This window comes from Umezawaea endophytica, from assembly GCF_025061645.1.
Taxonomy (GTDB): domain Bacteria; phylum Actinomycetota; class Actinomycetes; order Mycobacteriales; family Pseudonocardiaceae; genus Umezawaea; species Umezawaea endophytica.
This window is the reverse complement of sequence record NZ_JANYMP010000002.1, coordinates 363,399-411,566: the sequence shown is the minus strand read 5'-3', so window position 1 is coordinate 411,566 and position 48,168 is coordinate 363,399. Positions and strand designations below refer to the sequence as shown.

The following is a 48,168-nucleotide window of genomic DNA, read 5'->3' as shown; positions in this document are numbered from 1 at the left end:
AGGAGAGGGATCACAGGCCCTCTCCTCCGCTCACCGACACTTGCTGACGATCAGTGGCGCTCACCAGGGAGCAGCGGCGCAGAAGGCCGCGCAACTTCGACGACGCCACGAACGCGACGACCAGCACGACAAGGCCGCCACCGAGGATCAGCGGCGCTCTCCGACGATCAGCGGCGCAGGAGACCGCGCAGCTTCGGCGACGCCACGAACGCGATGCCCAGCGCGACGAGGCCGCCGCCGAGGATCAGCAGCCACATCGAGCCGAAGCCGGTGCTCGCCAGGTCGTCCTTGCCCGCGCCCGCCGCGGCGGCCGGGATGGTCGTCGTGGTCACCTTCGTGGCCGGGGTCGTCGTCCACGTCGTGTCCGGCGTCGAAGCACCGGTCGACGTGGACGCCGTTGAACCGGACGTGGTGGTCGTGGTCGTCGAACCGCTGGACGTGGCCGTCGCCGAGCCGGACGTGGTCGTCGTCGTCACGCTGGGCGTCGTCGTCGTGGTGACCGCGCTGCTCGACGGCGCACCCCTGGTGCCACACAGGAACCAGTGGCTGATCTCGGCGGGCTTGCCGCTCTCGTTCTGCGGGGCGTGCAGCCGCGTCCACGGCAGTTCGCCGAGGTCGGACACGGAGTACGTGTGGTACGAGGCGCCGCCCTTGACCACGATGGCGGTGATGTCGTAGTCGCCGATACCGGTGACGGTGAGGTACCGCTTGCTGTCGATCGAGTACTCGACCTGGTCGGAAGCGATCGTGTCGCCCGTCCGCTGCGCCTGCGGGCACGTGGTGGCGTTGTTGTCCCCGTACGTCTCGCCGCCCTTGGCCGCCGCCGGGGCGCCGCCGGCGAGCACCAAGACGGTGGACGCCGCCAGCGCGAACGCTCCCGCGGCTCGGACCAGGTGGCGGACCGTCTCGGAGGTGGTGCGCATGCGTGACTCCAGCCATGTCGTGAGGGGATGATCGGCAGAACCCGTGCCGCCGATCGGACCACTATGCCACTGGGCCATTTGGACCTACAAATCCCCTCAACGCCGTCACGCCTTCGTGAAAATCGGAGCGGTTCGACCCGCCGTGCCGATCACAGGCCGTGATCACCTACTCAACGAGGACCCGATGTGGGAAGGTCCGAAGATGGTGGAGGTGGAGCGGCAGAGGCATCGACTCCCGGTTCGCAGGCTCATCGCGGCGAGCATCGGCAACGCGATCGAGTGGTACGACTGGACCATCTACGCGACGTTCAGCATCTACTTCGCGACCGCGATCTTCCCGTCCGGCAACGCGGAACTGGCGCTGCTGAACACGTTCGCGACCTACGCGCTGGCGTTCTTCTTCCGACCGCTCGGCGGGTACCTGCTCGGGCGGTTCGCCGACCTGCGCGGCCGGAAGCCCGCGATGATCCTGACCATCGTGCTGATGGCGGGCGGGTCCACGGCGATAGCGCTGCTGCCCACCTACGAACTGGTGGGGTGGCTGGCGCCCGTTCTCCTGCTGCTCGCCCGGATCGCGCAGGGGCTGTCGCTGGGCGGGGAGGTCTCCAACGCGTCGGCGTACCTGGCGGAGATCGCGCCACCGGCGCGGCGCGGGCGGTACTCGTCGTTCTTCTACATCTCGACGGGCACGGCCGTGCTCGTCGCGTCGCTCATCGGGTTCACGCTCGCGCGGACCATGAGCAAGGCGCAGCTCGAATCGTTCGGGTGGCGGATCCCGTTCCTGGTCGGCGGTCTGCTCGGGCTGCTGGGGCTGTGGCTACGCCGGAGCCTGGAGGAGACGGAGCAGTTCGAGCAGAACAAGGTGAAGGCCGAGCGCCTTCACCGACCGCTGCTGACGACGCTGCGGGAGCACCCGAAGGCGGTGGGGCGGCTCGTCGGGTTCACCATGCTGTCCACGCTCTGCTACTACACGTTCTTCTCCGCGCTGACGCCGTTCGCGGTGAAGAACCGCGGGGTCGACGCCGTGGACGTGTTCCTGGCGCTGTCGATCGCGACGGTCCTGTTCATCGCGCTCCAGTACCCCATGGGCGCGCTGTCGGACCGGTTCGGGCGCAAGCCGCAACTGCTGGTCTGGTCGGCGGCCACGGCCGTGCTGGTGGTGCCGCTGTCGTCGTTGCTCAAGCCGGGGCTGACCGGTCCGCTGGTCGTGTTCTGCGTCGGGCTCGGGCTGTACACGATGATGACGTCGATCGCGCCCGCGGCGATGAGCGAGCTGTTCCCGACCGAGCTGCGCGGACTGGGGATCGGCGCCTGGTACAACCTCACGGTGGCGCTGTTCGGCGGCACCGCCCCGCTGGTGATCGCCTGGCTCGCGGGCCGCGGGCTGTCGGACGTGTACTTCTACTACGTGGCGGCGGGCGCGACGATCGCGTTCCTGGTGATCCTCACCCTGCCGGAGACCAAGGGGTCAGAGTTGCGCTGAGCGCAAACCGGTGAAGATGATCGCCAGGGTGCGCTCGCGGAGGTCGGCGTCCCAGCCGGAGTGCAGCGCGCCCTGACTGGTGGCCGCCAGCAGCGCCATCACCTCGTCCAGCAGCACGTTCGACCGCACGACTCCGGCCGCCTGGGCCTGGTCGAGCAGGATGCCGACCGCTTCGCGGAGCAGTTGGAGCTGTTCCGACACCCGGATGTCGACGCCGAGCAGGTCGACCACGGTCTTGCGCGAGGACGCGCGCTCTACCAGGTGGGCGAAGAACGTGAACAGCGACGTGGCCGGATCTCCTTGTCGGACAAGGGATTCGACCTCTGCGGCGAGTTCGCGCACGAGTTCCTTCATCAGCGCGGTCAGCAGGTCGTTCTTGGTCGGGAAGTGCCGGAAGACCGTGCCGATGGCCACCCCCGCCTTGGCGGCGACCTCCTCGGTCGACGCGGCGGCCCCCTTGGCGGCGAAGACCTCGTCGGCGGCGGCCAGGATGCGTGCCCGGTTGCGCTGGGCGTCCGCGCGCATCGCGTTCCCTTCGTTGACAAGTTGAGTCATGACTCATTATCGTCCGAAGCTGAGTCTTCGCTCATCTTACTGGAGGGTTCCGATGACCGCACGCGAGGTGTACGAGTCGATGCGTCGAGCCTGGATCGACGACCCGGCGGCCGTGGACGACCTGTGGGCCGACGACGTCGTGGTGGAGACACCGTTCGCCGCACCAGGCCGACCCAAGCGGTTCGAGGGGCGGGAAGCGTTCGTCGCGTTCGCCAAGGCGGGCCGCGAGGTGTTGCCGGTGCGGATCGAGGACTGCCGGGACGTCGTCATCCACGACACCGCCGATCCCGACGTGATCGTGGTGGAGTACGTGCTGGTGGGACGGTCGACGATCACCGGGAAGCAGGGGTCGGCGGCGTTCGTCGGGGTGCTGCGGGCGCGTGACGGCAAAATCGCGCACTGGCGCGAGTACCAGGACACGATGGCCGTGACCGCCGCACTCGCCGGCTGAGCCACGGCTGCCAAGCGAGCAAAGGCACTGGTGGCCACGCAACCGCGCGGCAGTGAGGGTTAACGGCCGGGGTGACGCGGAGTCCTCTGGCGCCAGGTGGTCGAGGGCGGTGGCAAGGTGACCAGGGACGCGGTGTCACTGGCACCGGGTGGTCGGGGGGCAACGCGATGCCATCCGGCGCAAGGTGATCCGGAGTGCCGCGGTGCTGGCCCGGCACGGGTGGTCAGGGGCGGCGGAGGGAGACCAGGTCGTCTGCGTGGACGACCTCGCGGCGGTGTTCGGCTGGGAGGTCGTGGGTGGAGCGGCCGATGAGGGCTGGGAGTTCGGTGGCGTCGTAGGCGACCACTCCCCTGGCCACGACCTGGCCGGTGAGGTTCGCCAGTTCGACCACGTCGCCCGCCTCGAACGTGCCCTGCACGGCGGTGATGCCCGCCGCCAGCAGGGAACGCCTGCGGTTCACGACGGCGGCTACGGCGCCGTCGTCCAGCACCAGGGTGCCGTTGGCGTCGGCGGCGTAGCCGAGCCAGAAGCGGCGGGCGGTCAAGCGGGTGCCGGTGGCGGCGAACGCGGTGCCCACGTCGGGGTCGCCCAGGGCGCGGGCGGCGTCTCCCGCGCCTGCGAGGAGGACCGGGATGCCCGCGGAGGCGGCGAGGGTGGCGGCGGCGAGCTTGGAGGCCATGCCGCCGGTGCCCAGGGCGCCGCCGGTGCCCGCCCGGACGCCGTCCACGTCGTCCGGGCCGCCCACCTCGGTGATGCGGCGGGCGTCGGCCAGGCGCGGGTCGCCGTCGTACAGGGCGTCCACGTCGGACAGCAGGAACAGGGCGTCGGCGCCGATGAGGTGGGCCACCAGCGCCGCGAGGCGGTCGTTGTCGCCGAAGCGGATCTCCTCCGTGGCGACGGTGTCGTTCTCGTTCACCACGGGCACGACCCCGAGCGCCAGCAGGCGCGAGAGGGTGCGCTGGGCGTTGCGGTAGTGCGAGCGCCGGACCACGTCGTCAGCGGTCAGCAGGACCTGGCCGACGGTCAGCGAGTACCGGCCGAACGAGTTGCCGTACGCGTGGGCCAGCGCGAGCTGGCCGACGCTGGCGGCGGCCTGCTGGGTCGCCAGGTCCTTCGGACGGCGGGACAGGCCCAACGGCGCCAAGCCCGCGGCGATGGCACCCGACGAGACGAGCACGATCTGGCTACCAGCGGCCCGGCGGGCGGCCAACGCGTCGACCAGGGCGTCCAGCCGGGACGGGTCGAGCCCGCCCTCGGCTGTCGTCAACGAGGAGGACCCGACCTTCACGACAACCCTGGTGGCCGAGGCCACCGCCTTGCGGGCCAACGAGACCTCCACGCCGCCGATCATCACTCCTCGAAGTCGTCCTCGTCGTACACACCGGGCAGCCGACGCGCCTTCTTGAGCGCCTTGCGCTCGTGCGCGCCGATCCGGTCGTTGCTCTCCAGCCGCAGGTCGGTGCCGCGGCCGGTCATGGTCATCGCGATGCCCGCGGGCGTCGTCGGCTCCCAGTCGAACACCAGGTCTCCGATGGTGACCTGGGCGCCGGGCACGGCACCGCGCTTGACCAGCACCTCTTCCACGCCCATGCGGGCGAGGCGGTCCGCGAGGTAGCCGACGGCCTCGTCGTTGGAGAAGTCCGTCTGCCGGATCCAGCGCTCGGGGCGGTCGCCCTTGACGATGAAGCCGCCCTCGGTCTCCGGGTCGTCGTGGACGGTGAAGCCCTCGTCGTCCACGGCGGTCGGCCGCAGCACGATCCGGGTCGACTCCTGCTTAGGCTTGGTCGCGCGGTACTCCTCGACGACCGCGCCGAGCGCGAACGTCAGCTCGCGCAGGCCTTCGCGGGTCGCGGTCGAGATCTCCAGCACCTGCAAGCCGCGGGCCTCGATGTCCTCGCGCACCAGCTCCGCGAGTTCACGCGCCTCCGGCACGTCGATCTTGTTCAGCACGACCAGGCGCGGCCGGTCCGACAGGTCGCCACCGAGGGACGGCGTGTACTTCGCCAGTTCCTCCTCGAGCGCGTCGATGTCCGACAGCGGGTCGCGGCCCGCCTCGAACGTCGCGCAGTCGACGACGTGCACGAGGACCGCGCAGCGCTCGATGTGGCGCAGGAAGTCCAGGCCGAGGCCCTTGCCCTCGCTGGCGCCGGGGATCAGGCCGGGCACGTCCGCCATGGTGAAGACGGTCGCGCCCGCGGTGATCACGCCCAGGTTCGGGACCAGGGTGGTGAACGGGTAGTCGGCGATCTTCGGCTTGGCCTCGGAGAGGACCGAGATCAGCGACGACTTGCCCGCCGACGGGAAGCCCAGCAGGCCGACGTCGGCGACGGACTTCAGTTCGAGGACGAAGTCGCCGTTCTCGCCGGGCTCGCCGAGCAGCGCGAAACCGGGCGCCTTGCGGGCCCTGGACGCGAGCTGCGCGTTGCCGAGGCCACCACGGCCGCCGCGCGCGGCGATCATCCGGGTGCCCTCGCCGACGAGGTCGGCGACGACCTTGCCGTCCTCGGTGAGGACCACGGTGCCGTCCGGCACGCGCAGTTCGAGGTTCTCGCCGTTCGCGCCGTCGCGGTTGGCGCCCTGGCCCTGCTTGCCGTTCGTGGCGGAGGCGTTCGGGCGGAAGTGGAAGTCCAGCAGCGTGTGCACGTTCGAGTCGACGACCAGGACGACGTCGCCGCCCTTGCCGCCGTTGCCGCCGTCAGGACCGCCGAGCGGCTTGAACTTCTCCCGGTGCACCGACGCGCAGCCGTTGCCACCCTCGCCTGCGGCGACGTGGATAACCACTCGGTCGACGAACCGGGACACGGGAACTCACTTCCAGAGGATCAACGAAAACGGGGACAAACGCCGAGCGCCGTGGGTCCGCGGTGGCGGACACACGGCGCTCGGTGGATTCAGGTCAGAGCTACGCAGCGACCTTGGCCTCGACGGGCACGATGTTGACAGTCTTGCGACCGCGCTTCGTGCCGAACTCGACCGCGCCGGGGGCGAGGGCGAACAGCGTGTCGTCCTTGCCGCGACCGACGTTCACACCGGGGTGGAACTTGGTGCCGCGCTGGCGGATCAGGATTTCGCCGGCCTTGACGACCTGACCACCGAACCGCTTGACGCCCAGGTACTGAGCGTTGGAGTCGCGGCCGTTACGGGAGCTGGATGCACCCTTTTTGTGTGCCATGGCTAGTCAGGTCCTCACTTACCGGTGATGCCGGTAACCTCGACGCGGGTCAGCTTCTGACGGTGACCCTGCCGCTTGTGGTAGCCGGTCTTGTTCTTGAACTTGTGGATGCGGATCTTGGGACCCTTGGTCTGCTCGACGACCTTGCCGGTCACCGAGATCTTCCCGAGGGCCTCAGCGTCTGCGGTGACGTCAGTGCCGTCCACGACGAGTAGCGCCGGGAAAGTGAACTCAGTGCCCGGGGCGCCCTCGAGCTTCTCGACCTCGACGACGTCGCCGACAGCCACCTTGTACTGCTTGCCGCCAGTCTTGACGATCGCGTACATCAGGACGGAAGTCTCCTGCTACTCGACGGTGACGGGGCCGTGCGCGCCCAGGCTTTCGTGAATCACCATTACGTGAATCAGAGTCGCCGGGCTACACACGACAGGGCCCACCGGACGGCGGGCCGTGTACCAGGTTACGTGGCCGTGTGCGGCGAGGTCAAACTGGGGTCCACGAGCCCTGAACCCGCTGGTCAGCGGCAGGATTCGAGGCCCGGAAAACGGTGCGCCCACGGGTGTTCGCGGCACTTCGACCCGCCGTCCGCTGTGCCCGACACCACAAAAAGTCGAAGGGCCCGCACCGGATCGGTACGGGCCCTTCGCCGTGAAGCCCTGTCAGCCCTCGGTCACGCCGACGGGCGGGCCCGCGGGACGGGTCGCCGCGCGACGCGACGTCCGCCTGCGCGGGGCCACCACGGTGGGCGGCTCCTGGTCGGCCTGCTCGGGCACGTGACCGTTCAGGGGCGCTTGCGGCGCAACCGGTTCGACCACAGCCGGAGCCTCGACAACAGCCGCCACGACAGTCTCAGGAGCATCACCTACGGGCTCCTGGACCTGCTTCGCCGCACCCGCGTCCCGGCGCGCACGGCGGCGCTCCCGGTTGCGGTCGCGGCGGTCGCGCTTGGCACCGTCCTGGCCCGCCTGCGCGTCCTGGTCGAGCAGCACGGCCGCTTCGCTCGTGTCCACAACGGGATCCACCACCGGGACGTCCGGAGTGGACGGTGCGACGGGCGCCTGCTCGACGACCTCGGCCACCGCCGCGGGCTCGACCTCGACCGGCGTGGTCTCGACCTGCTCCGCCGACTCGCCGCCACCGCGGTTGCGCTGCCGGGACTTGCGGCTCGGCTGCTGCTGTTGCGGCTGCTGCTGCGGGGCGGCAGGAGCCTGCGCCGGGGCGCCGTGCGCGTGCACGGGGTCCGTCGACACCACGACGCCACGACCGCGGCAGTGCTCGCACGTGGTGCTGAACGCCTCCAGCAGACCGGTGCCGACCCGCTTGCGGGTCATCTGCACCAGGCCGAGCGAGGTGACCTCGGCGACCTGGTGGCGGGTGCGGTCGCGGCCGAGGCACTCGGTGAGGCGGCGCAGCACCAGGTCGCGGTTCGACTCCAGCACCATGTCGATGAAGTCGATGACGATGATGCCGCCGATGTCGCGCAGCCGGAGCTGGCGGACGATCTCCTCCGCCGACTCCAGGTTGTTGCGCGTCACCGTCTCCTCGAGGTTGCCACCCGATCCGGTGAACTTGCCCGTGTTGACGTCGATGACCGTCATGGCCTCGGTGCGGTCGATCACCAGGTAGCCGCCCGACGGCAGCCAGACCTTGCGGTCGAGCGCCTTGAGCAACTGCTCGTCGATGCGGTGCTCGACGAACGCGTCCGACTGGCCGATGTGCTTGCGCAGCCGGTCCTGGAGGTCCGGCGCCACGTGGCGGACGTACCCGTCGATCGTCTCCCAGGCGTCCGCGCCCTGGACGATCAGCGCGGAGAAGTCCTCGGTGAACAGGTCGCGGACGACCTTGACCAGCAGGTCCGGCTCTTCGTACAGGAGCTGCGGCGCCTGCGCCTTCGGCGTGGCGGCCTTGTCCTTGATGACCTGCCACTGCGCCTGGAGGCGCGTGACGTCGCGGCCCAGCTCGTCCTCGGCGATGCCCTCGGACGCGGTGCGGATGATGACGCCCGCGTCCTCCGGGACCACGCGCTTGAGGATGTCCTTGAGGCGCTTGCGCTCGTTGTCCGGCAGCTTGCGGCTGATGCCGGTCGCGCCGCCGCCGGGCACGTACACCAGGAAGCGGCCGGGCAGGCTGATCTGGGTGGTCAGGCGGGCGCCCTTGTGGCCGACCGGGTCCTTGGTGACCTGGACCAGCACGCTGTCGCCGCTGGAGAGGGCCTGCTCGATCTTGCGGGACTTGCCCTCGAGACCGGCTGCGTCCCAGTCCACCTCACCGGCGTACAGCACGGCGTTGCGGCCGCGGCCGATGTCGATGAACGCGGCCTCCATGCTCGGGAGCACGTTCTGCACCCGGCCGAGGTAGACGTTGCCGACCAGCGAACCGGTGCCGGACGAGGTCACGAAGTGCTCCACGAGGACACCGTCCTCCAGGACTCCGATCTGGGTTCGGTCGCCGCGCTCGCGGACGACCATCGTGCGCTCCACGGCCTCGCGGCGGGCCAGGAACTCGGCCTCGGACAGCACCGGCACGCGGCGACGCCCGGCCTCGCGGCCGTCCCTGCGGCGCTGGCGCTTCGCCTCCAGGCGGGTCGAGCCCCGGATGCTGCGCACCTCGCTCTGGGCCGCCTCGGAGTCGGCCTTGTCGTCCCGCGCATCGCGGGATTCCCGCACCTCGCGGACGTGCACGACCGTGTTCGGCGGGTCGTCCTCGGTGACCGCGGGCTCGTCCTCGGCGCCGGTCTTGCGGCGACGACGGCGACGCCGACGGCGGCTGCCGCCGTCCGTGCCCTCGTCGGAGCCCTGGTCGTCCTGGTCGGCGGACGCCTCGGCGTCCTCCTCCTCGGACTCCTCGGTGCCCTCGTTCTCCTCGCCGCTGTCCTCGGCGCCCTTGCCGCGACCACGGCCGCGGCGGCCGCGGCGACGACGGCGACGGCTGTCGCTGTCCTCACCGGACTCGTCGTCGGCGGCGTCGTTCTGGTCGGCGTCCGCCTCCAGCTCGGCGTCCTCGTCGTACTGCTCGGCGGGCTCCTCGACGACGACCGGCTTCGCCCGGCCGCGGCCCCGCTTGGGCGCGGGCTCCTCGGCCTGGGGGGCGGGCGCGGTCGGCGCCATGAACACCGCGGACGGCGGCGCGAACAGCGGGGTGAGCGCGGCCAGGTCCCTGACCTGCCTCGCCGGGATCGCGGGCTCCTCGTGCACCTCGACGTCGACCTCACCGGAGACGACGTCGTCCCAGTTCAGCAGGCTCTCGGCCACCTTCAGCGCGATGTCCCGGCTCACGCTGGACTGGACCCCGCGCACCGTCTCGCCCAGATCGGCGAGAGCGGCCACGACGTCCTTGCTGCTGGCCCCCAGCAGCTTCGCCAGCGCGTGCACGCGGAGCTTGGCCGGTAGATCGGCCAGTTCCGGGTGTGCGGATGTGACGTTATCCCCGCCGGGGTTACCGGCAGGCTTGTCCGTGTTCGACATGCAGCTCCTCCGCCCCCGGGCGCGTCTAGCAGAAGACGCGGCCGCGCAGGGGCCTCTCTAGTCCACTCTCCGCCGCGGCTGGCGGCGGGAATCCTTGCCTTCGCCGACCGGTATCCGCGCTCTTCGAGCACGGGCGCACAGCCGGCAGGTCCTCAACGAAGACACCCTTAGCGGCGCCCCTGCTCCCCGGTCACCGGCTTGGACTCCGCCACCCTGTCCTGGGCTAACGGGTCTACCAGTGCACCATCGTCGTCGAGCCGTCCCTGTGCCATCCGGGTCGCCTTCGCGGGCACCGGCGGAACCAGGTCGGCGACGACGCGGAGCGCGCTCAGCACGTCATCGGGTCGAACGGTAGGTGTTGTCTGCCGTACGACCGTCACGAGTATCCCACACGGTCGTGACAAATCAGGCCCATCGTGGCCTGCGTCGCTCGATTGGTCCTCCACCAGCGCCGACACCACGGCCGGACGGACGTCGATGATCCTCTTCCCGTCCTTGGTCGCGCGCTCCACCTCGACCGATTCGGCGGCGAGCAGCGCGGCTACGGCAGTCCGCAGTTCCGCGGGCGACACGCCGTCCAGTTCGACCCGCCACTCGCTCGCCTCGATGCGCTCGGTGAGGTTCCCGCCGGACGAGACGACGATCTCCAGCACGTCCAGGCCCGGCGGCAGCGCCTCGTCCAGCGCGACCCGCAGCCTCTCGACGTCCAGCAGCTCCACGACCTGGACCTCGACGTACTCGGCCTCGCTGGCCACCCCGGTCGGCGACGCGCCGATCCAGGACACCTTCGGCCGGGGGCTGAAGCCCTGCGAGTACGCCATCGGCACGCCTGCCCGGCGCAGCGCGCGCTCGAAGCTGCGCGCCACGTCGCGGTGCGAGGTGAAGCGCAACCTGCCACGCTTCGCATAGCACAGGCGGAGCTTCTGCACCGCCGCGGCGGACGGGTTGTTGGGCTGGTTCTGGCGACTCAGCGTGTGCTCCTCACGGGCGGGCTCCTCCGGCCGGGCTGTCGGTGTGACCAGCACCCCAACGGCCCAGGCTGCTACTCCAGGGGGACGGTACCGTGGAGGGGTTCCACCCGTTGAGGTTGTCTGGTTCGCCGCACGTCGTTACCGTCCGCCTACAACGGTCACCCGGCGCCGTCGAACACCGTCCGCCCAGCGATGGAGGTCCCCCGTGCCTCTGCTCCGCCGCGCCCGAGCGGTCGCGGTCAGCGTTGTGCTGCTCGCGAGCGGGAGCACGGTGGCGTCCGCCACCGCGGCCGCGCAACCCGACCCGTTCACGGCGCCGATCGCGAGCTGCGTGCAACCGGGCCCGACGCTGCGCTACCTCGTCGTCTTCGACCAGGGCACGAGCCAGCCGATCGCGGAGGCCCAGATCGCGGCCGCGTGCGGCACGTCGACCGTGTACTACCCGCAGATCTCCGTCGCCGTCGCGACCTCCCCCGACCCGACGTTCGGGCGGCGGATGGGCGCGGACCGCGCGTACAGCGCCCAGGCCGAGGCGATCTCCAAGCTGAACGGCGCCGTGACGCGGAAGAAGGTCGACGAGACCGGGATGGGCAAGGCGTCGCGCGGCGGGGCCGTCGACCGGACCGTCGAGCAGTGGGACATGGACCTGATCAGGGCCGCCGAGGCCCACGCGATCAACAACGGCAGCCGCGACGTGGTCGTCGGCGTGCTGGATTCCGGCATCGACCCGAGCCACCCGGACCTCGTCGGAGCGCTGGACCCCGGCCTGTCGGCGGGCTGCGCGACCAGCGGCAGGGCCGACAGCTCGGTCGCCGCGTGGTCGCCGACGACCTCGGCGCACGGCACGCACGTGGCCGGGACGATCGCCGCGGCGGACGACGGGCGCGGCACGACCGGTGTGGCGCCGGGCGTGCGGATCGCGTCGGTGAAGGTCGTGGACGACGACGGGTACATCTACCCCGAGTACGCGGTGTGCGGGTTCATGTGGGCCGCCGTGCACGGCATGACGATCACGAACAACAGCTACTTCATCGACCCGTGGGTGTTCACCTGCCAGAACCAGGTCGGGCAGCGGGTCGTGTACGAGGCGGTGCGCCGGGCGGTCGACTACTCGTCCGACAGCGGTGTGCTGACCGTGGCCGCGGCGGGCAACAGCGCGACCGACCTGAGCAAGCCCGGCCGCGACTCGCAGAGCCCGACCAACGCGGAGGAGCTGCGGCCCCGCGCGTTGGACAACACCTGCCTGGTGCTGCCCGCGCAGTTGCGGTCGGTCGTGGCGGTGTCGTCCGTCGGCGCGGACAAGGTGAAGACCGGGTACAGCTCGTACGGTCTCGGCGCGGTGGACCTGACGGCGCCGGGCGGCGACCGCAAGCAGGTGCCGGATGACGCCGTGGACGGCTGCGTGCTGTCGACCGTGCCGGCGGGGTACGACTACTCGTGCGGGACGTCGATGGCGACGCCGCACGTGTCCGGTGTCGCGGCGCTGCTGGCGTCGGTGCACCCGGAGGCCACGGCACCGCAGTTGAGCCGGATGCTGAACGACCAGTCGGAGACCCTGCCCTGCCCGGCCGACTACGACCTGAACGGCACCGGGGCGCAGGACGCGTACTGCATGGGGTACTCCGAGTACAACGGCTTCTACGGCCACGGGCTGGTCGACGCGCTCGCCGCCGTCACCAGGTGAGCGCGGAGCGGGGGTCGCCCGTCGTGGAGGACCCCCCGACGCACACGGTACGGGTGGGGTCCGACAGTTTTGCCCTGCCGAGTGGCGAGAGCGCTCCCACCTCGTGAGCAGCGGCGCCTAGCCCGACTGGGGGGCGCGGTGCTGGCTGAGGGCTTCGGCGAGGTCCGTGCGGCCGGTGATGCCGAGCTTGCGGTAGGCGCCGGACAGGTGCAGCTCCACGGTCCGGCGGGTCAGGAAGAGGGCCTCGGCGATCTGGCGGTTGGTCAGCCCCTGGGCCGCCATGCCCGCCACGCGGGTCTCCTGCTTGGTGAGGCCGTGGACCGTGCCCTCGGCGGTGACGGGCTCGCAGGCGCGCAGTTCGTCGCCCGCCAGGCGGATGAGGGGCTGGGACTCGCACTTGGCGCTCAGCTCCACGGCCCGGCGCAGGTACGGGATGGCCCGCTCCGGCTGGCCCCGCCTGCGGAGCTGGGCCCCCAGCTCGAAGAACGCCTCGGCGAGCTGGAGCCTGCCGGTGGACTCCGCCAGGTACTCGGTCGCCTTCAGCAGCGCCCTGGTGGCCGCTTCCTCGTCGTCGGCGCTCAGGCCGATGGACAGCAGCGCGGTGCCCAACGACCTCGGCGACCCCCACTGCCGGGCCATCTCGTGGTCCTCCTTGGCCAGCGTCGCGGCGGACTCCCGCTGCCCCAGCGCCAGGTACGCGCGAACGGCCAGCGCGCGCCACGGGATGACCGCGGGGCTGTCGACGGCCGAGGCCTCCAGCCGACGCCCGCACTCCAGCAGGTCGGCGAGCGCTCCGTCGTCGTCCCCGGTGGCCAGCTTGAGCTTGCCGCGCGAGTAGAGCACCAGGTTGTGCTGGAACAGCTCAGGCAGCTCCCCCGCGAACCCACTGCGGACGAGCAGGTCGCGGGCCTCGTCGACGCGGCCGAGGTCGACCAGCACCTCGGTGAGGCGGGCGGCGCAGAGGATGGCCATCGGGCAGTCCTGGACGGCGCCCAGTTCGTCGAAGAGGCGCATCTGCCACTTGAGCAGCGTCTTCGCCCTGATCAACTCACCCGCCGCGAGGAAGTCCATGCCGTGCGCCAGCGACACGACGGTGCCCTTGCGCAGGTGGAAGTCGTGGGGCTCGGACGTGCTGCCGATCATCCGGCGGAACTTGTCCGACAGCTCGGGCGCGTCGACCAGGAAGCACGTCGAGAGGGTGAACACGAACGGCTGGACGAACACGTCCATGCGGTCGCCCGCGAGCGCCTCGTCGGCGTACCGGACGGCTTCGAGTGCGGAGTCGCCGCGCAGCGCGTGGCCGAGCGACATGATCACCGAGTGGAGCTGGCGGAGCCTCGGGTCGTCCGGCACCTCCGCTTCGAGCTCCTCGGTGAACAGGCTGGCGCGCAGTGCCAGACCGAGGTCGTTGCCCGCCGCGGCGAGGTAGCAGATCGCTCGCAGCTCCCAGTGCTCGTCCTTCTCCTGGGAGCTGAGCCGGGACTGCACCTGGAGGCCGATCGAGAGGGCCAGCCGGGCCTCGTGGGCCGTGCACGCCCGCAGCAGCATCGTCACGGCCTGGCCGACCGCGGAGCGGACGTCGTCGGCGTGCGCCAGCGCTTCGCGCAACCGGGCCATGCCCTTGGCCGAGTCACCGAGGAACTCGACGTGGACCAGTTCGAGCTGCACGGCCAAGCGGTCGTCGGGGGTGAGCGGTTCGTCGAGCGCGCGTTCGAGGAGCGCCACCGCCAGGTCGAGATCGCCGTTGTGGGCGGCGGCGCGGGCGGCGCGGCGGAGCACGTCCAGGCCCCAGGCGACGTGGATGCCGCGCGCCTGGAGGAGGTGCGCGGCGATCTGCACGTCCGGCGCGTCGGCGTCGGCGAGGAGCCGGGCCGCGCGGGCGTGGTCGGCGGCGCGGGTCGCGACCGGGAGGTCGTGCAGGACGGCGTTGCGGACGAACGGGTGTCGAAAGGACACCGTATGGCTGTTGCGGAGGATTCGCAGGCGCACCAACGCGTCCATGCCGCGCAGCGCCTGGGTGTGGTCCACTCCGGACATCGCGGCGACCATGTCCACGGTGGCCTCGTCGCCCAGGACCGCCACGGCGCGCACGATCTCGGCGCAGCCCGGCAGCGGACGCAGGCGGACCCGGAGCTGCTCGCCGATGTCGGTGCCCGCCAGCTCGTGGACCTCGGTGGGGGTGACCGCGCCGATCTCGCCGCCGAACCGGGCCCGCAGCGCGCCGAGCATGGAGTGCAGCAGGTACGGGTTGCCCTTGGTGACGTCGAAGCACGCGGCGGCGAGGTCGGCGTGGACCGGGGCGGCGATGTTGGCCTTGAGCAGTTCGGTGACGCCGCGGAGGTCGAGTCCTTCGAGGACGACGGTCTCGGCGCTGCACCCGGTCAGCTCCTGGAGCGACACCTCGCCCGCGGGCGGGTGGCCGGTGGTGGAGCCGAGCATGATGAGGACGGGCTGGTCGGTGGTCCGGCGGCGGATGTAGGCCATGGACCGCATCGACCAGATGTCGGTGACGTGGATGTCGTCCACGATGATGAGGAGCGGCCGCTTCTCCGCGGCCTGGCGGACGAGCCGGTAGAACGACTCCAGCGACGAGACGCGGTCGGGGCGCAGGTCGACGTCCGCGCCGTCCAGGTCGTCGGCGAGCTGGCGGATGACCCCGCCGTCGAGGTGCGTCTCCAGCCGGGCCCCGTGGCCGACGGCGACGGCGAAACCCATGCTCCTGGCGAGTTCCGCGGTGGCGTCGAACAGCACGGACTTCCCGACGCCGAGCTCACCGGTCATCGTGACGATCGCCGACCGGCCGACGGCCACCTTCGCCAGCATGGACCGCATGGTCCGCAGCTCGGCCTCGCGACCGAGGCAGGCCGTCTGCGCCGCGGGCACGAGCACGGGTCTGTGGACCACCCACGCGGGCACTGGGGATGTCACTCGTGGCTCCGATCTGCGGCGCCTGGCACGGTGCACGCGAGGCCGTGGGAGCGGGGAGCACCACCGTATGGCATGTGTCCAGACCGGGCGTTCCGCTCGGCCTTCGGTACCGAGAGCCCGCTCCGGGTCGGACCCGGATTTCCTTCGGTACCCACCGTAGAGACGTGGCCGTCCCGTTGAGCGAGACTTGACCCCAGGAAGTCGTAGGCCGATCGGCGGTACGGCGCGATCGGACGGTGGGTCAGCCCCACGATCGCAACACCGACGAGAGGTGGTCGTCGGCCTGGAGCGCCCCGTGGCCGACGGGCAGGGAGATGACCAGCGCCGCCACCACGGCCACGAGCAGCACACCGGCCGCGATGAACAGCAGTCCCCGAACCGGTGCACCGCAGTCCTCGAACCGCCGCTTGTCCGAATGGGGCGAAGTGGGAATTCGACGTGCCAATAGCCCGAATTGCTCGGCCTGCGTGAGCACCTGCGGAATCGTCCGGAATTCGTCGAGTTCCCGCTGACAGCGAACGCAGAGCACCAGATGGTCATTAAATGCGAGCTCGGCGCCCTCATCGAGGACGCCGAGCACGTACGCGGCGACGTCGGAATGTGACGACATCGGCCTCGCCCCTCTGCGGTGTCAGCTTCGCTCGCGCAGTGCGCCTCGAAGAATCTGCATGGCCTTGTACAGCCTCGACTTCACCGTGCCCTCGGGAATCCCGAGCACGAGGGCCGCCTCTTTGATCGTCCGGCCGCGGACGTACGTTTCGTAGATCGCCGCCCGGTGTTCCTCGCCCAGCCTGCCGATCACCTGCGTGATTACCATGAGTGAGAGGGCCTGATCCGTTTCATCCGGCGCTTCCATGCTGTCCGGCGAGGTCAACTCCACCTCCTGCGGCCTGGCCTGACGCGTGCGCCACCCGTCGATCACGATCCGGCGGGCCACTGTCAGTAGCCATCCGCGCAACATGCGAGGATCGCGGACGAGGTTCTCGGAGTTCTGCCACGCCCTGATCAACGTCTCCTGCACGACGTCCTCGGTCCATTGACGATCATGACCCGTGAGGCCGAGGACGTGTGCGAACAACGCTCCTCTGAACTGTCCGTAGAGCTCGGTGACCAGCTCCTCGGCCTGACGCTTGGAGGTGCCGTTCTCGACCTGCTTGCGAGGATCCGCCAAGGCTCCGCCCAGCGCATTCATGGAGAAACCAACCTCCCGGAGTCCCAGCGGCGGATGGGGCACCCCGACCTCCTTATCGGCGACCGGAAGTGCGCCTGCGATCTAATTGATACAACAGGATCGTACGGCACGCTAGATGGCAATCCAAATCTCTGATAAAAACTTCGGTACAGTATCTTTCGGAAAGACATCGACAGAGTTCCGCAAGCTGACGCCATAGTTCGAAGGGAGTTACGCAAGAGTACTGTGATGCAGATCACGGGCAGGATAGACTACTTGATCGAACCACTCCGACGGCGGTTCGTAGTACTTATCGGGCCGCACACTAAAACGATCTAGACCTTGTCGGGGGAAATGTTATGAACGCTCACATCGTGCAAACGGTTGTAGCGGCCACCTCATACGACGCGGGCGTCCGCGCGGTCTCCGCGCTGTCGGCGCGCATGGCCTACGTCGCGATGTGCCTGACGCTGTGCTGGGGCGTGCTGACGGCCACCGGCTGGGTCCACCGGTTGACGGGCAGACAGGCCCTGCGCGGCGGGCACATCGTGCTGGCGACCTTCACGCTCGCGACCGGCCTGACGCACGGACTGGCGTTCCTGCTGCTCGACTCGGGCGGCCTCGGTTTCCTCCAGGTGGTCCTGCCGTTCGTCGACGGCGGCCTGGCCAGGCACGCGCTGGGGATCGTCGGCCTGGAACTCATGATCGCCGTGGCGATCACCGCGGGGCTGCACCGCGTCCTGGAGACCTCGCAGTGGGTCAACTTCCACCGCTTCTCCTACGTGGGCGTGTGGCTCGTCGCGATGCACTCCTGGCTGGGCGCGGCGGCCAACGGATCGGTGTCCACGCTGTGGCTGGGCGGCATCACGCTGCTCGCGCCCGCGATCACGTTGACGATCCTGCGGTTCCTGCCCCCCGAGCACCTCGCGCGCATCGGCCTGGTGGACACACCCCACGTGGTCGTGGACAACTCCCCCGCGCCCGAGGAGCCCACGCCCGTCGTGGACCCGCGGAACCCCCAGTCCGCGACCGTGCGCACCGAGGTGAAGGACAAGATCGCCGTCAGCGTGGACCACCAGCGGTGCCACCACTACGGGATCTGCGCGTCCCAGGCGCCGAAGGTGTTCCGGCTACTGGAGGACGGTCGGCTGCGGTACGCGAAGAACCCCGAGGCCTCCCAGACACCACTGGTCGAGGCCGCGGCGCACGCGTGCCCGATGCGCGCCATCAAGATGAACCGCGTCGTCGAGTGACCCGAGTTCGCGGGAATTGCGTTCTTTCAGTAGTTCTTTTGCGTTCGTCCACAGTGGCCCCGAGTTCCGCAGGCGACAACGGGTTTTCTTCGGCGGCTCTCGCGAACCGCGTCGCCATCAGGAAACCGGGAACGCTCCCGGTGTCCTAATTGGTCAGCGTGCTGAGGGACGGGTTGCGGACCGGGGAACCGCCGCCGACGGGCGTCAACGGCAACAGGGTGCGACCGGTCGGCCCGACCTCGATGTCGGTGCCCATCGCCGGGCAGACGCCGCAGTCGAAGCACGGGGTCCAGCGGCAGTCGTCCTGCTCCCGCTCGTCCAGCGCGTCCTGCCAGTCCGCCCAGAGCCACTCCTTGTCCAGGCCCGAGTCCAGGTGCTCCCAGGGCAGGACTTCCAGCTCCTCGCGCTCACGCGTGGTGAACCAGGCGAGGTCGACGCCGAACGCGGGCAGTTCCGCCTCGGCCGCGTTGACCCAGCGGTAGTAGGAGAAGTGCTCGGACCAGCCGTCGAACCGGCCGCCCTCGCGCCACACGCGCTCGATGACCTTGCCGATGCGGCGGTCGCCGCGCGACAGCAGTCCTTCGATCAGCGACGGCTTGCCGTCGTGGTAGCGCATGCCGATGTTGCGGCCCAGGCTGCGGTCGGAGTTGATCGCGGCCCGGAGCTTGGCCAGCCTGCTGTCCACGGTGTCCGGGTCGCACTGCGACGCCCACTGGAACGGCGTGTGCGGCTTGGGCACGAATCCGCCGATGGAGATGGTGCAGCGGATGTCCTTGCGGCCGCTGACCTCGCGGCCCGCGCGGATCACGTTCTTCGCCATCTCGGCGATCTGGAGCACGTCCTCGTCCGTCTCGGTCGGCAGGCCGCACATGAAGTACAGCTTCACCTGCCGCCAGCCGTTCGCGAACGCCGTGCTGACCGTCCGGATGAGGTCCTCCTCGGACACCATCTTGTTGATCACCCGGCGCAGCCGCTCGCTGCCGCCCTCCGGCGCGAACGTGAGGCCGGACCGACGGCCGCCGCGCGACAGCTCGTTCGCCAGGTCGACGTTGAACGCGTCCACGCGGGTGCTCGGCAGCGACAGGCCCGTGTTGGTGCCCTCGTAGCGGTCCGCGAGGCCCTTGGTGATCTCGGCGATCTCCGAGTGGTCCGCGCTGGACAGCGACAGCAGGCCGACCTCCTCGAACCCGGTCGCCTCCAGTCCGCGCTGGACCATCGCGCCGATGCCCTCGATGGAGCGCTCGCGCACCGGGCGGGTGATCATGCCCGCCTGGCAGAACCGGCAGCCGCGGGTGCAGCCGCGGAAGATCTCGACGCTCATCCGCTCGTGGACGCTCTCGGCGAGCGGCACGAGGGGCTGCTTCGGGTACGGCCACGCGTCGAGGTCCATCGTGGTCCGCTTGAACACCCGGTACGGCACGCGCTCGCGGTTCGGCACCACGCGCTGGATGCGGCCGTCGGGGAGGTACTCGACGTCGTAGAAGCGCGGCACGTACACGCCGCCGGTCTCCGCGAGCCTGGTCAGCACCTCGTCGCGGCCTCCGGGACAGCCCTCGGCCTTCCACGCGCGAACGATGTCCGTGATCTCCAGGACGGCTTCCTCGCCGTCGCCGAGCACCGCGCAGTCGATGAAGTCCGCGATGGGCTCCGGGTTGAACGCCGCGTGCCCGCCCGAGACGACGATCGGGTGCTCGTCGGTGCGGTCCACCGAGTGCAGCGGGATGCCGCCGAGGTCGAGCGCGGTGAGCATGTTCGTGTAACCCAGCTCCGTGGCGAAGCTGATGCCCATCAGGTCGAACGCGGCGAGCGGGCGGTGCCCGTCGACGGTGAACTGCGGGACGCCGTGCTCGCGCATCAGGGCTTCGAGGTCCGGCCACACCGCGTAGGTGCGCTCGGCGAGCACGTCCGGCAGCTCGTTGAGGATCTCGTACAGGATCATGACGCCCTGGTTCGGCACCCCGACCTCGTACGCGTCCGGGTACATGAGCGCCCAGCGGACGGCCGCGGCGTCCCAGTCCTTGACGGTCGCGTTCAGCTCGCCCCCGACGTACTGCACGGGCTTCGAGACCCTGGGCAGCAGGGGTTCCAACATGGGGAAGACCGACTCGACCGTCACGGAGAACCAGGGTAACGGCATCCTTCCGGGTGGACGAACCGGAGAGCCGCCCGTGGCCCCCTCCACCTCACTTCAGCAGCAGCGTTCCCAACCTCCTGGCGGCGATGACCAGGCCCACGGCGGCCATGACGGCGAAGTAGGCGACGTTGCCGAGCATGCCCCAGCCGACGACCCCGGTCGTGAGGCCGCGGAGCAGTTCGATCGCGTGGTAGAGCGGGGTCCACGTGACGACGGTCCCGAGCAGCGGCGGGTAGACCGACAGCGGGAAGAAGGTGGTGGAGAAGAGGAACAGCGGCAGCACGGCGAGCTGGACCAGGTCGAAGTCCTGCCACGAGCGCATGAACGTCGTCGCGGCCATGCCGACGGCGGCGAACGCGAAGGCGACCAGGAGGCACGCGGGCAGGGCGAGCAGCGCCCACGGCGAGGTGATCAGCCCCATGCCGAGCATGACCGCCAGGAACGCCCCCGAGTACATGCCGCCGCGCAGCAGCGCCCAGGAGATCTCGCCGATCGCGATGTCCAGCGGGCCCATCGGGGTGGCGAGCATGGCGTCGTAGAGCTTGCCGTACTTGAACTTGAAGAACACGTTGTAGGTCGAGTCGAACACGGCGCCGTTCATCGCGGACGCGGCGAGCAGCGCGGGGGCGACGAACAGCGGGTAGCTGATCAGGTGGCCGCCGGGGCCCTCGACCTCCGACACCAGCCTGCCGAAGCCGTACCCCAGCGACAGCAGGAAGAACAGCGGCTCGAAGAAGCCGGACACGAACGACAGCCACAGGCGCCGGTACACGAGGAACGAGCGCTCCACGAGCACGCTCGCGCGCCCCGCGTACAGGCCGGGCGGCACGATGCGGAACGACAGGCCCGCGCCGGGACGGGGGTCCGCGCTCTTCTGGTCGACCGTCTGGGTCACCGTCTACACCGCCAGCCTGCGTTGGTAGTACCTGCGACCCAGCACGACCCCGACGGCCACCATCGCCACCAGGTACCCGACGTGGCCGAGGGCCGGGAGCAGCCGCAGCGTGCCGAACGTCGCGCCGCGCGCCAGTTCGACGCCGTGCCACACCGGGGTGACCCACGCGATCGGCCGCAGCCACTCGGGAAGCTGCGAGATCGGGAAGAACGCGCCGGTGAACAGGGTCATCGGGATGACCACGAACCGGAACAGGCCGCTGAAGCCCTCCGCGGTCTCGCGGGTGGCCGAGAACGCGACCACGGGCGCGGCGAACGCGAGGCCCGCGAGCACCGCGAACGGCAGCGCCAGCACCACGCCCGGCCCGCTGACCGCGCCCAGCGCCGCCGCGACCAGCAGGAACACCGCCGCGCTGCTGACCAGGCGGAACGCGATCCAGGTGAGCTGCGAGGAGAAGATCTGCGCGGGCGTCACCGGGGTCACGACCGCGCCCCAGTACGACTTCTGCCAGATGAACGCGGACAGCACCGCGTACGTCGACTCCCAGGTCGCGTTCTGCACCGCCGTCACGACCACCAGCGCGGGCGCGAGGTACACGAGGTACGTCTGGCCGCCGGTCGCCTCGCCGGGCTGGACCTGCGAGCCGAAGCCGAAGCCCATGGCCACCAGGAACAGCACCGGCTGGAGGAAGCTGGAGATGGCCGTCGCCCGCCAGTTGCGCCGGTACCACGTCCAGTGCTTCTCGACGCCGATCAGGGTCGCGCGCACCGGGCTCAGCACCACACCGGTGGACCGGCTGGGGATCGTCGTCTCCACCATCAGTCCACCAACGTGCGGCCGGTGAGGTGGAGGAAGACGTCCTCCAGCGTGCTGCGGCGCACCAGGCTCGACAGCGGGCGCACGCCCCGCCCGTGCACGGCGCCCAACGCGCCCTCGCCGTCCTTCGTGTAGAGGAGCAGCCGGTCCGGCAGCACCTCGACCCGCTCGGCCAGGTCGACCACCGACGGCACGACGGCCTCCTGCGTGCCGGGCGCGAACCGCAGTTCGAGCACCTCACGGGTCGAGTAGCGGCTGATCAGCTCGCTCGGCGACCCCTCGGCCGCGATCTTGCCGCCGTCCATGACGACGAGCCGGTCGCACAACTGCTCCGCCTCGTCCATGTAGTGCGTGGTGATGATGAGCGTGACGCCGGACTGCTTGAGCCGGAACAGCCGGTCCCACAGGAGGTGGCGGGCCTGCGGGTCGAGGCCCGTCGTGGGCTCGTCGAGCAGCAGCAGGTCGGGGTCGTTGATCAGCGAGCGGGCGATCGTCAGCCTGCGCTTCATGCCGCCGGACAGCGGCTCGACCTCGTGGTCGGCCCGGTCGGCGAGCTGCGCGAACTCCAGCAGCTCGATCGCCTTCTCCCGGACCTGCGCGCGGGACAGGCCGAAGTACCGGCCGTACGTCTGGAGGTTCTGCCGCACCGTCAGCTCGGTGTCGAGGTTGTCCGTCTGCGGCACCACCCCGAGGCGCGCGCGGATCGTCGGCCCCTGGGTGTTCGGGTCGAGGCCGAGCACCGACAGCTCACCGCCCGTGCGCGGCGACGTGCAGGAGATCATCCGCATGGTCGACGACTTGCCCGCGCCGTTCGGCCCCAGGAAGCCGAACGCCTCCCCCCTGCGCACCTCGACGTCGATGCCCCGCACCGCTTCGAAGTCGCCGAAGTGCTTGGTCAACCCGTTGGCCCGGACGAGGACCGGTTCGGCAGTGGTCACGTGATCGACCCTAACCGGGTGCACCGACAATTCCTGCCGGGTTTTAGCCTCGTCACGTGGAAATCGACCTCGACCGGCCGAAGGACGCCGACGACCGGCTGCGACGCGAAGTGCACGAGGTGCTGCACGCGGTCGTGGCCGCGGGTGGCGCGATCGGCTGGCAGACGCCCCCGGACCGGACCGCCACCGACACGTGGCTGGACGGCGTGCTGACCCGCGTCCGCGCGGGCGACGCGGCGCTCGTGGTGGCACGCGTCGACGGCGTCGTGCGCGCGACGGCGACGTGGCAGCGCGACCCAGCCAAGGTCTTCGAGAACTGCGCCGAACTGGGCAAGGTCACCGCCCACCCGTCCGCCCGCGGCCTTGGCCTGGGGCGGGTCGTGGTGGAGGCGGTCGTCGAGGACGCCCGGTCCGCGGGCCTGGAGGTGCTGTACCTCGGCGTGCGCGGCAACAACCTCGGCGCGATCGGGCTGTACGAGGAACTGGGCTTCCGCGAGTGGGGACGACTCCCGAACTCCATCGCGGTCGGCGACCAGCGCTTCGACTCGGTCCGCATGCACCTGCCGCTGGGCCACGCCCCGCACGTCGAACTGCGCGGCTCGACACCGGGCGGCAACGGCTCCTCACCCCGCAGGCGCACGCCGTGAGGGAGACCCCCACGGCGTGCGGTGGGGTGTCAGAGAGCCGGGAACCAGAGCTTGATCTCGCGCTCGGCCGACTCGGGCGAGTCGGAGCCGTGGACGAGGTTGAACTGGACCTCCAGGCCGAAGTCGCCGCGGATCGTGCCGGGCGTGGCCTTCTCGACCGGGTCGGTGCCGCCCGCGAGCTGGCGGAACGCCGGGATCGCGCGGGTGCCCTCGACGACGATCGCGACGAGCGGGCCGCCGGTGATGAACTCGACGAGGTCGCCGAAGAACGGCTTGCCATCGTGCTCGGCGTAGTGCTGCTCGGCGGTGGCGCGGTCGACGGTCCGCAGTTCGAGTGCGGCCAGGGTGAGGCCCTTGCGCTCGATGCGGGCGATCACCTCGCCGACGAGACCACGGCTGACGCCATCGGGCTTGACCAGGACCAGGGTGCGCTCAGACACGGCCGTCTGTACTCCTTCGTACGGGGAATGGCCGAACCCGTGACACGGGGGCCACGCACAGGGTAGCGACCGCTCGGCGCGCGCCCCGATGGGATAGTGCTCGCCGTGACGACCGAGCCGGAGACGACCGAGCCCGCCAAGAGCCACGCGGGTTCGATGCTGACCAGTGCCGCCGTGCTGTTCGTGCTGCTGAGGCTGCTGGCCGTGTCGCACTACGACTGGCACACGGCGTTCGCGCTCCTGCACACCCTGGACCTGGACGACGCGCCCGGCCTGTTCCTCGGCACGTTCATGGCGGACTCGCGGATCAGCAGCGTGCTGCTGATCGTGGCGCTGCCGTTCGCGTTCCTGTACCTGGCCGCGACCCGCGTCGACGGCAAGCGGGTGCGCTTCGGCGGGACGCTGGTGCTGGTCGTGCTGGTGGCGCTGCTGATCTCGCACGTGAAGACCTACCACCGCTGGTGGGTGCCGATCGGTGCCGCGGTGCTGGCCGTCGTGCTGGTGCTGCTGGAACGGGCGCACCGGCACCCTCGGCTGCGCGACCCGATCACGTTCCTGCTGCGGCGGTCCCGCGTCTCGGTGGTGGTCGCGGCGCTGGTCGTCGCCGCCGTGGGTGCCGCTGGAACGCGTGGAGACGACCAGCGGCACCCACGAGTACTACGTCGTGGACACGCCTCCCGGCTTCTTGAAGGTGATCGGCGCCGACGACCGGAAGTTCGAGATCCTCCGCTCCGACGAGGTCCTGTCGCGCACGGAGCTGACCGACCACTAGCTAGTGGAACGCCATCGGCCGGGGCGCGTCGGTGGCGGTGACCGCGATCGGCCGGACGACCGTGACGGCGACGACCAGCGCGAGCGCGACGAGCCCGGCGCTGATGCCGAACGCCAGGTGGAACCCGCTGGTCAGCGCTTGCGCGGTGGGCACGCCCTCGGCGAGCAGGGTCGCCGTGCGCGAGGTGGACGTGGTCGCCAGGATCGCGAGGCCCAGCGCGCCGCCGACCTGCGCGGTGGTGTTGACCAGCCCGGACGCCAGGCCCGCGTCGTCCGGCGTCGCGCCGGACATGGCGAGCGTCATCAGCGCCGGGAACGACAGGCCGACACCGATGCCCAGCGGCAGCATCACCGGCAGCAGGTGCTCCAGGTAGGTGCCGTCCACGGGCGCGCGCACGAACAGCAGCAGGCCGACGAACACCAGGACCAGGCCGAGCACCAGCACGTTCCGCTCGCCGAAGCGGGCGTTCAGGCGGGCCGAGAAGCCGACGGACAGCGTGCCGATGGAGACCGCGACCGGCAGGAACGCCAACCCGATCCGCAGGGCGTCGTAGTCCAGCACGAACTGCATGTAGAGCGTGCCGAGGAAGAACATGCCGAACATGCCCGCGACCATCAAGACCTGCACGGCGTTCGCGCCCGCGACGTTGCGCGAGCGGAACACCCTGAGCGGCAGCAACGGGTTCGCCGCTTTCGCCTGGCGCACCACGAACCCGACCAGCAGCGCGACGGCCACCGCGCCGAGCACGAGGGTGCGGGCGTCCGGTCCGGCCTGGACGATCGTGTACACGCCGAGCATCACCGCGCCCGTGACCAGCACCGCGCCCAGGATGTCGGCGCCTTCGCCGAGACCGATGCCCGCTTCGGTGCGGATGAGCCGGGACGCCAGCACCACCGCGGCGACGCCGATCGGCACGTTGACGAAGAAGATCCAGTGCCAGTTCAGACCCTGGGTGAGCACACCGCCCAGCAGCAGGCCGATCGAGGCGCCCGCGGCGGCGACGAAGCTGAACACCCCGATCGCCTTCGCCTGCTCCTTGGGCTGGGGGAACATCTTGACGATCATGCCCAGCGTCACGGCGGTGGACAGCGCGCCGCCGACGCCCTGGACGAAGCGGGCGCCGATCAACATCTCCGGCGTCGTCGACAGGCCGCAGAGCAGCGACGCGACGGTGAACACGACCAGTCCGAGCACGAACACGCGCTTGTGGCCGATCAGGTCGCCGAGGCGGCCCGCGAGCAGCAGCAGACCGCCGAAGGCGATGAGGTAGGCGTTCACGATCCACGCGAGGCCGCCCTGGGTGAAGCCGAGGTCGGCCTGGATCGCGGGCAGCGCCACGTTCACGATCGTCTGGTCGAGCACGATCATCAGCATTCCGGCGCACAGGACCACGAGGGCGAGCCATCTCGAGTCCACGGGCCGTCGTGCGGTGTCAGTCATCGGTCCCCCTGGTTCGTCGATACCAGAAGCGACCGTAGCAGATAGTTCCGAACGGGACTATCTATTAATGAACTACCGACTTCACGGCCCGTCGCCGCGGCGGGTTCTCGCACTCCACCTTCTCCGCCAGCCTGCCTTCGAGCAGCCCGGACAGCCCGTCCACCAGCGCCGCGCTCTGCTGCTCGGGCAACGACCCCAGCACGTCGTCGTACAGCTCCTCGACCACCTGACGAGCCTTCGCCACGACCTCGCGCCCGTCGTCGGTCACCACGATGATCCGCGCACGCCGGTCCGTGCTCGACAGCCGTCGCTCGGCCAGCCCGGCCTTCTCCAGGGCGTCCATCGTCACGACCATGGTGGTCTTGTCGAGGTTCGACAGCTCGGCCAACTCGCTCTGCGTCCGCTCGCCCGCGAGCGCGTTGGTCAGCACGCACTGCGCGCGCGGCGTGACACCGACCGCCGCGAGCCGGGCCGCCAGCTCGGTCTCCAACGCGTGGCCGGTCACCTTCAGCAGCATCAGGAGGTCGACGTTCTTCGAGGTCATGCGCCCAGCATAGACCGAATCGTCCGGAGCGGAACTATTCGCGCGCGGAACGTTCTGATGACCATCGGTTTCAGTGACCTTCCTGTCGACATCGACAGCTCCCGCGGCGGCGGATGTTGGGAAAGTGGTTCGACGCCGCCGCTTCCCCTCGTCGAGGAAGAGGACAGATGAAAGGCACAAGATCACGGCTCGCCCTGCTGTGCGCCGCGGCCGTGCTCGTGACCACCGGCACCGCAACGGCAGCCCCGGACGACCGGACCGGGTTCACCACCACCGCCGACACCTACTACGGCGGGTACCGCACCGTCAGCGCCCACGAACAGCACTTGGACCAGGTCGCCCGCGAGCACCCCGACCTCGCCACCGTCGTCGACTACGGCGATTCCTGGTTGAAGACCCAGAACCGGGGCGGGCACGACCTGCGCGCCCTCTGCGTCACCCGCAGGCAACCCGGTGACTGCGCCCTCTCCCCCAACACCACCAAACCCCGCTTCTTCGTCATGGGCCAGCTCCACTCCCGCGAGCTGACGACCGGCGAGATCGCCTGGCGCTGGATCGACCACCTCGTCGGCAGCACGGCCCCGGAGATCGCCACCCTGTTGGACACCACCGAGTTCTGGATCGTGCCCATCGCGAACCCCGACGGCGTGGACAACGTCCAGCGCGGCGGTGACACCCCGATCCCGCACCGCAAGAACGGCAACGACACCAACCTCCAGGGCACCACCTGCGGCGCGCTGTCCTACGACCACCACGGGGTCGACCTCAACCGCAACACCAGCTCGAACTGGGGCCTCCAGAACGCCTCCGAACGGCAGTGCGACCAGGACTACCGGGGCCCCGCGGCCGACTCCGAACCGGAGACGCGGGCGTTGGAAGGGCTGTGGCGCTCCCTGTACCGCGACCGCCGCGCCACCGACCCCGCCCAACCCGCGCCCACCGACACCGCGGGCGTGGTGCTGTCCCTGCACAGCTACGGCAACTACTCGCTGTTCCCGTGGAGCGGCGGCGCGACCACCCGGCGCGTCGGCAACGACGCGGCACTGCGGGACCTCGCCCAGGACTTCGCCGAACTGGCGGGCCCAGGGTGGAAGTACGGGCAGGCCGGGCAGGTGCTCTACTCCGCGTCCGGCACCACCGAGGACTGGGTCTACGACGAACTCGGCGTCGCGTCCTTCGTGTGGGAGATGGGGTCGGCGCCCGAGGAGACGTGCGGCGGGTTCTTCCCCGCCTACTCGTGCCAGAGCGGGACCTTCTGGCCCAAGGCGCTGCCGATGCTGATGCACGCCGCGCGCAACACCGCAGCCCCCTACTCGCCGGTGCCCGAGCCGACGACCCCGTGCGCCACGCAGGTCAACGACACCGACACCCCCGTGGTCAGCCGCGTCCCGGTGACGGTGACGGTGGGCATCACGGTCACCGCCTGCCAGGGGAACGCCCGGTCCGCGTCGGTCGTCGACGTGCGGTTCAAGAACATGACCGTCACCCCGATCATCACCCTGGACCTGGTCGCCCCGGACGGCACGTCCTACCACCTCCAGGAACGGGTGGTGGGCACGGTGCCGGACAACACCTACTCGTTCACCCTCGACCTGTCCCGCGAAAGCCGCGCGGGCACCTGGAAGCTCCAGGTGTACAACGTCATGTGGCTGGGCACCGGTGACCTCGACCGCTGGAGCCTGACGATGTAGCCGGAACGGGGGGCCGCCCGCCGCGACCCCCCGCGCGGACTCAGCGCACCAGGACCACCACCGACCTGCCGGGCACGGTGGCCGTGCCGCCGTCGAGCGCGGTGGCCTTGGCGTCGGTGCTCAGCGGGTGCGCCGACCACCCCGTGCCGGGCAGGGTGACGGGCTTGGCCACCGGGTACGGGTTGACGATCACCAGGACGCCCCGTCGGGCTGGATCGACTTCCGGCCCGACGGTGTCGTCCAGGTGGGCGACGACGATGCCGGGTTCGGCCGCGGGGAACGTCAGCTTCTGCTGGACCAGCGCGCTGTCGTTCAAGGTGAACAGCGGCGAGGACTGGCGGACGCGCAGCAGTTCCAGGGTGTTGTCGAGCGCGGTGCGCTGGTCGGCCGACGTGGGGCGCAGCGCCGGGTTCGCCAGCAGCGGCTGGGAGTACGGCCACTTGGCCTCGTTGTCCGGAGCGGGCGGGAGACCCGAGCCGAAGCCGTTGCCGTGCAGGGACGGGTCGTAGCGGTTGAACCAGTCACCGGAGTCGTAGCTGTTGCGGTCCAACGACTTCGAGCGCAGGAACTCGCTGCCCGCGAGCATGAACGGCTGCCCTTGGCCGAGCAGGACGGGGGCTTGGGCGACGTTCTGCATGCGGACGCGGTCGGCCATCGACGTGGTCGGCGGCAGCTTGAACGCCAGCGCGTCGTACAGGGTCTCGTTGTCGTGCGCGTCGACGTAGGTGATCGCCTCCGACGGCGAGCCCGTGTACCCGGCGGGTGAGCCGTTGTAGCCGACCTCGCGGCCGGTGGTGTCCGGTCCCGCCGTGGAGCGGAAGCGGAAGTCGGCCATGTTGCCCGCCATGCCGAGCTTCACCAGGTCGCTGTAGTTGAGCAGCCTGGCCTGCACGTCACCGTTGTTCGGCGAGGAGTTCAGGTCGCCCGCGAGACCGGAGCCGAGGCCCTGCACGCGCGGGTCGTCGTCGAACGGACCGCCGCCGCGCACCGCGTCGCGCAGCCGGTCGCTGAACGTGCCGATGCCGGTGCCCGCCATGTTCGCCTGCGTGGCCTGCACGAACCGGGCGTTGCCCGCGACCTCGCCGAAGTCCCAGCCCTCGCCGTAGACCCGGATCTTCTTGCCGTCCACGCCGTCGCGCGCGACCGTCAGGGCGTCCAGCGCGGCGCGCACGGCCAGGATGTTCGCCTTCGGGTGGTGCCCCATCAGGTCGAAGCGGAAGCCGTCGACCTTGTACAGCTTGGCCCAGCGGACGACGGAGTCGACGACGAGCTTGCCCATCATCGCGTTCTCCGGCGCGGTGTTCGAGCAGCACGTGGAGTTCGCGATCGTGCCGTCGGCGTTGAGCCGCTGGTAGTAGCCGGGCACGACCTTGTCGAGCACGGACGTCGCCGCGTCACCGGCCGCGGCCGTGTGGTTGTAGACGACGTCGACCACGACCCGATTGCCGTTGTCGTGCAACGACTTCACCATCTCGCGGTACTGCTTCGACCGGGCCCAGCCGGTTTGCGCGTCGGCCGTCGCGTAGGAGCCCTCCGGAACGTCGTAGTGGAACGGGTCGTAACCCCAGTTGAAGCCGTCACGGGCGGCGGTCGCGGCCACGCACTCCTGCTGCGCCGGGGAGTCCGGCGGCAGCGAGGCCAGGTCGCACGCGGGGGTCTGCTGGTCGGCGCGGCGCTCCGGGATGGTGGCGATGTCGAACGTCGGCAGCAGGTGCACGGTGTCCATGCCCGCCTTCGCCAGCTCGCGCAGGTGGGTCATGCCGGTCGACCGCGGGTAGGTGAACGCCTGGTACGTGCCGCGCGCGGCCGGGGGGACGGTCTGGTCCCCGATGGAGAAGTCCCGCACGTGCAGCTCGGTGATGCCGTGCTCGGTCGGGTCGCCGTCCAGACCCCGTGCCACGTCGCGGGTCCAGTCCGCGGGCATCGTGCGCGGGTCGGCCAGGTCGGCGAACTGCGAGTGGGTCGAGTCGACCGACAGCGCCAGGGAGTACGGATCGGTCACGACGACCGTGCGGCGGGCGTCGGTGACCTCGAACTGGTAGTAGCGGTCCTTCCAGTCACCCGACAGCGACCACGAGCCGGACGCGTCGTCACGCCGCAGGTCCAGCACGCGGGTCGGCTCGCCGGACGGCGTGGTGAACAGGCGCAGCCGCACAGACTTCGCCGTCGGCGCCCACAGCCGGACGCTCGCCCGGCCGTTCGCGAACGTCGGACCGTAGGTCAGCTTCGAGGCCTCGGCGGCGAACCGGTCGTCCAGCGCGCCCGCGACCTGCACGCCGGTCCGGTGCCGGATCGCACCGGAGGAGTCCACGTGCACGGCGGACAACCGCTCCCGCACGGCACTGTCCACATCGGACGACAGCACCCGGTACACGGGTTTCCCGGCCAGGTGCGGGAACCGGGCGGGCACGGGCGTCGAGTCGGGCACCAGCCGGAACTGGCGGTCGCCGTAGCGGAGCTGGTAGCCGTCGGTCGAGACGGCGGGCACGTCCCAGACCACCAGGTCCTTCGTGATCCAGATGGCCTTGGACTTGGTCAGGTCGTCGTCCGCGGCCGGTGCGACGGACGGGGGCAGCACGTAGGAGGCGGAGCCGTCCGCCTTGGCCGAGCCGGACACGAACCACACCTCGTTCCCGGTTCCCGCCACGTCCAGGAACTGGTCCGCGCCGGGGTCCTTGGTGTCACCGCGGTGGATGATGTTGCTGAGCCCTGGCGCGCCCGGCGCCAGCGGGACCGACCAGTACGCGCCGAACCCGTCCGACCCGTCCGGCACCCGCGACTGGTTCCAGCCGGGACTCGGCTCCAGCGAGCCGGTCCAGTGGTAGAGCGCCCAGTCGGTGTAGTCGCCGTCCGGCCGGTGGTAGTGGATGACCGCCCGGTTCTCGGAAGCGGCGAGCGAGGTGAACACCTTGCCGCCGTTGACCCACACCGACCCGGCGTTGCGGCCAGTGACCTCGGTGGTCCCGCCGCGCACCAGGGAGAACTCGACGGGCGCGGTCGCCGGGATCGCCGCCACCCCGTTGGAGAACGGCACGTCCACACCGCCCGAGCGGGCCACGAGTCCCGTGGTGTCCCCGGCGTAGTGCACGACGGCCTGCCCGGTCGCCGCGACCTCGGAGGCGAACACGGTCGACCTCCCCTGCCCGAGCCACACCTGCGGCGTCACGCTGGGATCGATGAACCGGTCGCCGTCGGTGTCCTTCTCATCGCCCTTGTGCGCGATGAACCCGACGGACCGCGCACCGGGCTTGAGCTTGACCCACGCGAACCGGCCGTACCCCGTCTGCCCCGCGAACGGCAGGGGCGCGTCCCACGTCGGCGCGTCCACGACGTCACCCCACACGTGCAGGCCCCAGCCGTCGTAGTCGCCCGCGGGCCGGTCGTAGTGCACGACCAGCCAGTCCGGGCTCTGCGCGCCGCCGGGCTCCTCCACGGGCGGCGCGGCGGCCAGCGTCACGGTCGCGCCGTCGGCGGCGAGCCGTCCGGCGGCGTCCTTGGTGACGACCCGCAGCTCCACCTTCTTGCCCACGGCCGCGCCCGGCAGCTTCGCGAAGTCGGCGAACACCCGATACGGCGCGGCGTCGTCCGTGCCGAGCGCCGTCCACTCCCGCCGCCCCTCGACCTTGGCGGCGAAACTGGCCTGTGCGAACGGCGACGTGATGCCGTCGGCCCGCAGCTCGACCCGCTGGTCCAGCACGGTTCCCACCGGCGGGGCGACCAGCGTCGGGATCGACGTCGACGCGGGGAGCCTGCCGGTCGCCTTGAGCACCAGCGCGGACAGCGGCGGCACGGTCACCCGCACCTTGCCGTCCACCCGCGTCGGACCGGCGCCGGTCGTCGGCCACACGGTCCGGAACGCCGACGCGGCAACGGGCACGTCCACGGTCGTCGCGGCCAGACCGGCGTTCGCGACCACCACGTGCTCGGTCTGCTCGGCGGCGGCCACGCGGCTGAACGCCACCACGTCGCCCTCGGCGTACCGGAGCACCTGGTTCCCCTTGCGCCACACCGGGTCGCCGTCGACGAACTCCGCCAGCGACGCCAACTGCCGGTAGAGAGGCGAGTCGGTGCGGAAGTTGTCCTGCGCGCCCGTGCGGTCGCTGCCGACCAGGTTCTCGGCCGCGTACTCGGGCGTCCTGCTGGCGAACAGGTCCTGCCGGGCGAGCTTGTCGCCGCCACCACCCGCGAAGCCCTGCTCGTCGCCGTAGTAGACCACCGGGTTCCCGCGCCACAGGTACATCAGCGCGTTGCCGAGCTTCAACCGGTTCAGCAGCTCGTCCTCGCCGACGCCCGGCCGTTCGGTGCGCAGCATCCACGCGACCCGGCCCATGTCGTGGTTGCCCAGGAACGTCGGCAGCGACGAGGCGTTGGAGTCGGCGTCGGTGTACTGGTCGTCGGCCAGCAGCACCTCGCCCAAGCGGGCGGAACCCTTGCCCGCCAGGAAGTTCACCGCGCCGCTCTGGAACGGGAAGTCCAGGCTGGCCTGCATTTTCCCGGTCGTGGTGTACGCGGAGGTCAGGGTCGGGTCGGAGCTGAAGACCTCGCCGAAGACGAAGAAGTCCTCCTTGCCGCGCTTGGCCGCGTACGCCTTCACGTGCGGCGCGAGCGCCTGCCAGAACTCCATGTTGACGTGCTTGACCGTGTCGACCCGGTAGCCGTCGATGTCGAGGGTGTCGATCCAACTGGTGAAGATGTCCTTCATGCCGTTGACGACCTTCGGGTTCTCCGTCATCAGGTCGTCGAGACCGGAGAAGTCGCCGTACTCGCTGGACTCGCCGCTGAACGTCGAGTCGCCTCGGTTGTGGTAGAGCGTCGGGTCGTTGAGCCAGTCCGGGGTCTTGCGCACGCCCGGCTTCGCGACCGGCGTGTAGGGGAAGGACTTCGCGGCGTCCAGCTCCGGGAAGTCCCGCGATCCCGCGAGCGCCTTGATGTCGACGGGCTTGTTGTCGGAGTCCAGGTACGGCACGGCTCCGGTGCTCACGTACTCGTGCTTGCCCTCGGCGTAGTCGATGACGTCGGCGGTGTGGTTGGCGACGATGTCGAAGAACACCTTGATGCCACGGCGGTGGGCGTCCTTGATCAGCTCTTTCATCTCCCGCGTCGTCCCGAAGTGCGGGTCGAGCCGGGTGAAGTCGGTGGTCCAGTAGCCGTGGTACCCGGCGGACGCGTCGACACCGCTGCCCTGCACCCACTGGTTCGCGAACATCGGGGTCATCCAGATCGCGGTGATCCCCATGCCGTCGAGGTAGCCGAGCTTGTCACGCAGTCCGGCCAGGTCACCGCCGTGGTAGAAGCCCTTGTCGGACGGGTCGAACCCCGACTTCAGCCGGTCGTCCGGCTGCCCGGCGCGGTCGTTGCGCGGGTCGCCGTTGGCGAACCTGTCCGGCATGACGAAGTAGAACCGCTCGCCCACGAGGTCGTCCCGCAAGGCGTTGCGCGCGAGCCGCTGATCACCACTCCGAACCCCCGCCGCGAGGTCGCCCACTGCTCCGATCGCCAACCGGGAGACCGCGGGCGCGGCGGCGGATTCCACCGGCACCAACGGGATGAGCAGCAACGACACCAGTGCAGCGAAGACGCGGCGCACGGCGACCTCCTTGTCGCAAGAACTTGCAATCACCCGGACTCAGTCCGAGCGCTTGCACCTCACCACGACAGGATTGGTCCAACAAGCGCCGATGAGCTGAAAATACTTGCGACTACGGGATCGGGCCGAACGAGAGGGCCAGTCGCGACGGGTGGACGTCCCAGGTGGTCGTGGCGTACATGGCGAGCAGACCACCGCCGCGAATGGTCTCGGGCGTCGCCGGGCCGCTCATGGTCTGGCCGGTCGCGGCCTCGTGGACCAGTTGGTCGTGCCAGATCGGCGCGTCGTCGGGCACCGGGGACGTCTCCACGACCGAGATCCGCTGGCCGTTGTGCTGCTTCACGACCATCAGCACGTACGGCTTCTCGCGGTGGGTGATGCCGCCCGCCTCGACGGCGACGTACTCGCCGCGGTCCGCCGCCGCCTCGGACGCGAGACCGACCCAGCGGAACGCCTCCAGCACCGTCTCGGCCGTCACCGCGGCACGGGCCTCGCCCTCGGGGACCCGCACCAGCGGGGTGGCCGGACCGGACACGCCGCCGTGCTCGTCGCGGTAGCGGTTGGTGAGCATGATCGTCGAACTGGTCTGGTCGAGCGCGACGAGGTCGCGGAACCTGTTCTCCAGCACCGGGGTGCGGGCCAGCGCGCCCTTGCCGAGCGTGCTCAGCACCGTGTCCGGGTCGCTCATCCGCCAGTAGCTGACGTCGTCGTCATCCATCCACAGCGGCAGGTAGCCACCGATCGGCAGGCCGGGCACGACGGTCGTCAGCGCGGCGCCGACCTCGGGCGCGGACTCGAAGGCGGGCAGCGCGGCGAACCGCGGGTCGACCTGGCCGGTCCGCGCCACGTGGTGCGCCCAGGCACGGGCCCGCGACAGCGGGTGCTGCGGGAACTGCGCGTCGAAGCGCGGGTCGTCGCCGACGTGGAACGGCAGCTTCCCCTGCACCTCGGGGGCGTACGGGTGCGGCTGGAACCAGTTGTCGAACCCGACCTGTGCCATCAGCACGGCTTCGCGCATCCCGGTCATGCCCTGCTCGACCGCCTGGAACTTCAGCACCGCGCTCGCGTTCGCCTTCGGCACCGTGAACGACGCCAGGAACGCCTGCCCGCTCGGCTGGTTCGGTATCGGCAGCTTGACTATCTGGAGCAGCGAGGGAACCTGCCCCAGGTGGACGACGTGCGCCTCGACCAGACAGCCGACCTCGCTCGTCAGGTGCGCGAGCCCGTGCCGCAACGACGCGATGTCGTCCAGCGCTGCGGGCAGGTCGGGCACCTGCTCGAAGTAGTTCAGGCTCACCTGGTCGTTCGTCGAGGGGTTGAACCAGGTGGTCTGGTCGTGCTGCTGAAAACCGGCGGTGTCGAACGCGATGGGCACCGGAACACCCTATGTGCCCCGTCAGCGAAGGGGCAGGGGTTCAGCGCACAAGGATCTTTCGTAGGCCCTCATTCCCTTTTAGCAGAACGGTTTTCGTGAACAGCACACCGATGCGCCGCGCAACCGGTGGGAATTCCCCGGATCGCGCGGTGGACATGGTCGGCCCCTCAGATCCGGGGACGGATGCGGTGCGTAACGGACTTCGGGCTCGGTTCGACTACGACAGTTACCAGCCCGGCTTCCTTCGGAGAACAGCATGAGCACCCCCGCCACACCGCCAAACGACGCTCCGCAGGCGGCTCTGGACGACGAACACGTCCAGGCAGCGGCCCCATCCCAGCGCGGAACCTTCGGTTTGTTCATCGGCGGGACGGCGTTGGCACTGGTCCTCGCGGTCGGCGCGATCCTGATCTTCGGCGGGAAGGATGAACCGCCGTTGCCGAGTGAACCTCAGGCGTTCGAACTGAAAGGCCACTTCGCCCTGATGAAGAGCGCGACGGGCGCGGCCGTCAAGGGCGAGTGCGAGGGATACCGCGGCTACGACGACATCGCCGAAGGCTCACAAGTGACGGTGTACAACGCCTCGGGCAAAGCCGTGGCGCTGGGTGTCCTGAAGGATTCGGACTACGTGGGCGGCGTGTGCAGTTTCCGGTTTGCCGTGCCCGAGGTTCCCGCCGGGGACGAGATCTACCAGGTCGAGGTGACGCATCGCGGCAAGATCTCGTTCAGCGATGAAGCGGCCCGAAAGGGCGACGTGTCACTCACCCTGGGCTGAGATCCGCGCCGGTGTCCGACCGCTTGTCGAACACCGGCGGGTGAACCCTCAGACCTGTTGGCTGGGCAGGCGGCCTTCGGCCATGCGCTTGGCGAGGTCGCGGCGCATCCAGAAGACGCACGCCCACACGAGGCTGAACACCACGCCGACCGCGCCGAGCGCGGTGAGGGCGAACCACGACGCGACCATGACCACGTGCAGGCCGACGATGAGCCAGAAGCTCCACTTGTGCTTGAGCAGCGCGCACGTGGCGATGAGGCCCACGATCAGGGCGAAGGCCAGCGCGCCCGCGGCGGTGCTGAAGCCGCCGCCGAGCTTGGCGATCACCGGAAGGGCGAGCGCCACCACGATCACCTCGATGATCAGCGTGCCCGCGGTGATGCCGCGGAACGCCTTCATCGGGTCCTTGGGCGGCGGCTTCACCGGTGGGGTGGTCATGACGGCTCCTTGCCGAACAGCGCGCGGGCCTCGCCTGCCGTGACGACGGAGCCGGTGACGATCACGCCGCCGCCGGACACCACGCCCTCCTCGTCGTCCTCCTCGGTGCGCAGGACGGCCTCCTCGATGGCGTCGGCCAGCGACGGCTGCACGAACACCCGCTCCTCGCCGAACACCTCCATCGCGAGGTCGCCCAACGTGTCCGCGTCCATCGCGCGCGGCGAGGAGTTGCTGGTCACCACGATCTCGTGGACGACCGGCTCCAACGCGGCGAGCATGCCCGCCGCGTCCTTGTCGTCCATCACGCCGACGACGGCGATGAGCTTGCGGAAGCCGAACTCGTCGCGCAGCGCGGTGGCCAGAGCCGTGGCGCCGTGCGGGTTGTGCGCGGCGTCGACCAGGACGGTCGGCGCGGAGCGCACCCGTTCCAGCCTGCCGGGCGAGGTCACGGAGGCGAACGCCTCGCGGACGGCCTCGACGTCGAGCGGCTGTTCCTTGCCCGCGCCGAAGAACGCCTCGACGGCCGCGAGCGCGAGCGAGGCGTTGGACGCCTGGTGCGCGCCGTGCAGCGGCAGGAACACGTCGTCGTAGACGCCGCCGAGGCCCTGGAGCTTCAGCACCTGCCCGCCGACGGCCACGGCCTGGTCCAGCACGCCGAACTCCAGGCCCTGGCGGGCGACCATGGCGTCCACCTCGGTCGCCCGTTCGATCAGGATCCGGGCCACCTCGTTGGTCTGCTCGGCGAGGATCGCGACGGAGCCCGCCTTGATGATCCCGGCCTTCTCCCGCGCGATGCCCTCGACGTCCGGCCCCAGGTACTCGACGTGGTCGACGCCGATCGGCGTGACGACGGCGATCCTGCCGTCCGCGACGTTGGTCGCGTCCCAGCTCCCGCCCATCCCGACCTCGACGATCGCGGCCTCAACCGGGGCGTCCGCGAACGCCGCGAACGCCATCCCGGTGAGGACCTCGAACTTCGACATCGGCACGTCGTGCTGACCGTCCACCATGGACAGGTAGGGCTCGATGTCCCGGTACACCTCGACGTACCGCTCCGGCGAGATCGGCTCGCCGTCGACGCTGATCCGCTCGGTCGCGAGCTGGAGGTGCGGGCTCGTGTAGCGGCCCGTGCGCAGCCCGATGCGGGACAGCAGCGCGTCGATCATCCGCGAGGTCGACGTCTTCCCGTTGGTCCCGGTGATGTGGATGACCGGGTAGGAGTGCTGGGGGTCGCCCAGCACGTGCGTCAACGCCCTGATGCGGTCGAGCGACGGCGCGATCTTCGTCTCGGGCCAGCGCTTGTCCAGCTCCGACTCGACGGCGCCGAGTGCTTCCAGCGCCGCCGGGTCCGAGCTCACTTCGCCTCCGGCAGAGCGGCGATGCGCGCGTTCAGTCGGTCGATGTCGGCGTTCGCGGCCGCCAGGCGGGCCTGGATCTTGGCCACGACGTCCGCGGGCGCCTTGTCGGTGAACGCGGGGTTGTTCAGCTTCCCCTCGCACTGCGCGCGTTCCTTCTCCGCGACCGCGAGGTCCTTGGTCATCCGCTTGCGCTCGGCGACCACGTCGATCGTGCCGGACGTGTCCAGCTCGACCTTCACGGTGCCCTTGGGCAGGCCGACCTCCAGCGACGCGGACACGGCGAAGTCGTCGCCGGGCTCGGTCATCCTGGTCAGCGCCTTCACCGACGACACCTGGTCGAGCAGGTCGACGCAGCACGCGCCGCGCACCTTGCCCGCCACCTTCTGCGTCGGCCGCAGGCCCTGGTCGGAGCGGAAGCGGCGGATCTCCGTGACGAGCTTCTTCAGCCCCTCGACCCGCTCGGCGGCCACGGCGTCGCGCTCGACACCGGACGGCTTCGGCCACTCGCTGATGACGAGCGACTCACCACCGGTCAGCGTCTTCCACAGCGTCTCGGTGATGAACGGGGTCAACGGGTGCAGCAGCCGCAGCACGACGTCGAGCACGTGCCCGAGCACCGACTGGGTCGCCTCGGCCCGCTCGCCGCCCTCGGCGATCTGGACCTTCGCCAGCTCCAGGTACCAGTCGCAGAACTCGTCCCAGGTGAAGTGGTAGAGCGCCTCGGACAGCTTGGCGAACTGGAAGCCCTCGAACTGGCCGTCCACATCGGACACCAGTTGGTCGAGCAGGTCCAGGATCCAGCGGTCCGCGTCGGTCAGCGCGTCGCGGGCGGGCAGCGGCCGGTCGACCGTGGCGCCGTTGGAGAGCGCGAACCTGGTGGCGTTCCACAGCTTCGTGGTGAAGTTGCGGGCGCCCGCCGCCCACTCCTCGGCGACGGCGAGGTCCGAGCCGGGGTTCGCGCCGCGCAGCAGCGTGAACCGGGTGGCGTCGGCGCCGTAGCTGTCGATCCAGGCGAGCGGGTCGATGCCGTTGCCGCGCGACTTCGACATCTTCTTGCCGTTGGCGTCGCGGATCAGGCCGTGCAGGTACACGTGGTCGAACGGCTGGACCTCGTCCATCGCGTACAGGCCGAACATCATCATCCTGGTGACCCAGAAGAAGAGGATGTCGTAGCCCGTCGACAGCACGGAGGTCGGGTAGAACTTGGCCAGGTCGGCCGTCTTGTCCGGCCAGCCCAGCGTCGAGAACGGCCAGAGGCCGGACGAGAACCACGTGTCGAGCACGTCCTCGTCCTGGCGCCAGCCGTCGCCGGACGGCGGCTGCTCGTCCGGTCCGACGCAGACGACCTCGCCCGCCGGGCCGTACCAGACCGGGATGCGGTGGCCCCACCAGAGCTGGCGCGAGATGCACCAGTCGTGCAGGTTGTCGACCCAGTCGAAGTAGCGCTTGCCCAGCTCGGCGGGGTGCACGGTGGTGCGGCCGTCGCGGACGGCGTCACCCGCGGCCTTGGCGATGCCCTCGACCTTGACCCACCACTGGAGCGACAGGCGCGGCTCGACGACCGTGCCGCAGCGCTCGCAGTGGCCGACCGAGTGCACGTACGGGCGCTTCTCGGCGACGATCCGGCCCTGGTCGCGCAGCGCGGCGACCACGGCGGGACGCGCCTCGAAGCGGTCGAGGCCCTCGAACGGGCCGCGCACGGTGATGACGCCCCGGCCGTCCATGACGGTCAGGTTCGGCAGGCCGTGGCGCTGGCCGATCTCGAAGTCGTTCGGGTCGTGGGCGGGCGTCACCTTGACCGCGCCGGTGCCGAACTTCGGGTCGACGTGCTCGTCGGCCACGATCGGCACGCGGCGGCCGGTCAGCGGCACCTCGACCTCGGTGCCGATCAGGTGCGCGTACCGCTCGTCATCGGGGTGCACGGCGACGGCCGTGTCGCCGAGCATCGTCTCCGCGCGGGTGGTCGCGACGACGATCGAGTCCGCGCCCTCGCCGTAGCGGATGGACACGAGTTCGCCGTCGTCGTCGGAGTGCTCGACCTCGATGTCCGACAGTGCGGTCTGGCAGCGCGGACACCAGTTGATGATGCGCTCGGCGCGGTAGATCAGGTCGTCGTCGAACATCTTCTTGAAGATCGTCTGGACGGCGCGGGACAGGCCCTCGTCCATGGTGAACCGCTCGCGGGTCCAGTCGATGCCGTCGCCGAGGCGGCGCATCTGGTCGAGGATCTTGCCGCCGTACTCGTCCTTCCACTCCCACACGCGCTCGACGAACTTCTCCCGGCCGAGGTCGTTGCGGGAGAGCCCGTTGTTGGCCAGGTCGCGCTCCACGGCGTTCTGCGTCGCGATGCCCGCGTGGTCCATGCCGGGCAGCCACAGGACCTCGTACCCCTGCATCCGGCGCCTGCGGGTGAGGGCGTCCATGACGCTGTGGTTGAGCGCGTGGCCCATGTGGAGGCTGCCGGTGACGTTCGGCGGGGGCAGCACGATCGTGAACGGCGGCTTGTCGCTGGTCACGTCGGCGGTGAAGTAGCCGTGGTCGACCCAGCCCTGGTACAGCTCCGCCTCTACCTCGGACGGCTGCCACGCCGCGGGGAGTTCGGGACGCTGTGGAGTGGTGCTGGATTCGGTCACACCATGAGTCTACGAACCCTTCGCTATCGACTTACTCCCACATACCTGCTAACGCCCGTGCCCCGTCGTCCGATCGTCCAATGACGGGTGGCTACGGGGGAGTTGACGTGAGAGCGCAGTGCGTGGAGAGCCACCCAGGGTGGCCGCGGGCGGTGATCGGCCGCCTCGCGAGCGAGGTCCGCCGGGTCCGCCGAAGAACCTGGCTGGTCCGGCACGGCAACAAGGTCGTCACGGGCCTCGCGCTGCTGGCCGTCGTCGCGCTGGGGGTCGGGCTCCGCGCCACGCTGGGACCCACGACCGAACCGGCTCCCGCGGCGTCGCCGACGGCGATCACGAAGGTGGACCTGACCGACCCGTTCCGCGGCACGCCCGCCACCTACTGGCCCGACGGCGAGGCGGGCCTGGTCGTCCCCCCGGCCGCGGCGATCGGGACGTTCAGCGCGGAGCAGGTCGCCGAGGCGTACGCGAAGGCCCGCACCGCCGTGGTCGCCGCCCGGCTCGACCGCAGGGTGGTGGAGGGCCACGACGTGGAACCGCTGCTCGGCCTGTTCGCGCTGGACGACCAGGAGGGGCTGCGCCCGCTGTTCGCGGGCGGCCGCGACGACGAGGCGGGCCTGGTCGCGACCAGGATCGCTCCGGGAACGGCGCTGCTGCCCGTCCAGCCGAAGGTGAGCGGCAAGATGACGATCGAGGCGAAGAGCGCGGGCGAACTGGTGGTGCACACCGACTACGTGTTCGCCTACGCGTTCTCGACCGACGACGTCGGGAAGCTGAACGGTCCGATGGACATCGTCGCGGTGACCCGGATCCAGTACGACTACATCATGCGGTCGGGGCCGACGTTCCGCGCCGAGAGCCAGGGCATGTGGTCCGGCCCCTCGACCGAGCACAGCTACTCGATCGGCTGCGCGGCCTCGCGCGAGGGCTTCCTCGCGCCGTCGTTCACCGAGCCGCGGTCGACGCACGTCTCGACGCTGGTGGACGGCAAGCCGGACGACTACTTCGACCCGTCCAAGCCGATGCCGACCATCAACACCTGCCCCGGCTGAGGTCACCCGAACGGATGCTGTCGTTGCCATATGACTCAGTTCACACTCAACAGGATTGGCCAGCTCAGAAGGCGTAGAAGTCGGATTCACGGACTCAACCGAACCCCTTGGAGCCCGTGGCAGCGGTCCGCTCCGCCTCTCTCGGCGAGCCAGTCGCGGTCCCCCATCGCCGCGCTCTCCCGGCACGCGGCGGTGAGGGGACCGCTGGTTTTTGGTCGACACGTCAACCAACATCACAGCGACACGACCTGCCCCGCGATTTCAGCGGATACATACTTGGAGGCATGACCCGGAAGCCACCGCAGCAGGATGTCGACGAGTCGCAACTCGACGTGACGAAGCCGAAGGGGTGGGCCGCGGGCATCCCCGGTGTCGCGGTCTCGCTGAAACGCGGTGTCGAGCAGATGGGCGTGACGCGGACGGCCAGCACGCTGCGGCTGCTGAACCAGCGCGAGGGCTTCGACTGCCCCGGCTGCGCGTGGCCGGAGCCGCAGGGGCACCGCAAGCTGGCGGAGTTCTGCGAGAACGGGGCCAAGGCCGTCGCCGAGGAAGCGACCAGGCGGCGCGTCGGGCGTGAGTTTTTCGCCGAGCACACCATCACCGACCTGGGCGAGAAGACCGACTACTGGCTCGGCCAGCAGGGTCGGATCACCGAGCCGTTCGTGCTGCGCGAAGGCGCCACGCACTACGAGCCGATCGCCTGGGACGCGGCGCTCCGGCTGGTCGCCGAGCAGCTCAACGGGCTGGCGAGCCCGGACCAGGCCGTGTTCTACACGTCCGGCCGCACCAGCAACGAGGCCGCGTTCCTCTACCAGCTCCTGGTCCGGTCCTACGGCACGAACAACCTGCCGGACTGCTCGAACATGTGCCACGAGTCCTCCGGCGCCGCGCTCAGCGCGACCACCGGCATCGGCAAGGGCTCGGTCAGCATCAACGACGTCCACGGTGCCGACCTGATCGTCGTCATGGGCCAGAACCCCGGCACGAACCACCCGCGGATGCTGTCCGCGCTGGAGGAGGCGAAGGGCAACGGCGCGAAGATCATCGCGATCAACCCGCTGCCCGAGGCCGGGCTGATGCGGTTCAAGAACCCGCAGAACGTGCGCGGCCTGGTCGGCAAGGGCACGCCGCTGGCCGACGAGTTCGTGCAGATCAAGCTCGGTGGCGACCAGGCGCTGTTCCAGGCGATCGGCAGCCTGCTGCTGTCGTGGGGCGCGGAGGACCGCGACTTCATCGCGAAGTACACCCACGGCTTCGAGGACTACAAGGCGCACGTCACCGAGGTCGACTGGGCGTCGGTCGACACCGCGACCGGGCTGTCGCGCGAGCAGATCACCAAGGTCGCGCGGATGTTCGCGGACTCGGAGCGGACGATCGTCTGCTGGGCGATGGGCCTGACGCAGCACAAGCACTCGGTGCCCTCCATCCAGGAGATCACCAACGTGGTGCTGCTGCGCGGCATGATCGGCAAGCCCGGCGCGGGCCTGTGCCCGGTGCGCGGGCACTCCAACGTGCAGGGCGACCGGACCATGGGCATCTGGGAGAAGATGCCGGAGAAGTTCATGTCCGCGCTGGAGCAGGAGTTCTCCATCCGGGTGCCGCGCAAGCACGGGTTCGACACCGTGGCGGCGATCCGCGCCATGCGCGACGGCGACGCCCGCGTCTTCTTCGCCGTGGGCGGCAACTTCGCCTCCGCCTCGCCGGACACGCCCGTGACCGAGAAGGCCCTGCGCGGCTGCGACCTGACCGTGCACGTGTCGACCAAGCTCAACCGGTCGCACTTCGTCACCGGCAAGGTGGCGCTGATCCTGCCGACGCTGGGGCGCACCGAGAGCGACCTCCAGCACTCCGGCGAGCAGTTCGTCACCGTCGAGGACTCGATGTCCGTCGTGCACCGCTCCCGCGGCAGGCTCGCGCCCGCGAGCGACCACCTGCTGTCCGAGGTGTCGATCGTCTGCCGCCTGGCCCGCGAGGTCCTCGGCGGCGAACACCCCGTGCCGTGGGAGGAGTTCGAGAAGGACTACGACGCCATCCGCGACCGCATCGCCAACGTCGTGCCCGGCTGCTCCGACTACAACGCGCGGGTCCGGCAGCCGGACGGGTTCGTCCTGCCCCACGCCCCCCGTGACGCGCGGGAGTTCAACGCCACCAAGTCCGGCAAGGCGAACTTCACCGCGAACGAGCTGACCGTGCTGCACGTGCCGGAAAGCCGGTTGCTGCTCCAGACCATGCGCAGCCACGACCAGTACAACACCACGATCTACGGCTTGGACGACCGCTACCGCGGTGTGAAGGACGGACGGCGGGTCGTGTTCGTCGCACCGGACGACCTGACGTCGCTCGGCTTCGCCGACGGCGAGGTCGTCGACATCGTCAGCGAGTGGCCGGAAGACCCGACCGGCGTCACCGAACGGCGCGCCGAGTCGTTCCGGATCGTCTCGTACCCGACGGCCGTCGGCTGCGCCGCCGCGTACTTCCCGGAGGCGAACTCGCTGGTACCGCTGGACTCCACGGCCACGACGTCCGGCACGCCGACGTCCAAGTCGATCGTCGTGCGGCTGGAGCACCGGGGCTAGACCTGTCCCTCGGTCGAAGGCCGCACTTGCGGGAACGAGGGAGCCGCGGAACCGAAACGTCGCCAAGCTCGCCCTCTGGGCAGAACAGCGTGGCTCCAGGACGGCATGGCTCTCCGACGGCGTGGTCTCTCCGACAGCGTGGCCCCCAGGACGGCGTGGCCACTAGGACAGGGAGCCCATCGCCTCGGTGAAGCGCGTCCTCGCCCTGATCGCGGCACCGTGCCTGCCCGCCGCGGTCAGGGCCTCGACCAGGGCGAGGTGGGCCTGCTCGTCGTAGGGGTCCTTGGCCAGCAGGCGTTGCAGGTAGTACCCGGCCTCGTCGACGTCGGACGCTCGGGTCGCCAGCGTGCGGGCCACCCGCAGGTACACCGCGCGCGCCTCCTCGCGCAGGGCCACGGCCCAGTCGTCGTACGGCTCGTCCTCGAACAGGTCGCCCGTGTACGCCGCCTCGGCGGCGACCAGGGTCGCCTTGTCGCCCGTCCGCAGCCCCTCCTGGGCGTCCGCCAGGAAGTCCTCCAGGTCGATCGCGGCCCGACCCGTGTCCAGCGCCACGGTGTGCTGGTCCGCCAGCACGAGGTCGCCCGCCGGGTCCAGGACGGAGCGGACCGTCGACAGGGCGACGGAGAGCCGGTGGCCGACCCGGTCGGAGTCGTCGGCCCACAGCAGGCGGGCCAACTCGTCGCGGGCGATCCCGCGGCCGCGGCGGACCACCAGTATCCGCAGCAGGTCCCTCGCCTTGCGCGACTGCCACACGGACCTCGGCAGCGGCTCCCCCGCGACCCGGACCTCGAACCGGCCGAGCGTGCGGATCACCACGGGGTCGACCGGTGACGGGATCCCCCGAGCCGCGAGGGATTCCCCAGCCGCCCTGGCGTCCGCGCGCTCGGCCGCGGACGCGTGCGGCACCGCGCCCAGCAGCACGGTGATCCGCAGACCGTCCACCACGGCGCCGGTCTCGCGCCAGATCGCCTTCGCCTCCACGAGCGCGGTCCTCGCCTTCGCGGGCCGGGCGGTGGCCAGCAGTTCCAGGGCTTCCGCCAGCCGGGCGCGGTCCCGGTGCAGGCGTGCCTTCTCCGCGGTCCGCGTGGCGAGGTCGGCGGCCCGCTGGTGGTCGCCGCCCCGCTCGGCCGCCCAGCCCAGCGCCAACAGGGTGCGGATCACGGCGGGCCCCACGGCGGAGCTGTGCGCCCGTTCAGCCAGGTCAGCCGCTGTGCTCGGGTCCTGCGACGCCACCAGCAGCGCCAGCCCGACGAGCGCGGGCACCAACCCCTGACGGTCGCCCTCGGCGCCGCAGACCCGGATCGCCTCCTCGTAGGACGCCATGGCCAGGCTCGTCCGACCGCGCACCCGGTGCACGTCGCCCAAGCCCGCCAGCGGGTACGCCAACCGCTGCGACCCGACCGTGTGCTCCACGGCCAGCGCGCGGTCGAACCGGTCGCACGCCGCGTCCAGGTCGCCCAGCCGCAGGAGCGCGTCCCCGCCGTTGCAGAGCGCGATGCCGAGCACGGTCAGGTAGCCGACCTCCTCGGCCTGCGCCACCGCCAGGTCCGCCATCGCGGCGGCTTCGGCGTACCGCGCCTCGCCGAGCAGCCGCGACGACAGGTTGGTCCGCATCCGCGCCGACTCGACCCGGTCCCCCGCGGCCTCCGCCAGTGCCAACGCCTTCTCGTAGTGGTGCTGCTCCGCCGCGCAGTCCCCGACCATCTCCGCCGCGAACCCGAGCGCCACGTGACTGGCCACCATGGCCCGCCGGTCGCCCGACTCCGTCGCGGCCAGCCACGCCCGGTCCGCGTGCTCGCGGCACTTCGCCTCGTCGCCGATCGCCCAGTGCGCCGTCGCCGTCCACGCCAGCAGCAGCGCGTCCGGCGGCCCCTTCGCGTACCACTCCAACGCCTGCCGCGGCCTGCCCCGCCGGTACTCCAGGTGCCCCAGCAGCCGCGCCACGTCGGGAGCGCCCCCGTCCGCCAGCGGCAGGCAGATCGCGGCCGCCGCGTCAAGGTCACCCGCCAGCGCCAACACCTCCGCGTGCAGGCAGTGCACCTCCGTCGAGCGCTCGGCCACGGGCACTCGTTCGATCCAGTCCAGCGCGGCCCGCACACCGCGACGCGCCAGCAGCCGCCTGCCCTCCGACTCCACCGGACCCCCGTGATCTTGAGCGCACGCTGATCCAACCCTGACACCCGTGCGGAGTCTGGTGGCCGACCGGAAATACCGCGCTGGAGGGGAACCGTGAGAGCGAACAGATCCATCCTGCTGGCAGGCCTCGTGCTGAGCCTCGTGGCGACAGTCGCGCCACAGGCCGCCGCGGCACCGGCCACGTGCGTGACCGATGGCCGGATGAAAGCCGTGACCTGCGCCGACGCGGCAGCGGCGACGACCGAGGGCTACGGCTGGGTGTGGGCGAACGACCCGGCCCACGTCGTCGGCGAGTGGTACTCGCCCAGTGCCCCGTACCAGTACAGCTCCGCCACCGGCGGCCCGGCCAACCTGGTCCGGCACGTCGGGGTGGGCACGTACACCGTGTTCGTCGAAGGGATGTCCGCCACCGCGGGCATCACGCACGTGACCGCCTACGGCTACGACAACCGGACGCGCTGCAAGAACACCGTCACCACCCCGACCGTCGACGGGCAGTACCTGACCGTCCGCTGCTACACCTTCGGCGGCGCGCTGGTCGACAGCACGTTCACGGCCTCGTTCACCAACCTGCGGAGCAGCTACTACGGGTTCGGCTACCGCGCGACCAACAACGGCACGGTCACCGCGCACAACTCCACCACCAACGCCGTCGTGCACGCGCGGGAGGTCCTCGGGCAGTACAAGGTCTCCTTCAAGGCGCTGGGCGGCAACGCGGGCGGCACCGTCCTGGTCACCGCCACCGGGCAGACGAACACGTGGTGCAAGACCGCCGACTGGTACCCCGACACGATCTACCACCACGTGCTTGTCCGCTGCTTCACCCCGACCGGGGCGCCTGCCGACGGCGACTTCAACGTCACCTTCGTCGACAAGGGCAACGTCGTCGGCGACAAGAACCCCTCACCCGGCCTCGTCTCCGCCTACGGCTGGATCAGCACCGTCCCCAGCGCCCCCACCACCTGGGCCTACCCGCTACCGACGTGGACCATCACCACCCCGATGCCGGGCACCCGCGCCCTGACCCCGTCGCTGCTGCTGACCGGCGGCGACTTCCAGGTCACGGCCTACGACACGACTTCCGACTCGTGCGCCATCGCCTACTGGACCGGCGTGACCGCCACCGTCCAGTGCTACACCGCGGCAGGCGCCCCGGTGAACGCCCCGTTCGACATCGCCTACGTGGGCGAGCACGACTGAACCCTCGTGCCGCCGGGTCGTCCGCCCGCACACCGCGGACGACCCGGCGACACGGGCGACACGGGCGACACGGCGACCCATGATCCGGACCGGCCCGCGTCTTCGGGCCGCAGCTCGGGCGTCTCCCGCCGCTCGGCCGTGCGCGCGAACCGCGTCGATCTCGGCCCGCACCGAGGAACGAGCTGCTGAGCAAGCCGGGACAGGTGCCGAGGAGCGAGCCGGGGCAGCTCGCCACCGCGCCACGAGACGGGGCAGGTCGTCAGCGAGTCGCCGCTCGTCGCGCGCCGAGCAGCGCCATAGCCGCGTTGTGACCACCGATCCCGCTGACCCCACCACCCCGCCACAAGGCGAGGCAGGCCGTCAGCGAGTCGCCGCTCGTCGCGCGCCGAGCAGCGCCATAGCCGCGTTGCGACCACCGATCCCGCTGACCCCACCACCCCGCCACAAGGCGAGGCAGGCCGTCAGCGGATCGCTGCTCGTCGCGCGTCCAGCACCGCCATAGCCGCGTTGTGACCGCCGATGCCGCTGACCCCACCGCCGCGCCGCGCACCCGCGCCGCAGACGAACACGTTGGCCACGTCGGTCTCCACGCCCCAGCCACCCGCCTCGCCATCCTCCGCGAACGGCCACGCGAGGTCGCCGTGGAAGATGTTGCCGCGCGGCAGCCCG

General features: G+C 70.5%; 35 protein-coding genes and 1 pseudogene. 11 read left to right on the top strand and 25 right to left on the bottom strand.

What is annotated here, in order from left to right; genetic code table 11:
- Nucleotides 1-167: 167 nt before the first annotated feature.
- Nucleotides 168-923 (bottom strand): hypothetical protein, encoded by a 756-nt coding sequence (locus NZH93_RS05375; RefSeq protein ID WP_259621781.1) that lies wholly within the window; start codon nt 921-923, stop codon nt 168-170.
- A 184-nt stretch (nt 924-1,107) separates the two neighbouring features.
- On the opposite strand from NZH93_RS05375, the gene NZH93_RS05370 reads away from it, so the two are divergent.
- Nucleotides 1,108-2,406, top strand: coding sequence for an MFS transporter (locus NZH93_RS05370; protein WP_259621780.1), 1,299 nt, complete (start codon nt 1,108-1,110; stop codon nt 2,404-2,406).
- On the opposite strand, the gene NZH93_RS05365 is transcribed toward NZH93_RS05370, so the two are convergent.
- Nucleotides 2,392-2,961 carry a TetR/AcrR family transcriptional regulator gene (locus tag NZH93_RS05365; RefSeq protein ID WP_259621779.1) on the bottom strand — a complete coding sequence of 190 codons (570 nt, stop codon included), beginning with the start codon at nt 2,959-2,961 and terminating at the stop codon, nt 2,392-2,394. The two genes, NZH93_RS05370 and NZH93_RS05365, sit on opposite strands and share 15 nt — an antisense overlap.
- A gap of 52 nt (nt 2,962-3,013) precedes the next feature.
- On the opposite strand from NZH93_RS05365, the gene NZH93_RS05360 reads away from it, so the two are divergent.
- Entirely contained in the window at nt 3,014-3,412 is a 399-nt protein-coding gene (locus tag NZH93_RS05360; protein WP_259621778.1) for a nuclear transport factor 2 family protein, read from the top strand.
- Between the two features lie 223 nt (nt 3,413-3,635).
- On the opposite strand, the gene proB is transcribed toward NZH93_RS05360, so the two are convergent.
- The 6 genes from proB to NZH93_RS05330 all read right to left on the bottom strand — a co-directional run bounded on the left by proB (nt 3,636) and on the right by NZH93_RS05330 (nt 10,977).
- Nucleotides 3,636-4,763 (bottom strand): glutamate 5-kinase, encoded by a 1,128-nt coding sequence (proB, locus tag NZH93_RS05355; protein ID WP_259621777.1) that lies wholly within the window; start codon nt 4,761-4,763, stop codon nt 3,636-3,638.
- Nucleotides 4,763-6,214 (bottom strand): GTPase ObgE, encoded by a 1,452-nt coding sequence (obgE, locus tag NZH93_RS05350; protein ID WP_259621776.1) that lies wholly within the window; start codon nt 6,212-6,214, stop codon nt 4,763-4,765. The genes proB and obgE overlap by 1 nt, the downstream gene beginning before the upstream one ends.
- Nucleotides 6,215-6,314: 100 nt before the next feature.
- Complete coding sequence (gene rpmA, locus NZH93_RS05345) at nt 6,315-6,584, bottom strand: 50S ribosomal protein L27 (protein WP_106192723.1); 270 nt, start codon at nt 6,582-6,584, stop codon at nt 6,315-6,317.
- Nucleotides 6,585-6,598: 14 nt separating this feature from the next.
- Nucleotides 6,599-6,910 (bottom strand): 50S ribosomal protein L21, encoded by a 312-nt coding sequence (gene rplU, locus NZH93_RS05340; protein ID WP_259621775.1) that lies wholly within the window; start codon nt 6,908-6,910, stop codon nt 6,599-6,601.
- A gap of 333 nt (nt 6,911-7,243) precedes the next feature.
- Nucleotides 7,244-10,048 carry a translation initiation factor IF-2 N-terminal domain-containing protein gene (locus tag NZH93_RS05335; RefSeq protein ID WP_259621774.1) on the bottom strand — a complete coding sequence of 935 codons (2,805 nt, stop codon included), beginning with the start codon at nt 10,046-10,048 and terminating at the stop codon, nt 7,244-7,246.
- A gap of 167 nt (nt 10,049-10,215) precedes the next feature.
- Nucleotides 10,216-10,977, bottom strand: coding sequence for a TIGR03936 family radical SAM-associated protein (locus NZH93_RS05330; protein ID WP_259622163.1), 762 nt, complete (start codon nt 10,975-10,977; stop codon nt 10,216-10,218).
- A gap of 247 nt (nt 10,978-11,224) precedes the next feature.
- Between NZH93_RS05330 and NZH93_RS05325 the strand changes: the two genes are divergently transcribed.
- The gene (locus tag NZH93_RS05325) at nt 11,225-12,703 is read left to right on the top strand and encodes a S8 family peptidase (protein WP_259621773.1); all 1,479 of its coding nucleotides are present in this window, start codon (nt 11,225-11,227) and stop codon (nt 12,701-12,703) included.
- Between the two features lie 117 nt (nt 12,704-12,820).
- Here the strand turns inward: NZH93_RS05325 and NZH93_RS50530 are convergent, their stop codons facing one another.
- The 3 genes from NZH93_RS50530 to NZH93_RS05310 form a co-directional block, all read right to left on the bottom strand.
- Entirely contained in the window at nt 12,821-15,631 is a 2,811-nt protein-coding gene (locus NZH93_RS50530) for a BREX system ATP-binding domain-containing protein (protein ID WP_259621772.1), read from the bottom strand.
- A 241-nt stretch (nt 15,632-15,872) separates the two neighbouring features.
- Nucleotides 15,873-16,241, bottom strand: coding sequence for a hypothetical protein (locus NZH93_RS05315; protein WP_259621771.1), 369 nt, complete (start codon nt 16,239-16,241; stop codon nt 15,873-15,875).
- A 21-nt stretch (nt 16,242-16,262) separates the two neighbouring features.
- Complete coding sequence (locus NZH93_RS05310) at nt 16,263-16,823, bottom strand: sigma-70 family RNA polymerase sigma factor (RefSeq protein WP_276022899.1); 561 nt, start codon at nt 16,821-16,823, stop codon at nt 16,263-16,265.
- Between the two features lie 353 nt (nt 16,824-17,176).
- Between NZH93_RS05310 and NZH93_RS05305 the strand changes: the two genes are divergently transcribed.
- Nucleotides 17,177-18,055 carry a ferredoxin gene (locus NZH93_RS05305; RefSeq protein ID WP_308214166.1) on the top strand — a complete coding sequence of 293 codons (879 nt, stop codon included), beginning with the start codon at nt 17,177-17,179 and terminating at the stop codon, nt 18,053-18,055.
- 145 nt (nt 18,056-18,200) lie between these two features.
- Here NZH93_RS05305 and NZH93_RS05300 read toward each other — a convergent pair whose 3' ends face one another.
- The 4 genes from NZH93_RS05300 to NZH93_RS05285 all read right to left on the bottom strand — a co-directional run bounded on the left by NZH93_RS05300 (nt 18,201) and on the right by NZH93_RS05285 (nt 22,838).
- Nucleotides 18,201-20,171 carry a TIGR03960 family B12-binding radical SAM protein gene (locus tag NZH93_RS05300; protein ID WP_259621768.1) on the bottom strand — a complete coding sequence of 657 codons (1,971 nt, stop codon included), beginning with the start codon at nt 20,169-20,171 and terminating at the stop codon, nt 18,201-18,203.
- Nucleotides 20,172-20,238: 67 nt separating this feature from the next.
- Complete coding sequence (locus tag NZH93_RS05295) at nt 20,239-21,084, bottom strand: ABC transporter permease (RefSeq protein WP_259621767.1); 846 nt, start codon at nt 21,082-21,084, stop codon at nt 20,239-20,241.
- A gap of 3 nt (nt 21,085-21,087) precedes the next feature.
- Nucleotides 21,088-21,903, bottom strand: a complete 816-nt coding sequence (locus NZH93_RS05290; protein ID WP_259621766.1) for an ABC transporter permease — start codon at nt 21,901-21,903, stop codon at nt 21,088-21,090.
- Entirely contained in the window at nt 21,903-22,838 is a 936-nt protein-coding gene (locus NZH93_RS05285) for an ABC transporter ATP-binding protein (protein WP_259621765.1), read from the bottom strand. Before NZH93_RS05285 ends, NZH93_RS05290 begins: the two co-directional genes overlap by 1 nt.
- Nucleotides 22,839-22,894: 56 nt before the next feature.
- Here NZH93_RS05285 and NZH93_RS05280 point away from each other — a divergent pair, with 56 nt between their 5' ends.
- Nucleotides 22,895-23,485, top strand: a complete 591-nt coding sequence (locus NZH93_RS05280; protein WP_259621764.1) for a GNAT family N-acetyltransferase — start codon at nt 22,895-22,897, stop codon at nt 23,483-23,485.
- A 29-nt stretch (nt 23,486-23,514) separates the two neighbouring features.
- On the opposite strand, the gene ndk is transcribed toward NZH93_RS05280, so the two are convergent.
- Entirely contained in the window at nt 23,515-23,925 is a 411-nt protein-coding gene (gene ndk / locus NZH93_RS05275; RefSeq protein WP_259621763.1) for a nucleoside-diphosphate kinase, read from the bottom strand.
- 105 nt (nt 23,926-24,030) lie between these two features.
- Between ndk and NZH93_RS05270 the strand changes: the two genes are divergently transcribed.
- A complete protein-coding gene (locus NZH93_RS05270) occupies nt 24,031-24,738 on the top strand; it encodes a hypothetical protein (protein WP_259621762.1) in 708 nt (235 codons plus the stop codon).
- Here NZH93_RS05270 and NZH93_RS05265 read toward each other — a convergent pair.
- Entirely contained in the window at nt 24,698-26,137 is a 1,440-nt protein-coding gene (locus NZH93_RS05265) for a DHA2 family efflux MFS transporter permease subunit (RefSeq protein WP_259621761.1), read from the bottom strand. The two genes, NZH93_RS05270 and NZH93_RS05265, sit on opposite strands and share 41 nt — an antisense overlap.
- 64 nt (nt 26,138-26,201) lie before the next feature.
- Nucleotides 26,202-26,681, bottom strand: coding sequence for a MarR family winged helix-turn-helix transcriptional regulator (locus NZH93_RS05260; RefSeq protein ID WP_259621760.1), 480 nt, complete (start codon nt 26,679-26,681; stop codon nt 26,202-26,204).
- Between the two features lie 167 nt (nt 26,682-26,848).
- Here NZH93_RS05260 and NZH93_RS05255 point away from each other — a divergent pair, with 167 nt between their 5' ends.
- Nucleotides 26,849-28,372, top strand: coding sequence for a M14 family zinc carboxypeptidase (locus tag NZH93_RS05255; RefSeq protein ID WP_259621759.1), 1,524 nt, complete (start codon nt 26,849-26,851; stop codon nt 28,370-28,372).
- A gap of 40 nt (nt 28,373-28,412) precedes the next feature.
- On the opposite strand, the gene pulA is transcribed toward NZH93_RS05255, so the two are convergent.
- Both pulA and NZH93_RS05245 read right to left on the bottom strand, forming a co-directional pair.
- Nucleotides 28,413-33,959, bottom strand: a complete 5,547-nt coding sequence (pulA, locus tag NZH93_RS05250) for a pullulanase-type alpha-1,6-glucosidase (RefSeq protein ID WP_259621758.1) — start codon at nt 33,957-33,959, stop codon at nt 28,413-28,415.
- Between the two features lie 112 nt (nt 33,960-34,071).
- Nucleotides 34,072-35,334 (bottom strand): hypothetical protein, encoded by a 1,263-nt coding sequence (locus NZH93_RS05245; protein WP_259621757.1) that lies wholly within the window; start codon nt 35,332-35,334, stop codon nt 34,072-34,074.
- 256 nt (nt 35,335-35,590) lie between these two features.
- Here NZH93_RS05245 and NZH93_RS05240 point away from each other — a divergent pair, with 256 nt between their 5' ends.
- Nucleotides 35,591-36,109, top strand: a complete 519-nt coding sequence (locus tag NZH93_RS05240; RefSeq protein WP_259621756.1) for a hypothetical protein — start codon at nt 35,591-35,593, stop codon at nt 36,107-36,109.
- Between the two features lie 48 nt (nt 36,110-36,157).
- Here the strand turns inward: NZH93_RS05240 and NZH93_RS05235 are convergent, their stop codons facing one another.
- Genes NZH93_RS05235 through NZH93_RS05225 form a run of 3 tightly spaced genes read right to left on the bottom strand, consistent with a single transcriptional unit; the run spans nt 36,158 to nt 40,538 of the window.
- Complete coding sequence (locus NZH93_RS05235; RefSeq protein ID WP_259621755.1) at nt 36,158-36,547, bottom strand: DUF4233 domain-containing protein; 390 nt, start codon at nt 36,545-36,547, stop codon at nt 36,158-36,160.
- Nucleotides 36,544-37,905 (bottom strand): bifunctional tetrahydrofolate synthase/dihydrofolate synthase, encoded by a 1,362-nt coding sequence (gene folC / locus NZH93_RS05230; protein WP_259621754.1) that lies wholly within the window; start codon nt 37,903-37,905, stop codon nt 36,544-36,546. The genes NZH93_RS05235 and folC overlap by 4 nt, the downstream gene beginning before the upstream one ends.
- Nucleotides 37,902-40,538 carry a valine--tRNA ligase gene (locus NZH93_RS05225; protein WP_259621753.1) on the bottom strand — a complete coding sequence of 879 codons (2,637 nt, stop codon included), beginning with the start codon at nt 40,536-40,538 and terminating at the stop codon, nt 37,902-37,904. The genes folC and NZH93_RS05225 overlap by 4 nt, the downstream gene beginning before the upstream one ends.
- A 107-nt stretch (nt 40,539-40,645) precedes the next feature.
- Here NZH93_RS05225 and NZH93_RS05220 point away from each other — a divergent pair, with 107 nt between their 5' ends.
- Together NZH93_RS05220 and NZH93_RS05215 are read left to right on the top strand one after the other, a co-directional pair.
- Nucleotides 40,646-41,587 (top strand): hypothetical protein, encoded by a 942-nt coding sequence (locus tag NZH93_RS05220; RefSeq protein ID WP_259621752.1) that lies wholly within the window; start codon nt 40,646-40,648, stop codon nt 41,585-41,587.
- A 284-nt stretch (nt 41,588-41,871) separates the two neighbouring features.
- Nucleotides 41,872-44,163: an FdhF/YdeP family oxidoreductase gene (locus NZH93_RS05215; RefSeq protein ID WP_259621751.1), complete on the top strand. Its 2,292-nt coding sequence runs from the start codon at nt 41,872-41,874 to the stop codon at nt 44,161-44,163.
- A gap of 162 nt (nt 44,164-44,325) precedes the next feature.
- On the opposite strand, the gene NZH93_RS50525 is transcribed toward NZH93_RS05215, so the two are convergent.
- The gene (locus tag NZH93_RS50525; RefSeq protein WP_259621750.1) at nt 44,326-46,299 is read right to left on the bottom strand and encodes a BTAD domain-containing putative transcriptional regulator; all 1,974 of its coding nucleotides are present in this window, start codon (nt 46,297-46,299) and stop codon (nt 44,326-44,328) included.
- Nucleotides 46,300-46,392: 93 nt separating this feature from the next.
- Between NZH93_RS50525 and NZH93_RS05205 the strand changes: the two genes are divergently transcribed.
- Entirely contained in the window at nt 46,393-47,499 is a 1,107-nt protein-coding gene (locus tag NZH93_RS05205) for a hypothetical protein (RefSeq protein WP_259621749.1), read from the top strand.
- Nucleotides 47,500-47,960: 461 nt separating this feature from the next.
- Here NZH93_RS05205 and NZH93_RS05200 read toward each other — a convergent pair.
- A pseudogene (locus NZH93_RS05200) lies at nt 47,961-48,168 on the bottom strand (FAD-dependent oxidoreductase); the annotation flags it as partial.

Excerpts from the sequence above, each read along its gene's own strand:
- NZH93_RS05375 (WP_259621781.1), bottom strand. The coding sequence starts at position 923 with ATGCGCACCACCTCCGAGACGGTCCGCCACCTGGTCCGAGCCGCGGGA.
- NZH93_RS05370 (WP_259621780.1), top strand. The coding sequence starts at position 1,108 with ATGTGGGAAGGTCCGAAGATGGTGGAGGTGGAGCGGCAGAGGCATCGA.
- NZH93_RS05365 (WP_259621779.1), bottom strand. The coding sequence starts at position 2,961 with ATGACTCAACTTGTCAACGAAGGGAACGCGATGCGCGCGGACGCCCAG.
- NZH93_RS05360 (WP_259621778.1), top strand. The coding sequence starts at position 3,014 with ATGACCGCACGCGAGGTGTACGAGTCGATGCGTCGAGCCTGGATCGAC.
- proB (WP_259621777.1), bottom strand. The coding sequence starts at position 4,763 with ATGATCGGCGGCGTGGAGGTCTCGTTGGCCCGCAAGGCGGTGGCCTCG.
- rpmA (WP_106192723.1), bottom strand. The coding sequence starts at position 6,584 with ATGGCACACAAAAAGGGTGCATCCAGCTCCCGTAACGGCCGCGACTCC.
- rplU (WP_259621775.1), bottom strand. The coding sequence starts at position 6,910 with ATGTACGCGATCGTCAAGACTGGCGGCAAGCAGTACAAGGTGGCTGTC.
- NZH93_RS05335 (WP_259621774.1), bottom strand. The coding sequence starts at position 10,048 with ATGTCGAACACGGACAAGCCTGCCGGTAACCCCGGCGGGGATAACGTC.
- NZH93_RS05315 (WP_259621771.1), bottom strand. The coding sequence starts at position 16,241 with ATGTCGTCACATTCCGACGTCGCCGCGTACGTGCTCGGCGTCCTCGAT.
- NZH93_RS05310 (WP_276022899.1), bottom strand. The coding sequence starts at position 16,823 with ATGAATGCGCTGGGCGGAGCCTTGGCGGATCCTCGCAAGCAGGTCGAG.
- NZH93_RS05290 (WP_259621766.1), bottom strand. The coding sequence starts at position 21,903 with ATGGTGGAGACGACGATCCCCAGCCGGTCCACCGGTGTGGTGCTGAGC.
- NZH93_RS05265 (WP_259621761.1), bottom strand. The coding sequence starts at position 26,137 with ATGACTGACACCGCACGACGGCCCGTGGACTCGAGATGGCTCGCCCTC.
- NZH93_RS05260 (WP_259621760.1), bottom strand. The coding sequence starts at position 26,681 with ATGACCTCGAAGAACGTCGACCTCCTGATGCTGCTGAAGGTGACCGGC.
- NZH93_RS05255 (WP_259621759.1), top strand. The coding sequence starts at position 26,849 with ATGAAAGGCACAAGATCACGGCTCGCCCTGCTGTGCGCCGCGGCCGTG.
- NZH93_RS05240 (WP_259621756.1), top strand. The coding sequence starts at position 35,591 with ATGAGCACCCCCGCCACACCGCCAAACGACGCTCCGCAGGCGGCTCTG.
- NZH93_RS05235 (WP_259621755.1), bottom strand. The coding sequence starts at position 36,547 with ATGACCACCCCACCGGTGAAGCCGCCGCCCAAGGACCCGATGAAGGCG.
- NZH93_RS05215 (WP_259621751.1), top strand. The coding sequence starts at position 41,872 with ATGACCCGGAAGCCACCGCAGCAGGATGTCGACGAGTCGCAACTCGAC.